At 65.4% G+C, this 57,409-nt stretch carries 51 protein-coding genes (2 of these 51 only partly in view); 19 read left to right on the top strand and 32 right to left on the bottom strand.

From position 1 onward, the window contains the following. The 13 genes from ACFWP0_RS16455 to flgB form a co-directional block, all read right to left on the bottom strand. The coding region annotated (locus ACFWP0_RS16455) for a Tar ligand binding domain-containing protein (RefSeq protein WP_377843753.1) crosses the window boundary (this coding region is incomplete at its 3' end): on the bottom strand, positions 1-757 show 757 of its 947 nt. The annotated region extends 190 nt beyond the left edge of the window. Between the two features lie 101 nt (positions 758-858). Beyond that, positions 859-2,700, bottom strand: a complete 1,842-nt coding sequence (locus ACFWP0_RS16450) for a methyl-accepting chemotaxis protein (protein WP_377843751.1) — start codon at positions 2,698-2,700, stop codon at positions 859-861. A gap of 138 nt (positions 2,701-2,838) precedes the next feature. Continuing rightward, positions 2,839-4,098: a flagellar hook-associated protein FlgL gene (flgL, locus tag ACFWP0_RS16445; protein ID WP_377843750.1), complete on the bottom strand. Its 1,260-nt coding sequence runs from the start codon at positions 4,096-4,098 to the stop codon at positions 2,839-2,841. 47 nt (positions 4,099-4,145) lie between these two features. Continuing rightward, positions 4,146-5,819, bottom strand: a complete 1,674-nt coding sequence (gene flgK, locus ACFWP0_RS16440) for a flagellar hook-associated protein FlgK (protein ID WP_377843748.1) — start codon at positions 5,817-5,819, stop codon at positions 4,146-4,148. Positions 5,820-5,892: 73 nt separating this feature from the next. Continuing rightward, complete coding sequence (gene flgJ, locus ACFWP0_RS16435) at positions 5,893-6,870, bottom strand: flagellar assembly peptidoglycan hydrolase FlgJ (RefSeq protein WP_377843747.1); 978 nt, start codon at positions 6,868-6,870, stop codon at positions 5,893-5,895. 5 nt (positions 6,871-6,875) lie between these two features. Then, positions 6,876-8,012, bottom strand: coding sequence for a flagellar basal body P-ring protein FlgI (locus ACFWP0_RS16430; protein ID WP_377843745.1), 1,137 nt, complete (start codon positions 8,010-8,012; stop codon positions 6,876-6,878). Positions 8,013-8,015: 3 nt separating this feature from the next. Beyond that, a complete protein-coding gene (locus tag ACFWP0_RS16425; RefSeq protein ID WP_377843744.1) occupies positions 8,016-8,705 on the bottom strand; it encodes a flagellar basal body L-ring protein FlgH in 690 nt (229 codons plus the stop codon). Continuing rightward, complete coding sequence (flgG, locus tag ACFWP0_RS16420; RefSeq protein ID WP_377843742.1) at positions 8,705-9,490, bottom strand: flagellar basal-body rod protein FlgG; 786 nt, start codon at positions 9,488-9,490, stop codon at positions 8,705-8,707. Before flgG ends, ACFWP0_RS16425 begins: the two co-directional genes overlap by 1 nt. A gap of 52 nt (positions 9,491-9,542) precedes the next feature. After that, positions 9,543-10,307 carry a flagellar basal body rod protein FlgF gene (locus ACFWP0_RS16415; RefSeq protein ID WP_377843741.1) on the bottom strand — a complete coding sequence of 255 codons (765 nt, stop codon included), beginning with the start codon at positions 10,305-10,307 and terminating at the stop codon, positions 9,543-9,545. A 38-nt stretch (positions 10,308-10,345) separates the two neighbouring features. Further along, a complete protein-coding gene (locus tag ACFWP0_RS16410; protein ID WP_377843740.1) occupies positions 10,346-11,842 on the bottom strand; it encodes a flagellar hook-basal body complex protein in 1,497 nt (498 codons plus the stop codon). Between the two features lie 72 nt (positions 11,843-11,914). After that, complete coding sequence (locus tag ACFWP0_RS16405; protein ID WP_377843738.1) at positions 11,915-12,625, bottom strand: flagellar hook capping FlgD N-terminal domain-containing protein; 711 nt, start codon at positions 12,623-12,625, stop codon at positions 11,915-11,917. 20 nt (positions 12,626-12,645) lie between these two features. Next, positions 12,646-13,065 carry a flagellar basal body rod protein FlgC gene (gene flgC / locus ACFWP0_RS16400; RefSeq protein WP_008159664.1) on the bottom strand — a complete coding sequence of 140 codons (420 nt, stop codon included), beginning with the start codon at positions 13,063-13,065 and terminating at the stop codon, positions 12,646-12,648. 22 nt (positions 13,066-13,087) lie between these two features. Continuing rightward, positions 13,088-13,495 carry a flagellar basal body rod protein FlgB gene (gene flgB / locus ACFWP0_RS16395; RefSeq protein ID WP_377843737.1) on the bottom strand — a complete coding sequence of 136 codons (408 nt, stop codon included), beginning with the start codon at positions 13,493-13,495 and terminating at the stop codon, positions 13,088-13,090. Between the two features lie 177 nt (positions 13,496-13,672). Here flgB and flgA point away from each other — a divergent pair, with 177 nt between their 5' ends. The 3 genes from flgA (at position 13,673) to ACFWP0_RS16380 (ending at position 15,318) form a co-directional block, all read left to right on the top strand. Next, entirely contained in the window at positions 13,673-14,389 is a 717-nt protein-coding gene (gene flgA / locus ACFWP0_RS16390; protein ID WP_377843735.1) for a flagellar basal body P-ring formation chaperone FlgA, read from the top strand. 127 nt (positions 14,390-14,516) lie between these two features. Then, positions 14,517-14,810 (top strand): flagellar biosynthesis anti-sigma factor FlgM, encoded by a 294-nt coding sequence (flgM, locus tag ACFWP0_RS16385; RefSeq protein ID WP_377843734.1) that lies wholly within the window; start codon positions 14,517-14,519, stop codon positions 14,808-14,810. Between the two features lie 34 nt (positions 14,811-14,844). Then, a complete protein-coding gene (locus ACFWP0_RS16380) occupies positions 14,845-15,318 on the top strand; it encodes a flagella synthesis protein FlgN (protein WP_377843732.1) in 474 nt (157 codons plus the stop codon). 183 nt (positions 15,319-15,501) lie between these two features. On the opposite strand, the gene flhF is transcribed toward ACFWP0_RS16380, so the two are convergent. The 16 genes from flhF to flhD all read right to left on the bottom strand — a co-directional run bounded on the left by flhF (position 15,502) and on the right by flhD (position 34,331). Next, positions 15,502-18,459 (bottom strand): flagellar biosynthesis protein FlhF, encoded by a 2,958-nt coding sequence (gene flhF / locus ACFWP0_RS16375; RefSeq protein ID WP_377843730.1) that lies wholly within the window; start codon positions 18,457-18,459, stop codon positions 15,502-15,504. Beyond that, complete coding sequence (gene flhA, locus ACFWP0_RS16370) at positions 18,456-20,576, bottom strand: flagellar biosynthesis protein FlhA (RefSeq protein ID WP_377843729.1); 2,121 nt, start codon at positions 20,574-20,576, stop codon at positions 18,456-18,458. The genes flhF and flhA overlap by 4 nt, the downstream gene beginning before the upstream one ends. A gap of 3 nt (positions 20,577-20,579) precedes the next feature. Next, positions 20,580-21,734: a flagellar biosynthesis protein FlhB gene (flhB, locus tag ACFWP0_RS16365; protein WP_377843727.1), complete on the bottom strand. Its 1,155-nt coding sequence runs from the start codon at positions 21,732-21,734 to the stop codon at positions 20,580-20,582. Between the two features lie 110 nt (positions 21,735-21,844). After that, positions 21,845-23,353, bottom strand: a complete 1,509-nt coding sequence (locus ACFWP0_RS16360; protein ID WP_377843726.1) for a methyl-accepting chemotaxis protein — start codon at positions 23,351-23,353, stop codon at positions 21,845-21,847. A gap of 244 nt (positions 23,354-23,597) precedes the next feature. After that, on the bottom strand, positions 23,598-24,230 hold the full coding sequence (cheZ, locus tag ACFWP0_RS16355; protein ID WP_377843725.1) for a protein phosphatase CheZ: 633 nt from the start codon (positions 24,228-24,230) through the stop codon (positions 23,598-23,600). A gap of 8 nt (positions 24,231-24,238) precedes the next feature. Beyond that, positions 24,239-24,628, bottom strand: a complete 390-nt coding sequence (gene cheY, locus ACFWP0_RS16350) for a chemotaxis response regulator CheY (protein WP_057284398.1) — start codon at positions 24,626-24,628, stop codon at positions 24,239-24,241. A 50-nt stretch (positions 24,629-24,678) separates the two neighbouring features. Further along, a complete protein-coding gene (locus tag ACFWP0_RS16345; protein ID WP_377843723.1) occupies positions 24,679-25,737 on the bottom strand; it encodes a chemotaxis response regulator protein-glutamate methylesterase in 1,059 nt (352 codons plus the stop codon). A gap of 20 nt (positions 25,738-25,757) precedes the next feature. Further along, positions 25,758-26,612, bottom strand: a complete 855-nt coding sequence (locus ACFWP0_RS16340; protein ID WP_377843722.1) for a CheR family methyltransferase — start codon at positions 26,610-26,612, stop codon at positions 25,758-25,760. Continuing rightward, complete coding sequence (locus ACFWP0_RS16335) at positions 26,612-28,324, bottom strand: methyl-accepting chemotaxis protein (RefSeq protein ID WP_377843720.1); 1,713 nt, start codon at positions 28,322-28,324, stop codon at positions 26,612-26,614. Before ACFWP0_RS16335 ends, ACFWP0_RS16340 begins: the two co-directional genes overlap by 1 nt. A gap of 93 nt (positions 28,325-28,417) precedes the next feature. Continuing rightward, positions 28,418-28,918, bottom strand: a complete 501-nt coding sequence (cheW, locus tag ACFWP0_RS16330) for a chemotaxis protein CheW (protein WP_377843719.1) — start codon at positions 28,916-28,918, stop codon at positions 28,418-28,420. A 16-nt stretch (positions 28,919-28,934) separates the two neighbouring features. Continuing rightward, positions 28,935-31,007, bottom strand: coding sequence for a chemotaxis protein CheA (cheA, locus tag ACFWP0_RS16325; RefSeq protein ID WP_377843718.1), 2,073 nt, complete (start codon positions 31,005-31,007; stop codon positions 28,935-28,937). Between the two features lie 29 nt (positions 31,008-31,036). Further along, positions 31,037-31,417, bottom strand: a complete 381-nt coding sequence (locus tag ACFWP0_RS16320) for a response regulator (protein WP_377843716.1) — start codon at positions 31,415-31,417, stop codon at positions 31,037-31,039. Between the two features lie 2 nt (positions 31,418-31,419). Next, on the bottom strand, positions 31,420-32,409 hold the full coding sequence (gene motB, locus ACFWP0_RS16315) for a flagellar motor protein MotB (protein ID WP_377843715.1): 990 nt from the start codon (positions 32,407-32,409) through the stop codon (positions 31,420-31,422). A gap of 11 nt (positions 32,410-32,420) precedes the next feature. After that, entirely contained in the window at positions 32,421-33,296 is an 876-nt protein-coding gene (motA, locus tag ACFWP0_RS16310) for a flagellar motor stator protein MotA (protein ID WP_377843714.1), read from the bottom strand. Positions 33,297-33,414: 118 nt separating this feature from the next. Next, positions 33,415-33,996 carry a flagellar transcriptional regulator FlhC gene (flhC, locus tag ACFWP0_RS16305; protein ID WP_377843712.1) on the bottom strand — a complete coding sequence of 194 codons (582 nt, stop codon included), beginning with the start codon at positions 33,994-33,996 and terminating at the stop codon, positions 33,415-33,417. A 32-nt stretch (positions 33,997-34,028) separates the two neighbouring features. Further along, positions 34,029-34,331: a flagellar transcriptional regulator FlhD gene (gene flhD, locus ACFWP0_RS16300; RefSeq protein WP_194957259.1), complete on the bottom strand. Its 303-nt coding sequence runs from the start codon at positions 34,329-34,331 to the stop codon at positions 34,029-34,031. A 450-nt stretch (positions 34,332-34,781) separates the two neighbouring features. Between flhD and ACFWP0_RS16295 the strand changes: the two genes are divergently transcribed. From ACFWP0_RS16295 to ACFWP0_RS16220, 16 genes are all read left to right on the top strand, one after another. Beyond that, on the top strand, positions 34,782-35,537 hold the full coding sequence (locus tag ACFWP0_RS16295; protein ID WP_377843711.1) for an RNA polymerase sigma factor FliA: 756 nt from the start codon (positions 34,782-34,784) through the stop codon (positions 35,535-35,537). A gap of 156 nt (positions 35,538-35,693) precedes the next feature. After that, positions 35,694-37,298, top strand: coding sequence for a methyltransferase regulatory domain-containing protein (locus tag ACFWP0_RS16290; protein WP_377843710.1), 1,605 nt, complete (start codon positions 35,694-35,696; stop codon positions 37,296-37,298). A 224-nt stretch (positions 37,299-37,522) separates the two neighbouring features. Further along, on the top strand, positions 37,523-39,205 hold the full coding sequence (locus tag ACFWP0_RS16285; RefSeq protein ID WP_377843709.1) for a flagellin: 1,683 nt from the start codon (positions 37,523-37,525) through the stop codon (positions 39,203-39,205). A 250-nt stretch (positions 39,206-39,455) separates the two neighbouring features. Then, positions 39,456-42,872 (top strand): methyltransferase domain-containing protein, encoded by a 3,417-nt coding sequence (locus ACFWP0_RS16280; protein WP_377843708.1) that lies wholly within the window; start codon positions 39,456-39,458, stop codon positions 42,870-42,872. Next, on the top strand, positions 42,869-43,639 hold the full coding sequence (gene rfbF, locus ACFWP0_RS16275) for a glucose-1-phosphate cytidylyltransferase (RefSeq protein ID WP_377843706.1): 771 nt from the start codon (positions 42,869-42,871) through the stop codon (positions 43,637-43,639). The genes ACFWP0_RS16280 and rfbF overlap by 4 nt, the downstream gene beginning before the upstream one ends. After that, positions 43,624-44,694 (top strand): CDP-glucose 4,6-dehydratase, encoded by a 1,071-nt coding sequence (gene rfbG, locus ACFWP0_RS16270; protein ID WP_377843705.1) that lies wholly within the window; start codon positions 43,624-43,626, stop codon positions 44,692-44,694. Before rfbF ends, rfbG begins: the two co-directional genes overlap by 16 nt. Beyond that, positions 44,691-45,248: a dTDP-4-dehydrorhamnose 3,5-epimerase gene (gene rfbC / locus ACFWP0_RS16265; RefSeq protein ID WP_377843704.1), complete on the top strand. Its 558-nt coding sequence runs from the start codon at positions 44,691-44,693 to the stop codon at positions 45,246-45,248. The genes rfbG and rfbC overlap by 4 nt, the downstream gene beginning before the upstream one ends. Beyond that, positions 45,245-46,489 carry a methyltransferase domain-containing protein gene (locus tag ACFWP0_RS16260; RefSeq protein ID WP_377843703.1) on the top strand — a complete coding sequence of 415 codons (1,245 nt, stop codon included), beginning with the start codon at positions 45,245-45,247 and terminating at the stop codon, positions 46,487-46,489. Before rfbC ends, ACFWP0_RS16260 begins: the two co-directional genes overlap by 4 nt. After that, the gene (locus ACFWP0_RS16255; protein WP_377843702.1) at positions 46,486-47,310 is read left to right on the top strand and encodes an NAD-dependent epimerase/dehydratase family protein; all 825 of its coding nucleotides are present in this window, start codon (positions 46,486-46,488) and stop codon (positions 47,308-47,310) included. The genes ACFWP0_RS16260 and ACFWP0_RS16255 overlap by 4 nt, the downstream gene beginning before the upstream one ends. Next, positions 47,311-48,066 carry a cephalosporin hydroxylase family protein gene (locus ACFWP0_RS16250; protein WP_377843700.1) on the top strand — a complete coding sequence of 252 codons (756 nt, stop codon included), beginning with the start codon at positions 47,311-47,313 and terminating at the stop codon, positions 48,064-48,066. 13 nt (positions 48,067-48,079) lie between these two features. Next, positions 48,080-48,580, top strand: coding sequence for an acyltransferase (locus ACFWP0_RS16245; RefSeq protein WP_377843699.1), 501 nt, complete (start codon positions 48,080-48,082; stop codon positions 48,578-48,580). A gap of 36 nt (positions 48,581-48,616) precedes the next feature. Further along, positions 48,617-49,429: a phytanoyl-CoA dioxygenase family protein gene (locus ACFWP0_RS16240; protein WP_377843697.1), complete on the top strand. Its 813-nt coding sequence runs from the start codon at positions 48,617-48,619 to the stop codon at positions 49,427-49,429. Further along, positions 49,426-50,202, top strand: a complete 777-nt coding sequence (locus ACFWP0_RS16235; RefSeq protein ID WP_377843696.1) for a TylF/MycF/NovP-related O-methyltransferase — start codon at positions 49,426-49,428, stop codon at positions 50,200-50,202. The genes ACFWP0_RS16240 and ACFWP0_RS16235 overlap by 4 nt, the downstream gene beginning before the upstream one ends. Before the next feature lie 256 nt (positions 50,203-50,458). Continuing rightward, positions 50,459-51,292 carry a hypothetical protein gene (locus tag ACFWP0_RS16230; protein WP_377843695.1) on the top strand — a complete coding sequence of 278 codons (834 nt, stop codon included), beginning with the start codon at positions 50,459-50,461 and terminating at the stop codon, positions 51,290-51,292. A 300-nt stretch (positions 51,293-51,592) separates the two neighbouring features. Then, positions 51,593-52,147 carry a transposase gene (locus tag ACFWP0_RS16225; protein WP_377843693.1) on the top strand — a complete coding sequence of 185 codons (555 nt, stop codon included), beginning with the start codon at positions 51,593-51,595 and terminating at the stop codon, positions 52,145-52,147. A 175-nt stretch (positions 52,148-52,322) separates the two neighbouring features. Continuing rightward, positions 52,323-52,517 carry a putative motility protein gene (locus ACFWP0_RS16220; protein WP_377843692.1) on the top strand — a complete coding sequence of 65 codons (195 nt, stop codon included), beginning with the start codon at positions 52,323-52,325 and terminating at the stop codon, positions 52,515-52,517. 176 nt (positions 52,518-52,693) lie between these two features. On the opposite strand, the gene lpdA is transcribed toward ACFWP0_RS16220, so the two are convergent. The 3 genes in view from lpdA to aceE are tightly spaced (at most 12 nt apart) and all read right to left on the bottom strand, a layout consistent with a single transcriptional unit that may run on beyond the window. Next, entirely contained in the window at positions 52,694-54,487 is a 1,794-nt protein-coding gene (lpdA, locus tag ACFWP0_RS16215; protein ID WP_377843690.1) for a dihydrolipoyl dehydrogenase, read from the bottom strand. A gap of 12 nt (positions 54,488-54,499) precedes the next feature. Beyond that, the gene (aceF, locus tag ACFWP0_RS16210) at positions 54,500-56,182 is read right to left on the bottom strand and encodes a dihydrolipoyllysine-residue acetyltransferase (RefSeq protein WP_377843689.1); all 1,683 of its coding nucleotides are present in this window, start codon (positions 56,180-56,182) and stop codon (positions 54,500-54,502) included. A 12-nt stretch (positions 56,183-56,194) separates the two neighbouring features. Then, positions 56,195-57,409: the final stretch of a pyruvate dehydrogenase (acetyl-transferring), homodimeric type gene (gene aceE / locus ACFWP0_RS16205; protein WP_377843687.1), read on the bottom strand. It continues 1,494 nt past the right edge of the window; 1,215 of the gene's 2,709 nt are visible here — the last part of the coding sequence; the start codon falls outside the window, past its right edge; its stop codon occupies positions 56,195-56,197.

Raw genomic sequence — 57,409 nt, 5'->3', positions numbered from 1 at the left:
CCATGAGGGCGCCGATCTCGTTGCTGGAATTCACCTCCACGCGCACGGTCAGGTCGCCGCCGGCGATCTTGTCGAAACTGTCGCTGACCGCGCGCAGCGGGCGCAGGATGACGCGGTTCATGAACAGGAACGCGCCCAGCGACACCGCCAGGATCAGCACCGCCAGCGCGATGTAGACATAGGCCATCATCGCCGCCTGCGTGCGCGACGACGAGACCATCTCTTCGCTGTAGGTATTGATGTCGCCGGCAAAGTCGCCAAGCTGCTTGAAGAAAAGCCCACTCGCGGCGCCCGCCTTAGTGTTCTTCAAGGACAGATACGTCGCCGAATCGCCCTTGTCCAAGGCCGACATCATGGATTGCAGGGCGTCGGCGAAACCGTTGAAGGACGTCACCAGTTCGCCCTCGGCCGCCTTGCCGATTTCCGTGGTCTTCGGAATCGCCTTGAAGGTTTCCATCTTCTTCTTGGCGTCCGTGATCAGCTGCTGCACGGTGCGCGAGTTCTCGGCGGCGCCGTTCGTGTCGCCGGCCGCGCGCTGAGCGGCGGCAATGTCGGCGCGGATCGTGGCGCGCAGCATCTGCGTATACGAATCCTTGATCAGATTGCTCTGCTGCACGCTCAAGGTATCCAAAGCGTCGATCGCCCGGGCATTGGACTGCATGCTGTTCCAACCCAAGACAATGGCAACGAGCGCGGCCAGGGCAACGGCTAACTGGGCAAGCATCAAGCCCGTGCGCACCTTCAGATTGCTAAACATTTCCGTATGTTCCGGTAGTCGTCCCGGCGGCGCTCTGTGGCCGCCGGACCGTAAAAGGGGTGTTATCTACTGCCTGCTTATTGCGCTGGCGGAACGCTCCGTCAGAAGGACTCCCAATCGTCGTCCGAAGGCGGCGGCCGGCGAGCGGCGGGCGGCGGGCTGGCCGTAGCCGCTTCCGCCGTCTCGACCGTGCGCGTAACCGGCCGGCGCAACGGGCGCGTTGCCGACGCCGCGGATGCGGGCCTGGGCCGGGCGACCTGCGTCAGGCGAGGCGCCGCCGCGGCCTTCGGGGCCGGCGCCGGCTCCTCCGCCGGGGCGGCTTGCGGCGCCGCTACGCGCGGGGCGCTGCGTTGTTGCTGAGCCAATTGGCGGGCCGGCACTTCGATGACTTCGCCCGCGTTGATCTTGAACACGGCCACCGCTTCGGCCAGGCGCTGCGCCTGCTCCTGCAGCGATCCGGCCGCGGCAGCCGCTTCTTCCACGAGCGCCGCGTTCTGCTGCGTCACTTCGTCCATCTGCGACACCGCACGGTTGACCTGGTCGATTCCGCTGGACTGCTCCTCGGACGCCGCCGAGATCTCGCCCATGATGTCCGTCACCCGCTTGACCGACGACACAATCTCCTGCATCGTCGCGCCGGCACGCTCGACCTGCTGCGAGCCCGCGCCGACCTTCGTCACCGAGTCCTCGATCAGGCCTTTGATTTCCTTGGCCGCCTGCGCGCTGCGCTGCGCCAGCGAGCGCACTTCGCCCGCCACCACCGCAAAGCCCTTGCCCTGCTCGCCCGCGCGCGCCGCTTCCACCGCGGCGTTCAGCGCCAGGATGTTGGTCTGGAACGCAATGCCGTCGATCACCGACACGATCTCGGAAATCTTGCGCGAGCTGGCCGAAATACCCTGCATCGTGCTGACCACTTCCGAGACCGCCGAGCCGCCACGTTCCGCCACGTCCGACGCGCTGGCCGCCAGCTGGTTGGCCTGGCGGGCATTGTCGGCGTTCTGCTTCACGGTGGACGCCAGCTGCTCCATGGAAGCCGCGGTTTCCTCGAGCGAGGCCGCCTGCTGTTCGGTGCGGCTGGACAGGTCCGTGTTGCCCGCGGAAATTTCACGCGAACCCACATTGATCTCGTCCACGCCGCGGCGCACCGACGCCACCGTGCGCGTCAGGCTTTCCTGCATGCGCTTGATCGCCGCGAACAGCTGGCCGATCTCATTGGTGCTGCGCACCTCGATGCGGCCGGTGAAATCCCCGCCCGAGATCTTCTCGAAATGGTCGCCTGCCTCGTGCAGCGGACGCAGCACGGTGCGGTTGATGAAAAGCCAGCATCCCAAGGCCAGCGCCAGCGCGATCGCCAGCATGACGATCGTGACCAGGCGCGACACCCGGTGCGCCGCCTCCGCCTCGGTGACAAGCTCGTCCGTCCGCTTGTCGACGAAGGTCAGCAGCTCGTTCACCGCCTCGCGCAGCGCGGTGTTCGCGGCGCTGCCGGCATCGTTCAGGTCCAGGTAGTCCTGCACCGCCATGGTCGAGAGCGCGGCGGACTGGCGCTTGACCACGTCGTCAAATTGCTTGAACGCGACATCCAGCTTCTGGATCAGCGGCTCGGTGCCCGCCAGGCGCGGGGCCTTGCGGAACGCATCGAGCGTCTTGTTGCCTTCCTGCATCAGGGTCTCGGCCCGCTTGGCCTGGGACGCCGACTGTTCGGTCTTGCCTTGCTGCATGTCCATCAGGGACGTCGCCAGCAGCAAGCGGGCGCGCAGGAACTGGGTATAGCCCCGGCTCAACTGCGTCGCCTGATCGGTGTAGGCGCGATTGACCTGCTCCAGCTTTTCGTTGCTGGAGTTCAAGCCCATCCACGCCACGCCATTGGATATGAACATGGCCCCCGTGAAGAGCAACAGCACCAGAACGATACAGGTGCGAACTTTCAAATTACCAAGCATGAAATATCCGAGCGATGAGCAACGTGAAACGACAATTTCCTACCGTGCACGCAACCACGGACGCCCCAGCCTTTGGCCAGAAGCGTCCGCAAGGGCGCAATCGCCGCGCCCCGGGGCGCGGTCCTGGGTCTAGCCGAACTACTTGCGCATGAACAGGCTGGAGCCCTGAATGGTCATGAAAGCCGCCGAAGCCGCCTGCAGCGCCACCTGGCGCAAGGCAAGCTGGCTTGCGCCGGCGTAATAGTCCAGGTCTTCCAGATCGGACAAGGACTTGGCGTACGACAGGCCCTTTTGCGTCCCGGTGGCGTCCAGCGCATCCAGCTCATTCAAGCGGGCGCCCACCGAAGCGGCCACCGTCAGAACGTTGTCGTAGTTGCTTGCCAGCTTCTTGTTGGCGGTCGCCAGTTCATTGTTCAGCCTGGCCAGCGCCTTGTCGTCGCCGGCAATGGGCGAATCCAGAACCTTGATCAGGCTGTCCAGCGTGTTGAACATGTCCACGTCGGCGGACTGGATGCTCTCGACGTTGATCACGTCGCCGTTCTGCGGCGCGCCTTTCACCACGACGGCGACGCCGCCGAAGTCGATGCTGGCGTCCGGCGTGTAAGTCGTGGGCGCAGCGGGCGGCGCGGGCGTGATCACCGGCGGCACCGGCGGATTGGCGTTCGGGTCCGTCGTGATGACGCGGTAGCCCATGTTGCCGGTGGCAACGTCCGACTCGAACTGCAAGCTGAAATTCTTGCCGATGTTGGGGCTGCCCGGCGTGACCGACACGGTGCCGAATTGGGCCGTGCCGCCGTTGGCCGGCGCGGCGGTGCTGACATAGGCCTGCGAGCCCGGGTTGGCGCGGTTGAAGACGTCGCTGCCCAGGTCGCTGGTGGACAGTTGGCGCGACTGGTCGACCTGCACCGTGCGTTCGCCGGTGGCGCCGCTGTAGACGATCTTGCCCGACGCATCCTGGGCGTAAGGCACCACGCCGCCCTGGTAGCCAGAGAACAGGTACTGGCCATTGCCGTCCGTGCTGTTCGCCAGCCCCAGCAGGGCATCGCGGGCGCTCTTCAAGGCGGTCGACAGGGCCTGGCGGTCGCTGTCGGCGAAGGTGCCGTTGCCGGCTTGCACGACGCGGGTGCGCACGTCCTGCAATGCGGTCGTGATCGAGTCCAGGATATTGCTTTCCTGGCCCAGGTTGGTCTTTGCCGTATTCCGGTTCAGGCCGTACGTGCTGTTCATGCTCTGCGTGCTCGCGACGCCGATCGACAGGGACGCCGACAGCGGATCGTCCGCCGGGGTGAGGAACTTGCGTCCGCTGCCGACCTGCTCGACCAGGCGATTCATGTCGGATTCCTGGGCGAGAACACCGCTCAGGCCGTTCGTGTACATCATCGTGGTGCTCAGGCGCATGGTGCAGCTCCGAAAATCTTTTTAGTCATCACAATTCAACGATCCGGTCAGCCGCGCAGGCCCAGCAGCGTGTCGAAAACGGTGCTCGCCACATCAATGATGCGAGCGCTGGCCTGGTACTGTTCCTGGTACAGCGAAAGGCTGACGTACTCTTCGTTCAGGTTTACGCCCGACACCGCCTGCTGGGCGGCCGTCGTCTGCTTGATCAGGTTGACCTGCGCGGTGGCTGCCGACTTGACCTGCTGCGTCTGCACGCCCACGGTGTTCACGACCTGCGCAAACATGTCCGTCGTGCTCATCGTGCCGTGACCCAGGACCTTGGCATTCTGCAATTGCGCCAGCTTCAAGGCGTTCTTGCCGTTGGCGTCGCCGCCTTCGGCGTCGGCGGCGGCGACCTTCTCCGGATCAGTGATCACGACCTTGATATCGCGCGCGGCGTCGCGGGTCGGCGACAACGACCATTTATCGCCCGCCTGGGGCGGGGCGTTGATGGTCAGGGTCACGCCCATCTCGCTTTCGAGGTTCAGCGTGGCGGTGGGCGGCGTGCCCGTGGCGGGGCCGTTGTAGACCTGGGCGCCTTCCGGCATGCGCAGCACCTGGTAGTTGGTGCCGTCGAACGAGATCTCGTAATCCTTGGCGTTGATGCTGGCGAGGTCCGTGAACTCGCCCGAGATCTGGGCATTGCTCTTGTTCTGCGTGTTCGGGACGCCTTGCGGGGAACCGATGCTGAAGAAATCCGTGCCCGGGTCGCCGTTCTGGTCCAGGCCTTGCCTGTGCTGTTCATTGAAGGACAGCGCCAGGCCGACCGCCATCTGGCCCAGCTGGTTCTGCATGAGATCCAGCGAGGACGCGCGGAACTGCAGCAGGCCGCCCAGCTTGCCGCCGGTGACTTCGCTGTCTTTCATTTCGACCGCGATGGTCTTGCCCGAACCCGCCGGCAAGGTGTAGGCCAGCACCGTGCGGCTGGCGTCCTTCGAGGACGGCACGGCTTGCAGCGGATAGATGGTGTTGCCCGACAGCAGCGACTGGCCGCCCTTGGTCAGCGACACGCTGATCTTGTCGCCCTGCTGGTAGGTCGTGACGCCGATCAGCTGGTTGAGCTCCATCACGGCCTGGTCGCGCTGGTCAAGCAGGTCGTTGGGGGGGCTGCCGCCGGCCTTGCCGGAAGCCAGCGAAATCTGCTGGTTCAGGTCGTCGATGCGGGTCAGGTAGCTGTTGACCTGCTCGACCGTGGTGGTGATCTGCGTGTTCAGGCCGTCGCGCTGGTTCTGCATTTCCTGGTAGGCCGAGCGGATCTGCGTGGTCAGGCTGTTGGCCTGGCCGATCAGGTCCTGGCGCGCGGCCGGATCCGCGGGCTTGCTGGCCACGGTGTTCATGCTGGTGAAGAAATTGGTCAGGCCCGGATGGATGCCGACGGTGCGGTCCGCGAACAGGTTGTTGACCTGCGAGATCTGGTCAAATTGGGCCTGCAATTGGGCGCCGCTGCCCTGCGCGCCGACGAGCTGCTTGTAAAGGAAGCTGTCGTAGCTGCGCTCGACCGTGTCGACCTGTACGCCGCGGCCGATGTAGCCGTTGGTGGTCGCTTGCGCGCCCGCCGTGGAGGTCATGACGCGCTGGCGGTTGTAGCCCACAGTGGTGGCATTGTTGATGTTGTGGCTGGTGGTCGCCAGACCCGCCTGCGCCGCGTTCAACCCGCCCAATGCCGTTTTGTACAAATTCATGCTGACAATGCCCCGTATGTAACCGCAGCTGATATCTCTGGATACTCCGTTTACGGCAGGAGCCGCCCCAAATTTAGAGCCCTTCCAACATCTGCCGCGAAATTTCCACCTTGGATGCCGCGCCGCGCAGCTGGCCCATGATGCCGATCAGCTTTTGCGCGTACTGCGGGTCGGTCGCGTACCCTGCGTCCTGGATGCGGCGCGCCGCTTCGATTTCGTTGCGCGCCTGTGTCACGTTCTCGTAGCGCGGGCTGTTGCCGATCAGGCGGGCATAGTCCGCGAACGATTCTTCGTAAGAGGCATAAGCGCGGAAAGGTTGCGTCACCTTTTTCGCGACACCGTCTTCGTACTCGGTGGTCAATACGTTCACGACCTGGCCCTTCCAGCTGCCGCCCGCCTTGATCCCGAACAGGTTGTAGCTGGTGCGGCCATCTTCGTGCTTGATCTCGCGCTTGCCCCAGCCGGACTCCAGGGCCGCCTGGCCCATGATCAGGCGCGCCGGCACGCCGCTCTGCTGCGATGCCAGGTTGGCCGCGCGCGACATCTTCGACACGAAGCTGACCACGTGCTCGGGCGCGCCTTCCGCCGCCGCAAGCGCGCGATCGCTGGCGCGGTTGTTGCGCATGACGTTGAGCAATGCCGAGACTTCGCGCGAACCGCCCGTGCGGAAATCCAGGTCGCCGCCCTGCCCGATGCTCTTCACGGCGTCCTCGGACACGTCGCCCGGCTTGCCCTGCTGCATCTGCGCCAGGATGGACTGGGACAGCCCGATGCCCGGCGTGGCCAGGTGCAGCGCGAGCTGCTCGTCCGCCATGGACTGCAGCATCTGCGTCTGCTGCGAGTCGAATAGGCCCTCCTTGGGCGTGGCCTCGCGCATGCGCTTGACCATCATCTGCAGGAACAGGGCCTCGAACTGCTTGGCCACCTGCTTCTGCTGCTCGGTGCCCTCGGGGTCTTTCTTGACGTCGCGCTTCAGGTCCGACAGGCGGCCCATGTCGAAGACCGAATCCTGCCGGCCCGCGCCGCGAGCCGCATCGTTGGTGTATGCCATGGCCGTCAGATGATTTCCAGTTCGGCGCGCAGGGCGCCCGCGGTCTTCATAGCCTGCAGGATCGCCAGCAGGTCCTGGGGCGTGGCGCCCAGCGCATTCAGGCCCTTGACCACGTCAGCCAGATTGGCGCTGGTGTTCACGCGCTGCAGCGAGCCGTTGTCCTGGCGCACTTCGATCTGGGTATTGGGCACCACCACCGTCTGGCCCTGCGTGAAAGGCGTGTCCGGCTGGAAGACCTCGTTCTGGCGGTTGATGATGACGGACAGGTTGCCGTGCGCCACGGCGGCTTCTTCGATCATGACCGTGCGGTTCATGACGACCGAACCCGTGCGGGCGTTGATGATCACCTTGGCGACCGTGGGCGCGCGCGCGACCTGCAAGTCTTCGACCTGCGACAGGAAGCGGGCCTGGGAGGCCTGCTCCATCGGGGTGCGCACCTGCACCACCCGGCCGTCCAGCGCCGTGGCGGTGCCCTGGCCGAACTTGCGGTTCAGCGCCGTCGCCACGTTCTGCGCGGTGCCGAAGTCGGTATTGTTCAGCTCTACATGGATGTAGCCGTCGCGCGAGAACGTGGTGGGCACGCCGCGCTCGACGATGGCGCCCGCGCTGATGCGGCCGCCGTTCAGCTGGTTGATCTGCACGCTGGAACCGCCGGCGGACGCGCCCGCGCCGCCCACCAGGATGTTGCCCTGGGCGATCGCGTAGACCTGGCTGTCGGCGCCCTTGAGCGGCGTCATCAGCAGAGTGCCGCCGCGCAGGCTCTTGGCGTTGCCCATGGAGGACACCACCACGTCCAGCGTCTGGCCGGGCCGGGCGAATGCCGGCAAGGTGGTCGTCACCATGACGGCCGCCACGTTCTTTAGCTGCATGTTGCTGCCGGAGGGCACCGTGATGCCCAGTTGCGACAGCATGTTGGTCAGGCTCTGCTGCGTGAAGGGCGTCTGGCGGACCTGGTCGCCGCTGCCGTCCAGGCCCACGACCAGGCCGTAGCCGATCAGCTGGTTGCCCCGCACGCCCTGAATGGAGGCCAGGTCCTTGAGCCGTTCAGCGTGCGCCGCACCGGCGCCAGCCGCCAGCCCGACGGCAACGCACACGCGCGCCAACAGAGACAGCAAGGCGGATATCGGAGTCGGTTGTTTCATGTTTTAGAACGGCGAAGCGATCAGGAAGAAGCGTTGCAGCCAGCCCATGGTCTGGACTTCGTCCATGACGCCCTTGCTGCGGTACTCGATGCGGGCGTCGGCCACCTGGGTGGACGACACGGTGTTCGTGCCGGTGATGGAGCGCGGATCCACCACGCCCGCGAAGCGCACGTACTCGCTGCCGCGGTTGATGGCGATCTGCTTTTCGCCGGCGACCTGCAGGTTGCCGTTGGACATCACGCCCACCACCGTCGTGGTGATGGTGCCGGTAAACGCGTTGTTCGCCGTGCTGTCGCCCTTGCCCTGCGCGACGTTGCCGCCCTTGGCGTCGGTATTCAGGTTGGCGCCCGCCCAGCTGTCCATGAAGGACGGCGCGGCCGCGATGCCCAGGGTTGTCGAACCGCTGCGGTTGGTGTTCGTCGCCACGTTCTTCGAGGCATTCGTGCGCTCGTTCAGGACGATAGTGACGATGTCGCCCACGTTGCGCGGCCGGCGGTCCTCGAACAAGGGGTAGTTGCCGTAAGTCGTGGGCTGGTAGATCGAGCCCGTGGGCTGCGCCATGGGCATGGGCGGCGGCGGCGGCGCCGCCGTCGTCGGCCCGGTCACGATGGGCTCGGGTGGAATCATGGCGCAGCCAGCCGCCAGCAAAGCCAGGGCTGCACCGAATACCAGACGCAGGACAGACATGGGCATCACAGTTGGGTCAGGCGGGCCAGCATCTCGTCCGAGGTCTTGACGGCCTTGCTGTTCATTTCGTAGGCGCGCTGCGTCGTGATCATGTTGACCAGCTCTTCGGCAACGTTGACGTTGGACGTCTCGACGTAGTTCTGCATGATCGAGCCAGCGCCGTCCACGCCGGGCTGCAGCAGGTTGGCCGGACCCGACGCGTCGGTTTCCAGGTACAGGTTCTCGCCGATGCTCTGCAGGCCCGTCGGATTGATGAAGGTGGCGATCTGGAGCTGGCCGATCTGCACGTTGACGCCCGCGGCGCCAGGCTGCGTCACCGAGACGATGCCGTCGTTGCCGATCGAGATGGACAAGGCGTTGTCCGGCACGTTCATCGGGGGCTGGATCACGTAGCCGCTGACGGTGGTCAGCTGGCCGTTCTGGTCGCGCTGCAGGGCGCCGTCGCGGGTGTAGGCCTGCGTGCCGTCGGGCAGTTCGATCTGCAGGAAGCCGCGGCCGTTGATGGCGATGTCCATCTCGCCGCCCGTGTTGTTCAGGTTGCCGGCGGTATGGATACGCTCGGTCGCGGCCACGCGCGCGCCGGTGCCCAGCTGCAGGCCGGACGGCAGCTGCGTGGCGTCGCCGACTTGGGCGCCGGGCTGGCGCAGCGTCTGGTACATCAGGTCCTGGAACACGGCGCGGCCGCGTTTGAACCCGTTGGTGGAGACGTTGGCCAAGTTGTTGGAAATCACGTCCATGGAGGTCTGCTGACCCTCCAGGCCCGTCTTGGCAATCCACAGCGAACGCATCATGATGAAGTACTCCAGGTGCCGCGGCCCGGCCGCGAGCGAATAGTTATTTGGATCAGGCGCTGACGGACAGGATGCCGTTGGCGCGTTCGGCGTTGCGGTCCGAATGCTGGATCACCTGCATCTGCTGCTCGAAGCGGCGGGCATTTTCGATCATGCCCACCATCGACGCCATGGGATTGGTGTTGCTGCCTTCCAGCACGCCCGACAACAGGCGCAGGCTGGGGTCCGCGGGGTACGGAGGCGCCGGCTGGCCATTGACCGGGGCCCGGCGGAACACGCCGTCGTCGCCGTGCACCAACTGCGCGTTGGGCGGGTTGACGAGCTTGAGCCGGCCCAGGTTCAGGATGTTGTTGGGCGCGTCGCCCGCGCCGATGGCGGTGATGGTGCCGTCCGACGTGATGGTCAGCGCGGCCTGGTCGGGCACATCGATGGGCCCGCCCTGGTCCGATAGCACCGGCTGGCCCAGGGACGTCTGCAGCAGCCCGTTGACGCCGACCTGCAGGCTGCCGGCGCGCGTATAGGCTTCGCCCTGGGGCGTCTGCACCGCGATCCAGCCATTTTCGCTGGACAGCGCCACGTCCAGGTCGCGGCCCGTGGTCTGCATGGCGCCCATCTGGAAGCTGTTGCCAGGCGTGGACGCCACCGTCGAAACACGCGTAGGCAGGCTCACCCCGTCCGTCACCGGAACCGAGCGGTATAGCGCGATCTGCTCGCGGAACCCCGCCGTGTTCACGTTGGCCATATTGTTGGAGAGCGCGGCCTGATGCTCAGCGATCCGCGCCGCGCCATTCATGGCGGTGTAGATGATTCGATCCATTGCCTATTCCGTCGGTGTCGTCGCGTGCCTGCCGGGCATTACTTCAGGTTCATCAGGACTTGCATGATTTCGTCCTGGGTCTTGATGGTTTGCGAGTTGGCCTGGTACGTGCGCTGGGCAATGATCATGTTGACCAGTTCCTTGCTCATGTCGACGTTGGACGACTCGGTGGCTTGGCCAACCACCTTGGACATGCCGTTGGTGCCGGGCTGGCCCAGGATGGGCTGGCCGGAGGCCGCCGTTTCGGTCCAGGCGTTGTTGCCCACGGGCTGCAGGCCCTGCAGGTTGGCGAAGTCGGCCAGCACGATCGTGCCCACGACCTGAGTTTCGCCGTTGGTGTAGCTGGCCACCAGGCTGCCGTCGCCGCCGATGTTGATGCCGCTGAACTCGCCGGACGTGTAGCCGTTGGGCTTGCCAACCAGCTTGTAGTCGCTGCCGTACTGGGTGGTGCCGGTGTAGTTGACGGCGATGCTCAGCGGATCGGCCGGGGTGGCCGTGCCGCCGGGCTGGGCGAAGCTCAGGGTCACGGTCGGGGCGCTGGTCATCGTGCCGGCGTTGTTGAAGGTGAACTTCTGCGGGGCGCCCCAGACGCCGCCCACTTCGGTCGTCGGCGCCATGGCCTGGCCGTCCATCGTGTAGTAGACGTCATAGACGCTGGTGCCCGCTTCGGCGGGGCGCTTCACGAAGTACTGCATCACCTGGTGCGAGTTGCCCAGCGAGTCGAACACCGTCATCGGCGACGCGTTGGTGTAGCTGTCGGAGATCTTGGGATCGAAAGGCTTGGCCAGTTCCGTGACGGCGGCCGTGTAGTTCGTGTAGCCGGGAACCAGGGCGATGTCGCCGGCGGCAATGCCGCCGGGGGCGGGGTTCGCGGAGTCGATGGTGATCAGGTTGGGCGCAGCGCCATAATCGCCATTGGGCGGCGCGGCCACCCAGACGATGTCGCCCGCGGGATTGCGGGTGAAATTGTAGGTGCCGGTGACCGCGGGCGGCGCGACGGCGGTCAGCGTGACGGAACCGTTGACAGCCGGCGACGTCACGGTGTCGGTCAGGTAAATGACCTTGGCGTTGGCGTTCAGGTTGGCCACGGTGGTGGCGGTGGAGGTTGCCTGCGGGGCCACGTTGGCGGTGGGCAGCTGCAGTTCCACCGGGTTCGCGCCGACCGCGCCGGGCGGGTAGCCGGTCATGCGGTAGCCCTGCGCGTTGACGATGAAGTTGTTCTTGTCGACCAGGAATTCGCCGTTGCGGGTGTACATCACGGCGCCGCTCTGGTCGGTCACGCGGAACATGCCCTTGGCGCCGTCGATGGCGATGTCGTATTCGCCGCCGCCGCCGTTGACCGTGCCCACCGTGAAGCGCTGGCTGATGGCCGCGACCTTCACGCCCAGGCCCACGCGGGAGCTGGCGTAGACGTCGGCGAACGATGCCGTGGACGACTTGAAGCCGACCGTGCCGGAGTTGGCGATGTTGTTGCCGATGACGTCCAGGTTCTGCGCCGCGGCATTCAAGCCGCTCAATCCTTGTCCGAAGCCCATGTTTTCTCTCTCGCTAATCTGTAGTGGGAAAGCCGCCGCCCGTGCGCCGGCACCGATTCAGTTGCGCCTAGCTCAGGCGCCGATCACCTTGCGCACGTCCAGCATGCTGGTCTGGCCGTCCAGGCCCAGGTCCAGGCGCAGGCCGTTGGTGGAATACGCCACGCTCTTGACCATGCCGTAGCTCAGCACTTCGGCGTTCACCTTCTTGCCGTCGGCGTCGGTGGCCAGGACGGACACGGTGTACGCGCCCGCTTCCAGCGCCACGCCACTGTCGTTCTTGCCGTCCCAGTCCAGCGTGTAGACGCCGGTCTTGACGCCGCTTTCCTGGTCGCCCATGTCGATCGTGCGCACGACCGCGCCGTTCGAATCCGAAATACGGATCTGAACCTTGTTGGCGTCGCCCTGCAGGTCCAGGCCGTAGGGGGTGACCACGCGCTCGGCGGGGTTTTCGCTGTCGACGCCGACCTTGATCTTGGAGCCGGGAATCAGCACGCCCTTGCCGATCATGGCGACGGCGTTCATCGACTGGGACACGTCGATCTGGCCGCTGATGGCCAGCATGGTGTTCTTCAGATTGGTGATGCCTTCCACCGTGGAGATCTGCGCCAGCTGGGAGGTCAGCTCGGCGTTCTGCATCGGGTTCAGCGGGTCCTGGTTTTGCAGCTGCGTCACCAGCAGCTTCAGGAACTGGTCCTGCAGGCCTTGCGCCGTGCTGGTGGTGTTGGCGCCGGTTTGCGCCAGGCCCAGTCCGGTGTTGCTCGTGGTTTGATCGATGGTGGTCATGAATTCGCTCTGCCGGGAAATTAGGATTGACCGATGGTCAGCGTCTTCTGCATCAGCGCCTTGGCGGTGTTGAGCACCTCGACGTTCGCCTGATACGACCGCGAAGCCGCAATCATGTTGACGGTTTCGGCCACCGGATCGACGTTGGGCATGCTGATGTAGCCCTGGGCGTCGGCCATGGGGTGCTTGGGGTCGTAGACCTGCTTCAGGGGCGACTGGTCCTGGACCACGCCGGCGACGCGCACGCCGCCGATTTCCTGGCCCAGCGCCTGGCCGGGGGCCGGGTTGACCTGGAACACCACCTGGCGGGCGCGATAGGCCTGGCCATCCGGACCGACGACACTGTCGGCGTTGGCCATGTTGCTGGCCGCCACGTTCATGCGCTGCGATTGCGCGCTCAGCGCCGAACCGGCGATATCGAAAATGCTCAACAAGGACATTGCCTGTCGCTCCCTTTAAAGATCAATCCTGAATAGCGGTCTGCATGGTCCGGATGCGGCCGGAGATCATTTGCATCGTGCTTTGATAGTGCAAGGTGTTGTCGGCGAACTGCACGCGCTCGATGTCCATATCCACCGTGTTGCCGTCCAGGCTGGGCTGGTACGGCAGGCGGTACAGCAGATCCGTGGGGCCCTGCGAGACGGCCTTGGCCGGGATGTGGCGCGCCGAGGTCAGCGCCAGCGAGGTGTCGGGAAGGCGCTTGGTGCCATCGAGGGCGTTCTGCATCGCCGTCTTGAAATCGAAGTCGCGCGCCTTGTAGTTGGGCGTGTCGGCGTTGGCGATGTTCGACGACAGCACTTCCTGGCGCTGCGCGCGCAGCCCCAGGGCTTGCTGGTAGAACCGGAAATCTTCGTTAAGCCTGTCTAGCATCGTGGCGCCTTCGTGCGTTGCAATACGGATAGAGCACGGGATTTCGGACACACCGCTATCCCATTGGATGCCGGAATCATAGGGGTCGGCGGCTAAACACAATCAGCCAAACAACCCGTCATTTCTCATCCAATTCACGTATTGCCGAACGCGGCCGGCTTCTACAATTCATCCATCATGAAAATCCCTGCACGACTCCCACGCGCGCGCGCCGGCTGCCTGGCCGCCCTGCTGCTGGCCCCGATGGCGGCCACGCACGGGCAGGAAGCAGCCGTCCAGGCCCCCGAAGCGATTGCCATCGCGGTGCAGGCCTATCTGCAGGAACAGCTGGCCGCCCTGCCCGGCCAGCCGTCCATCGTCATCGATCCGCCGCGCGTCGAGCGCCTGGCGCCTTGCGATGCATTGTCCCCATTTATGTCCTCCGGCATGAAGCTGCGTTCGCGCATGACCGTGGGCGTGCGCTGCAACGCGCCCAAGGCCTGGACGACCTACGTGCAGGCCACGGTGAGCGTGCCCGGCTACTATTACGTCGCCTCGCGCATGATCGCCGCCGGCCAGGCCCTGAGCCCGGACGATCTGGCCCCCCGCGAGGGCGACCTCGTCGCCCTGCCTCCCGGCGCAATTACCGACCCGCAGACCGTCGTCGGCATGACGGCCGCCTACCGGATCAACGCCGGCCAGCCGGTCAAGAACACGGCGTTGCGCAACGCGCAGTCGGTGGTGCGCGGCTCCAACGTCCGCATCAATGCCCGCGGCAACGGTTTCGTGGTCAGCAGCGAAGGCCAGGCCCTGGACAACGCGGCACCTGGCGCGATGGTGCAGGTTCGCACCGCCGGCGGGCAGGTGGTGAGCGGCGTGGTGCGAAACGCAGCCCTGGTTGAAATACAACTGTAGTTAATGTTACATATCGCGTTGCGGCGGCTGATCGCATACCCTAAAGTTCCTTCCGGCCTTGTCGTTACAGAGACATAAGTAGGCGGATCCGTCGCAAACCGACCCAGGACGCCCTGCGGAGAAAACCTTGAAAATCAATTCGACCACCAACCGGCCCCTGTCGGCCGACGCCGTCGGTGCACGCGCCGAGTCCGCCGTTAGCCAGGCCTACGGCGCCGGCAATGCCAGCGGCTCCAGCAGCTCGCAAGTGGCGCTGAGCTCGGCATCGCGCAAGATGCTCGCCCTGCAGGACGGCTCGAACGACATCAATGTCGAACGCGTCGCCGCGATTCGCGCCGCCATCGCCTCGGGCCAGCTCAAGATCGATACCGGCCGCATCGCCGACAGCCTGATCGCCAGCGCCCGAGATCTGCTGAAGTAGCCCTCCCCATCCACCCGCACCTGAGCAGCATGTCATGAGCCTCGTCGAATCCCTGCAATCCTGCATGAAGCAGGAAGATGCCCTGATCACCGCCTTCTCCGCCATCCTGGAAGAAGAAACCGAGGTGCTGGTCGGACAGGGCAACGTGGCGGCGCTGCATGAGATCACCGAACGCAAGCGCGACGTTGCTCAGCAATTGGTCGACCTGAGCCAGACGCGGGACAATCTCCTCACGGAAATCGGCCTGCCGGCCGGGCATGCCGGCACCGAGCAGGCCGCCGCGCAGCACCCGCAGCTGTCCGGGGTCTGGCAGGCGCTGCTGACCAAGTCGGCGTCGGCCAATGAAATCAACATGCGCAATGGCGCGCTGATAGACGTGCATCTGCGCTATACCCAGCAGTCCCTGGACGCATTGCGCAACATGGGGGTTGGCAACGCGCCGACCTACACCGCGCAAGGCCGTGGCGCCCGCAGCGCTCCCGGGCGCAAGCCGATCGTCGCAGGCTGAACAGCTCCATTCACAGGGTGTCTGACACCCTCTGAGATGCCGGCGCGCTGAAGGTGTCTGACACCCTCTGAGACACCTGCCATACGCTGAAGGTGTCTGACACCCTCTGAGATGCCGGCGCAGGTTGAAGCCCGTCTCCCCAGGGTGTCAGACACCTGCCCCACCAGAGTCACCGGCGAGCCTTCAGGCTCCGCCGGTCATCTCCAGCATGGCGAACATCTTCAGCAAGGCCACGGGCAGCATGCGTCCCGACAGCTTGCGCTCCGAGCCCACGATGCCCGACAAGGGGCCGCGCACGACTTCCGCAGCCGGCGAATGCGCCAACTGCCAGCATGCCGCGCCCAGCTGGCCTGCCATCAGGGATTGCCGCGCCAGCGTGTGGGACCCGTCCACCGCCGGCAATGCCTGCCAGGCGTTGGCCATGTAGCGGAACCCGGCCTTGGCCTCGTCCTGCAGGACCAGCCAGCGCGCGACCGTGGCGGCGTCCGCCTGCGACGCGGGAAGATTCGTCGAGCCGAACAGCTGGCCAGCGACTTCCCCGCTGACCGTATCGATCAAGCGTGCGCAAACCAGGCGCACCGGCGCTTCCTGCCCCTTGCCCGGCAAGACAATCTCGGTGCCCGAGGCCCATAGCGCCAGCGGCGTGGCCTTGCCATCCTTGACCGCATGCAGGCCCGGCATGTCGCCGGGCTGGCCCACGGGCAGATAGCCCACGCTCTTGCCCACGGCATTCAGATTGGTGGGGCACTCGTCCTGGATCACGCGCAGGCCGCCCGGGCAGCGAGCCACCCAGGAAACACCCTGCTGGCTGAAGGAGTGCCACAGCGCGACGGTGCCCGCCTCGAGCATATGCACCAGAGGCAGGGCCGGCAGCCGCTCGCCCAGCCAGCGCACGCGCGCCTCCAGCGCCAGCACCGGATCCGGCTGGGCCGGCGCCGCGGGCGCGAACGAGCTCAGCATGCCATGCGTCAGCACCAGTTGCTGCGCGGGCGCGGCCAGGGCTGCGCCGCGGTCGCTCATCAGGAGCGCGCTCAGCAGCGTGCCGCCCGGCAATGCCTCGCCCTTCATGCTGGTCTTGCCATGCATGGCGAGCAGATGCCGGCTGCAGGTGGCCGAGAACTCGCGGCCAACCATCGCCAGCGGATCGTCCGCCAGCGCGGCAAGGCTGGAGCCGGCGCCATCGCTGACGTACTCGCGCCAGGCGGCGCGCGCCTGGACGCAGGCCGGATCGTTGTCCAGCCAGACGATGGTGTCATCCAGATTCTGCGCCGCGGCGATCGAGGCCGGGCCGCCCTGCGGGCGCAGGATGGCCGAGGCCAGCAATTGCCGCCGCCGCGCGGGGTCCACGGCATCCGCCTCGCGCGACGATGAAACCAGCGACGCCAGGTCCGCCTCGCTGGGCGTATACAGCGCGCGGGCGCGCTCGACCATCGAAAATGCGCGATCGATCAGCACGTCGGCGCGCGCCAGCTCCATGTGTTCGGGCACTTTCTGGCCGACCGACATGTAGTGGATCGGCAAGCGGTGGCGGATGGCCGTGTCCAGGGCGGCTCCCAGGCGGGAGGCCTCATCCAGCTTGGTGATGATGCAGCCGGCCACGTCCTCGCCCACGCCATTGCGGTAGGCATGCGCCACCTCGTCCAGCGTGTCGCCCTGGCTGGCTGCGTTGAGCACCAGCAGCCGGCGCACGGGCTTGCCCGCATTGCACAGCATCGCGGCCTGCTCCGCCACCAGGCGGTCGCGCTGGCTGATGCCGGTCGTGTCGATCAGCACGATCTTGCGGTTGCCCAGCTCGGCCAGGATGCGGCGCAGTTCGCCGGCATCGCGCACCGAATGGGCCGGCACTCCCATCAGGCGGCCGTAGATCTGCAGCTGCTCCAGCGCCCCGATCCGGAAAAGGTCGGTGGTCAGCATCGCGACCTGCTCGCGGCCCTCGCGCGCCACGCAGCGGGCGGCCAGCTTGGCGAGCGTGGTGGTCTTGCCCACGCCGGTCGGGCCGACCAGCGCATACACCCCGCCGGCCAGGAAGGCATCTTCGGACCGCACCACGGGCAGGTGCGTGACCAGCTCGTTGCGTGCCCAGCTGAGCGCCGCCTCGGGCGTCATCCCTTGCGGCAGGCGTTCGACCAGGGTGCGCACCAGCTTCGTGCTGAAGCCGGCATCCAGCAGGCTGCGGAACAGCGCCGCGCCGGCGGGCTCGCGGCCTGGGCCTTGAGGACCGCCCCAAAGCAGGCCGTCCATGCGGGTTTCCAGGGCGCCGCGCAAAGCGCTGATCGCGTCCTGCAGGCCGGCTGCCGTATCGACGGGCAGGCTGGCGGCGGGCATGGCCACGGCCTGGCGCAACGGCGTATCCGGCATGCGGGCCATGGAAGCCTGCGCGGGCTGCGGCGCGGCAGGGGCAAGCGGCGGCGCAGCGGGCGGCGCATAGGCGGCGGGCGCGGGTTGAACCGGAGCCGGAGCCGGAGCCGGCATGGCCGGCCGGTAGGCGGCCGGCGCGGACGGCGCAGCCATCGCCGCCAGGGTCGCGGCATGCACAGGCGAGGACGTCGCGGCAGCGCCCGGGACCGCCGCAACGGCGGACGGACGCGCCGGCGGCAAAGCCGGCAGCTCGATGCGTATGGGCGCGGCCGGCATAGGCGCGGCCGGCTGAGGCGCGGCCGGCTGAGGCGCGGCCGGCATAGGCGCTGTCGGCTGAAGCGCTGTCGGCTGAGGCCCTGCCGGCTGAAGCGCGGCAGTATCGGCCGCCGCATACCCAGCCGGCTCCAGCGACGACTCCGCCTCGGGCAGCGCGGACGCCGCGTAAGCGGACTGGTAAGCGGCGATGGAACGCGACGGGGCCGCATAGCCGGCCTGCGGCATGGCCGCAGGCGCGGCCAGCGGACGCTCGGCCGGGACCGGCGCGCCAAAGGGAGAACTCGACGGCGACGGCGTCCGCGCCTCGACGGGCGGCGCGTACGCGGGCGCTTCGCGCGGCGGCGTCTGCGCGGCCTCGTCGTCAAACGCCCCGTCGACGGTGGCCAGCACCTCGATGCCGCCATCGACGCTGCGGTTCGACACGATCAGCGCATCCGGCCCGAGGACCTGGCGCACCTGGCGCATCACATCACGGCTGTTCGCCCCAAAGAAACGGCTGATTTTCATGCCCCATTGCTCCCGCCGATCAGCGCGGTCACGCGGACCATGCGCTCATCGGGTATTTCGGTATTCGACAACACGCCCAGCTGCGGCAGGTGGTGCCGCAGGAAGCGCGACAGCGGCGCGCGCAAGACCGGCGACACCAGCAGCACCGGCGCATTGCCCTGCGACTCCTGGCGCTCGACCGCCGCCTGCGCTTCGCGCAAGAGCGTGTCGGCCAGCCCCGGCTCCAGGCCGCCGCTGGTCGTCATGGCCTGCGACAGCACCCGCTCCAGCTTCACGTCCAGGCCAATGACCCGCAGTTCGCCCTCGCCCGGGAACCATTGCTGCGTGATCGCGCGGCCGAGCGAACGGCGCGTCAGCGCGATCAGCTCGTTGATGTCGGGCTGGCCGCCCGAGCCGGCCGCCTGCGCCGCCAGGCGCGGGCCGTGCTCGGACAGCGTATCGATGATGGTGCGCATGTCGCGGATCGGCACTTCTTCCGCCAGCAGGCCTTGCAGCACCTTTTGCAGCGCGGTCAGCGACAGCGTCTTCGGAACCAGGTCCTCGACCAGCTTGGGCGCGTCGCGTCCGATGCGGTCCAGCAGCTGCTGCACTTCCTGGCGGCCCAGCAGGTTCGAGCCGTGGCGGTGCATCAGGTGGTTCAAGTGCGTGGCGACAACCGTGCCGGCGTCGACCACGGTATAACCGGCCACCTGCGCCTGGTCGCGCAGTCCGCCGTCGATCCACAGCGCGGGCAGGCCGAAGGCCGGGTCGGTGGTGGGCGTGCCCTTGATCTGCATCGTCACGCCGCCCGGATCGATCGCCAGCCACTGGCCCGGCATCGCCACGCCATTGCCCACTTCCACGCCCGACAGCAGGATGCGGTAGTCGTTGGGCTTGAGCTCCAGGTTGTCGCGGATATGGACGACCGGCGGCAGGAAGCCCACGTCCTGCGCGAACTTCTTGCGCAGGCTCCGGATGCGGTGCAGCAGCTCGCCGTTCTGCGCGTGGTCCACCAGCGGAATCAGCCTGTAGCCCACTTCCAGGCCCAGCTGGTCCACCATGGACACATCGTCCCAGCTCGCTTCGGCCGCGGCGGCCTGCGCCTGGCTGATCGCTTGCGGCGGCACCTCCTCGGCGGCCACTGCCGCGGCCACTCTGCGCTTATGCAGCATCCAGCCGCCCCACGCCAGCATGCCGGCCAGGGTAAGGAAGGCGATATGCGGCATGTTGGGGATCAGGCCCATGATGCCGATAATGCCCGCCGTGAGGAAAAGCACCGCCGGGTTCGAGAACAGCTGGCTCATGATCTGCTGGCCGATGTCCTGATCCGTCGACACGCGCGACACGACCACGCCCGCGGCGGTGGAGATCACCAGCGCCGGGATCTGGGCGACCAGGCCGTCGCCGATGGTCAGCAGCGTGTAGACGCGGGCCGAATCGCTCATCGACATATCGTGCTGGGCCACGCCCACGATCAGGCCGCCGATGATGTTGATCGCCATGATCAGGAGGCCGGCGATGGCGTCGCCGCGAACGAACTTGCTGGCGCCGTCCATCGAGCCGAAGAAGTCCGATTCCTGCGAGACTTCCGCGCGGCGCCTGCGCGCCTCGTCTTCGCCGATCAGGCCGGCATTCAGGTCGGCGTCGATCGCCATCTGCTTGCCGGGCATGGCGTCCAGGGTGAACCGCGCGCCCACTTCCGCGATACGCCCGGCGCCCTTGGTGATGACGATGAAGTTGATGATGGTCAGGATCACGAAGACGATGATCCCGACGGCGAAGTTCCCGCCCACCAGGAAGTGCCCGAAGGCTTCGATGACCTTGCCCGCCGCGTCGGGGCCGGTATGGCCATGGAGCAGCACCACGCGGGTGGAAGCGACGTTGAGCGACAGGCGCAGCAGCGTGGCGAACAGCAGCACGGCCGGAAACGCGGCAAAGTCCAGCGGCTTGCGCGTGAACATGGCCACCAGCAGGATCATCACCGACAACGCGATGTTGAAGGTGAACAGCAAGTCCAGCAAGAACGTGGGCAGGGGCAGCACCATCATGCCCAGCACCATCACGATCAGGATCGGACCCGCCAGCAGCCGCGCGTGCGAGGCGCCGTTACTCTTCAACATGGTGAGCAGAGCGCTCATTCCTTAAACTCCTTGTGCTGCGGTTTTTGCCTGCGGGTCCAGTTCGTCTGGCACGTTCAGTTTGGTGGGCGCCGTTGGTTCCGCCCCCCACCCTGAGCGCCAGGAACGCAGCTGGAAGACCCATGCCAGCACTTCCGCCACCGCGGTATACAGCTCGGCCGGGATTTCTTGTCCCAGTTCGACGTGTTGATGCAATGCGCGCGCCAAAGGCGGCGCTTCCAATGTGGGAATACGGTTCTCGGCAGCCAGCTCGCGGATCTTGGCCGCGATCAGGCCCGTGCCCTTGGCCAAGACGCGCGGGGCGCCGCCCTTCGATTCGTCGTACTTCAGCGCCACCGCGTAGTGCGTCGGGTTGGTGACCACGACATCCGCGTTCGGCACGTCGGACATCATCCGGCGCCGGGCCGCCTGGCGCTGCTGCTGGCGGATGCGGGCCTTCACGTGCGGATCGCCTTCGCTTTCCTTGTGTTCCTGGCGCACATCCTCCTTGGACATGCGCAGCTTCTTCAGGTGGCTCCAGATCTGCCACGGCACGTCCAGCATGACGATGACCAGCAGCGACGCCACGATGAAGGCGCAGCACATGGCCACCAGCGACAGGGCCTTGGTCAGCGCCGCCGACGGCGCCACGTGCATCAGGCTCATCATGTCGTCGTGATAGCGCCAGATGACCCATACCGCCACGCCGCCCACCAGCAACGCCTTGGCCAGCGCCTTGATCAGTTCCACCACCGTCTGCGACGAGAACATCCGCTTGAGGCCGGCGAAAAGGCTGAGCTTGGAGAAATTCGCCTGCAAAGGCTTGCCCGAGATGACGATACCGCCCAGCAGCACGCTGGACAACACCGCGACCACCGCCAGCAGCCCGAAGATCGGCAGGATGACCAGCAGCGCATGCCCGAAGCCGCTTACCGCCTGCTCGACCATGACGCCCGGGTCGAGCGCGACGCGCTGGTCGAACGCCAGCCCGCTGCGCAGCACCCCGCTCAAGCCCTGGTAGATCGAACCGCCGCCCGCCCAGATCGCCCCGACACCGGCGGCCAGCATCATGAACGTGCCCAGTTCCCGGGAACGCGCAATCTGCCCCTCCTCGCGCGCCTTTTCCAGGCGCCTGGGAGAGGCGGCTTCGGATTTTTCGAGGTCGCTTTCTTCGGCCATGCTCTGCGGTGTCGTTGCGGCTCGCGGATTTTCGGATTACGAGCTGCCCGCCGAGATTCTAGGAGGCATGGCCATTTGGCGATAAGCCAAGAAGCGGGGGGAAAGCGGCGCTATTCCCGGATGGACTGAAAACGCGCATAGTCCAGCCCGATCCGGACAGCGCCCCAGTGTTCCGACCCCAAATAAATGGGGAGGGAAATGTCATTGACGATTTCTCCGGTATCCCGCGAATACGTCTGAAACAGCAGCGATCCGGTATTGGCCGCCAGCCGGGCGCCCACGGGATCGTCGAAGATGCGCTTGTTCCGCACCCGGGCGATGTCCTGCTTGGGGTCTCCGGTGGGCGCATGCGAAAACCGGCTGTTGTGGGCCGGCGCGTAGCCCCGGCTGTCCACCAGGATCGTGTAGATCGCGCCCGGCACCGCCTCCAGCACGCTGTCGAGCAGGCGCGTGAGCGGCCCTTCGATGCCGCGGTCATAGACCGTGTGATAGCGAGGCGGCTCGCTGCCGGAAATGCGCTGGTAGTGGCGGTCGAACACATCCAGGCCCTGCCGCCGGGCGTCCTCCAGCAAGCCGACGGCGGCGTCTCCGAAGGCCTCGACCGCGTCCGACAGGATGTCGAAGGCGGTGTCGCCCGTCCGCATGTCCGCCAGGACCTCCTGCACGCTTTCGGTCTGGCGGCGGATGCGGTCGATCTCGCCCGACATGCTGCCCACGCGCTCCAGCACATCGGCGCTCAGCGCCGCGATGCGGCCCACTTCCTCGCTCATGCCGTGGTTGGTGGCATCGACCTCGCCGATCGCCTGCACCACGTCGCCCACCTGGCGGTTCATGCTGTCGAAATCGCGCACAAAGCGCTGGAAGCCGGAGCACGTCCGGTCCAGCACGGCGCCCGAGGCGTCGACGTCCTCGCGCAGCGTTCCGGTCTGACACTGGGTCGTGTCCACCAGGTCCAGCATCTCGGTGGTGTGGCGGCCGATATCGCTGGTGGCCGAGTTCACGCGCTCGGCCAGCCGCCCGACCTCGCTGGCGACCACCGCGAAGCCCCGCCCCGCGTCCCCTGCCCTCGCCGCCTCGACCCCGGCGTTCAGCGCCAGCAGCTGGGTCTGCAGGGCGATGTCCTTGATCAGCTTGCTGATGTCGCCGACCGAGCGCGCGCGCGTGGCGAGCTGCCCGACCACCTCGGTGAAGGCCGCCATCTCGCGCGTCATGCGGTCGACGCGCTCCTTGACCTCGGACAGCTCGGCCAGCGACCGCTGGGCCGCATGCAGGTTCTGCCCGGAAACGTCCGCGATCTCGCGGGCGTGGATGGAGGTGGACGTGGACAGGGCCGCGATTTGCGCGCCGCTGGCGGCCAGCGCTTGCGCCGCGCGCGCCTGCTCCTGCGCCAGCACCGAACAGCGCCCCGCCTGGAACTGCGTGCGCGCCGCGTTTAGCGCGATTTCAATGCTGGACTGGCGCACCGTCATGACCCGCCGGCGGATCTGCGCAAGAAACCGGTACAGCGGCCACACGGCCGGACTGATGGACAGGGTGCGCTCCGACAGCATCGCGTCGCCGCGGTTTAGCCGGCGCAGCAAGCCCCACATGCCGCCCAGGCGGAATACGGATCTGGCCAAGATGAACCTCCTTGTGCTGGCCCGGACCGCCTTCTGCGGGCATCCGTTGCCTGGCGCGCCAGGCGCGCCTTGTCTCGTGCTGCGAGGCCCCGATTCTTTTTATTGGCAGGAAGTCTATCGGCCAGACGGTGTTTGCGCCCTTAGGGAATACGTCCATGGCGCTGGCGGCGCACTGTTGAAAGTGTCCGACACCTCCTGGAGAAGGTGTCGGACACCGCCGACGCCAGCGGCGCCGCGCCGGGCTTCAGAAGCCCAGGCTGGCCAGCAGGTCGTCGACCTGGTCCTGGCTGGTGACCACGTCGGTCTTGCCCTGCGGGCTGATCTGCGGCCCATTGAGCAGGCTGTTGGCTTCGTCGCGGCGCTCTTGCGGCACGTTGTCCAGCAGCACCTGCAGCAGTTCGCGTTCGATCGCGCCCACCACATCCATCATGCGCATGATGACCTGGCCCGTCAGGTCCTGGAAATCCTGCGCCATGATGATTTCCATCAGCTTGGACTGCGTCTGCTGCGTCTGCTTCGGCACATCCTCCAGGAAGGCGCGCGTGTCCTTCACCAGCTCCCGGGCCTCGGGCAATTCCAGCGGCTGGTCGTACCACTGCTGCCAGCGGCTATCCAGCGCCTGCGCCGAACGCGCCATGCCGTCCTGAATGGGGCCGGCCTGCTCGGTCGCGTTCAGCACGCGGTTGGCGGCCTGCTCCGTCATCTGCGCCACGTAGCGCAGACGGTCCCGGGCGTCGGGGATGGCATTGGCCGCGTCCTTGATCGCCTGGTCCAGGCCCAGCTCGCGCATGCTGTCGCGCAACATGCGGGTCAGCGATGCGATCCGGTGGATCAGATCGGGGGATTCCGCCGGATCAACATTTTCCGTTGTGCTCATTGCACACCTCAGCCGGCAATTTTCTCGAAAATCTTGACCAGCTTTTCTTCCAGCGTTGCCGCCGTGAAAGGCTTGACCACGTAACCGTTGGCGCCGGCTTGCGCCGCCGCAACGATGTTTTCCTTCTTGGCTTCCGCCGTCACCATCAGCACCGGCAGCGAAGCCAGCGAGGCGTCGGCGCGAATCTGCTTGAGCATTTCCAGGCCGTCGAGGTTGGGCATGTTCCAGTCGGACACGACGAACTGGAAGCCGCCGTTGCGCAGCTTTTCCAGGCCGATGGCGCCGTCCTCGGCCTCATCCACGTTCTCGAAACCAAGCTCCTTGAGCAGGTTGCGGATGATCCGCCGCATAGTGGGGAAGTCATCCACCACCAGAATCTTCAGACCCTTGTCTACCATCTTTCACTCCAGAAAAAATTTGCTTGAGACCGACCGTGGATCAATACGCGTCAAACGCGGTGTCCACGGTCGCCCAGGCGAGTCAGAATGCGTTCGCTCATCGCCGACAACGGCACCACTTCAGCCGCGGCTCCAATGGCAATGGCCTCGCGGGGCATGCCAAAGACCACGCAACTGGCTTCGTCCTGCGCAATCGTGTGCGCGCCTGCCCGGTGCATTGCCAGCATGCCGGCGGCGCCGTCCTTGCCCATCCCGGTCAGGATGACGCCGATGGCGTTCTTGCCCGCGGCGACGGCGGCGGAGTTGAACAGCACGTCCACGGAAGGACGGTGCCGGTTGACGGGATCGCTGGCGTCCAGTTCGATCACATAGTTGGCGCCGCTGCGGCCCAGCCGCATATGCGTGTCGCCGCCCGGAGCCAGATACACATGGCCGGGCAGGACCCGGTCGCCATGCACGGCTTCGCGCACCGTCACGGCGCACAGCGCGTCCAGGCGCTGCGCGAACGAGCGCGTGAAGCCGGCCGGCATGTGTTGCGTGATCAGGATTGCCGGGCTGTCCGGGGGCAAGGGCTGCAGCACCTCGCGGATAGCCTCGGTGCCGCCGGTGGACGCCCCGACGATGACCAGCTTTTCCGAGCTGGACAGCGGCCGGCGCAGCATGGGCGCGGGCGCGGCCGGCGTGGCATGCGGCGTCGGCGCGCGCAGCTTGGCGCGCGAGGCGGCGCGGATCTTGTCCGCGATGATCTCCGTGTATTCGAGCAGGCCGTCGCGGATGCCCAGCTTGGGCTTGGTCACGAAATCGATCGCGCCCAACTCCAGCGCGCGCAAGGTGATTTCCCCGCCCCGCTCGGTCAGCGACGACACCATCACCACCGGCATGGGCCGCAGGCGCATCAGCTTTTCCAGGAAATCCAGCCCGTCCATGCGGGGCATTTCCACGTCCAGCGTCAATACATCCGGGTTGTGGCGCTTGATCAGGTCGCGCGCCACCAGCGGATCGGGCGCGGTCGCAACCACTTCCATATCCGGCTGGCTATTGATGATCTCGGTCATCAAGCCGCGTACAAGCGCGGAGTCGTCCACACACAAAACGCTTATTTTCTTCATCTTTTGATGCCCTGGCCCGTTCAGGCCTTACTTGCGCATTCGTACACCGTCTGTCCGCGCAGACGAAAATCGCGGCTGATATAGGTGAAGTTCTCGGAATGGCCGGCAAACAGCAGGCCGCCTGGCTTCATCAGCGGCACAAACCGCTCCAGAATCTTCGCCTGGGTGGGCTTGTCGAAATAGATCATGATGTTGCGGCAGAAGATCACGTCGAACTTCTCGCTGATCCCCCACGAGGGCGCCAGCAGGTTCAAGGTCTCGTACTGCACCATATCGGCAATCTCGGGGCGCACCCTCACCTGCCCCGCGTTGGCGCCGCGGCCCTTGAGGAAGAAGCGGCGCAGGCGCTCGTCTTCCATCTTGGCGACGCGCTCGTTGGGATAGACCGCCGTCCGCGCCCGGTTCAACACATTGGTGTCGATGTCGGTCGCCAGCACCGTGGAGCCGCCCGCGCGCGGGCCCAGCGCTTCCACCAGCGTCATGGCGATGGAATACGGCTCTTCACCCGTGGACGCCGCGCAGCACCAGACGGACACCGGGCCGCCGCGCTTTCTCGCGAAGTCGGCCAGGATCGGGAAGTGATGCGATTCGCGGAAGAACGCCGTCAGGTTGGTCGTGAGCGCGTTGATGAAATCTTCCCACTCGGCCGCCTCCGGCTCGTTCTCCAGCTGGTCCAGGTAGCTGCCAAAGTCCTGGCGGCCCAGGGCGCGCAGACGGCGCGCCAGGCGGCTGTAGACCATTTCGCGCTTATGCGTGCCCAGCGAAATGCCGGCGCGCGCGTGGATCATTTTGCGGACGCGGGAAAAGTCCGCGTCCCGGAAATCAAACTGGCGGTCCACCGGAATGGACGGGGCCGTATTTGCCGCGGTTGCCACTAGGGTCCTCCGTGTCCAAGCGCGAGCGAGTCGGGCGCATCCAGGCGCGCGTCGTCATAGGAGGCATGCACCGAGGACAGGCGATGCGCCGGCACTTCGATGACTTCGCCCGCGTTGATCTTGAACACCGCCACCGCTTCGGCCAGGCGCTGCGCCTGCTCCTGCAGCGATCCGGCCGCGGCAGCCGCTTCTTCCACGAGCGCCGCGTTCTGCTGCGTCACTTCGTCCATCTGCGACACCGCCCGATTGACCTGGTCGATCCCGCTGGACTGCTCCTCGGACGCCGCCGAGATCTCGCCCATGATGTCCGTCACCCGCTTGACCGAGGCCACGATCTCCTGCATCGTCGCGCCGGCGCGCTCGACCTGCTGCGAGCCCGCGCCGACCTTCGTCACCGAGTCCTCGATCAGGCCCTTGATTTCCTTGGCCGCCTGCGCGCTGCGCTGCGCCAGAGAGCGCACTTCGCCCGCCACCACCGCAAAGCCCTTGCCCTGCTCGCCCGCGCGCGCCGCTTCCACCGCGGCGTTCAGCGCCAGGATGTTGGTCTGGAACGCAATGCCGTCGATCACCGACACGATCTCGGAAATCTTGCGCGAGCTGGCCGAAATGCCCTGCATCGTGCTGACCACTTCCGAAACCGCCGAGCCGCCGCGTTCCGCCACGTCCGACGCGCTGGCCGCCAGCTGGTTGGCCTGGCGGGCATTGTCGGCGTTCTGCTTCACGGTGGACGCCAGCTGCTCCATGGAGGCCGCGGTTTCCTCAAGCGAGGCCGCCTGCTGCTCGGTGCGGCTGGACAGGTCCGTGTTGCCGGCCGCGATCTCCTGCGAACCGATATTGATCTCGTCCACGCCGCGGCGCACCGACGCCACCGTGCGGGTCAGGCTTTCCTGCATACGCTTGAGCGCCGCGAACAGCTGGCCGATCTCGTTGGTGTTGCCGGCCTCGACGCGGGCGGTAAGGTCGCCGCCGGCGATGCGGTCGAAATGCTGGCCGGCCTCTTTCAGGGGCTGCAGCACGCGGCGGCGAAGGAAGACGTAGGTGGCGAAAACCAGCAGGGCCGCGATCACGCCGCCGGCGGCGACGGCCATCAATACGAATTGGTAGCGCACCTGCGCCACTTCATGGGCGTCCAGCATCTTGCTGGCGCGCCAGAAGTCAAAGCCCTCGACGGCGCGCGCAAAGCGCCCTTCCAGCGCATCCTGCACCATCTGGATGTGCGTCTGATAGCCCGGCATGTCCGCCTTTTCCAGGGCGGCCACCAAGGGGGCCAGCCCCTGCTGCGAGAGCGTGGCGTAGGAGGACTCGATTTCCTTGAGCGACTCGGCCGCCTCGGCCGGCCGGGGCAAGGTCTTGAAGTAATCGAACTCGGCCTGGCCCTTGTTCAACGAGGCCTTGGCGCGCTCCAGCAGGCCGGCCGCTTCGCCCGACAGGCCCTGCGTCAGCAAGGTGGGCTGGCCCACGCTGCGGACGATGTCGGCGTAGTTCGCCGACGCCGCGCGGCCCAGGCCGTTCAAGGTGTCCTTGTAGCTCGATACGACGCGGCCAACGGCGTCGTCCAGTTCCTGCGATTGCTTGATTTCGGCCAACGTCCCATTGCTGATGCGCAGAGACAGGACGCCAAGCGCCGCTCCGATCACCAACATGAATGAGAAGAACGCCAGCACCCACAAAAGGCTGCTGCGTATCGTCATGTTCGCGAAAAACTTGCGCATCACAAGAACCACCCCTTGACTGCAATCGTTAAAGGAAAGCGCCACATCGGATTCAATATGGCGCCTCTACCCCGCATCCAGGCCGGACTCCGATCAGGAGGCGACCTTCTCCACCAGCGCCATTTCATCGCTGGTCATCATCTTTTCGATATCCACCAGGATCAGCATCCGTTCGTCCACGGTGCCCAGGCCCGTCAGGTACTCGGTGGACAAGGTGGCGCCGAATTCGGGCGCCGGGCGGATCTGGCCGGAATTGAGCATCAGCACGTCGGACACGCCATCGACCACGATGCCCACGACGCGGCGGTCCAGGTTCAGGATGATGACGACGGTCTGCTCGTTGTAGTCGACGCGGCCCAGGTTGAACTTGATGCGCAGGTCGACGATCGGCACGATGATGCCGCGCAGATTCGTCACGCCCTTGATGAACGACGGGACATTCGCGATGCGGGTGACCGTGTCGGCGTCGTAGCCGCGGATCTCCTGCACCTTCAGGATATCGATGCCGTATTCTTCGTCGCCCAGCGTGAAGACCAGGAATTCGCTGCCGACATCTTCATTGCGCGCGGCTTGCGCTTGCGGTTTGGCTGCCATGATTTTTAGTGCTCCATCAATTCAGAATGGCTTCGGGCTGCGACCAACGCTCACGGTTGGCGCGCGCAAGCGCAAATACGTCGACAATCAGGGCCACGCTGCCATCGCCGAGGATGGTCGCGGCGGAAATCCCCGGGACTTTGCGGTAATTCGACTCGAGGTTCTTCACCACGACCTGGTGTTGCCCGATCAGGTGGTCCACCAGCAGCGCAAAGCGGCGGTCCTCGGCCTGCATGATGACCGCGATGGCCTGCGTGGGGTCCGTCTGGGCCGCGCCCACGGAGAACACGCGGTGCATCTCGACGAGCGGCAGGTATTCGCCGCGCACGTGCATGACGCGCTCGTTGCCGGCCACGGAATAGATCTGGTCGTTGGTGGGCTGCAGCGATTCGGTCACGTTGTTCAGCGGCAGGATGAAGGTTTCCTCGCCCACGCGCACCGACATGCCGTCCAGGATGGCCAGCGTCAGGGGCAGCACGATGCGCGTCGTGGTGCCGTTGCCCGGCTCGCACGACAGCTGCACATGGCCGCCCATGTCCTGGATGTTCCGGCGCACCACGTCCATGCCGACGCCGCGGCCGGAAATGTCCGTGACCTTTTCGGCGGTGGAAAAGCCCGGCGCGAAAATCAGCTGCCAGATTTCGTCGTCCGGGGAATTCTCGTTGACGGCCAGGCCCTGGGCCATCGCCTTTTTCAGGATCTTTTCGCGGTTCAGGCCGCCGCCGTCGTCGCTGACCTCGATCACGATGTTGCCGCCGTTATGCTGGGCGGACAGCACCAGCTGGCCAACCGGATCCTTGCCGGCCGCGATGCGCTTTTCGGGCGTCTCGATGCCGTGGTCCAGGCTGTTGCGGACCAGGTGGGTCAGCGGATCGATGATGCGCTCGATCAGGCTCTTGTCCAGTTCGGTCGCGCGGCCATGGGTTTGCAGTTCGATCTGCTTGCCCATCTTGCCGGCGATGTCGCGCACCAGGCGGGGAAAGCGGCTGAACACGTAGTCCATCGGCATCATGCGGATCGACATGACCGCTTCCTGGAGGTCGCGGGCATTGCGTTCAAGCTGTTCCATGCCGTTCAGCAGGCGGTCGTGCAGCACCGGATCCAGCGTGGAGGCCGTCTGCGCCAGCATGGCCTGCGTGATGACCAGTTCGCCCACCAGGTTGATCACCTGGTCGACTTTTTCAACGCCGACGCGGATCGACGTGGATTCCTTGTCGGCATGCGCCGGCGCCGTCGGACGGGCCGCCGCGCGGGCGGCCTGGGTGACGACTTCGGCGGCGGCGGCCGATTCCGCCACGGGCGGTTCGGCGACGGCCGGCGCGGGAGCCGGCACGGACGCGGCAGCGGCGGCGCCCGCCGGGACTGCTTCGCGCTCGATGCTGAGCTGGTCGCCGTCGACGATGAAGCAGCACACGGCTTCGATGTCGTCCGGCGTGCAGGTGCTTTCCACCCACACGGTCAGGACGCCGTCGGCGCGTTCGCTGGCCTTGACGGTGCCGAGGTTGCCCATTTCTTCGAGCAGGGAAGCGGCGTCCTTGTCCGACACCTTGGTGATGCGCACGCGCAGCGGCAGGCTGCCCGCTTCGGCGGCTGGCGCAGCCGGCGCGGCCTGCGGCACCGGGGCAGGAGCCGGCGCTGCCGCCACGGGAGCGGGGGCAGGCGCCGGGGCGGCAGCCGCGGCGGGATCCTTATGCTCCAGCGCAAGCTGCCTCAACACGGCGCAAATACGCTCAAACACGGCATCATCGGGCTCTTCGGAGGCCCGATAGGCGTCCAGTTGGCTTTTGAGCACGTCTTTCGTTTCCAAGAAAATATCAATCATGTCCGTGCGCAGCGCCATTTCGCCGCGACGGATTGCGTCCAGAAGGTTCTCAAGCAGATGGGTGGTGCCCGCCAGCTGCGTGAAACAGCCGAACGTCGCCGCGCCGCCCTTGATCGAGTGGGCCGCGCGGAAAATGGCATTGAGCTGTTCGATGTCGGGCGCGCCCACATCGAGCTCGAGCAAGAGCTGCTCCATTTGCGCGAGCAGCTCGTCCGCCTCGTCGAAAAAGGTCTCGTAAAACTGACTGAGGTCCAAACCAGAACTCATGACCCGTACGCCTTCATAAATGAACCTGCTTAAGCGCCGGTCTGCTCGTCGAGCAGCTCGGTCGCCAATTCCACCAGCACGTCGGGGTCGACGGGCTTGGAGAGCCAGCCACAAACGCCCAGATCCCGAGCGGCCATCTTGCTATCCACATCGTCCTCGGTGGTCAGCACCAGCACCGGCACATCCATGTACTGGTCCTGTTCGCGCAAACCCTGAATCAGCTCCAGGCCGCCCTTGACGGGCATGTTCCAGTCGCTGACGACCAGGTCCACCGGATGGCTCTTGGCCACCTCCAGCGCTTCCTGGCCGTTCGCGGCCGTCAGAACCTTCCAGCCCGCGCCAGTCAGCGTCGCCTGTACGATCATCCGCATCGTTGCAGAGTCGTCCGCCACGAGAATCGTTGCCGCCATTGCTATCGAACCCCTTCAGCAGGCGGGGTGCTCTCCGCCTCGCCTTGCTTGGTTGCCGTTGCGGCCTGGGCGGCGGCTTGCGCCGCGCCCACTGCCGTTCCCACCTCGCGGGCATCCTTGGCGCTAACGTCCGCAGCGGCGGCGTTCTCGTTTTCGATGCGCCGCTGGGTGCTCTGGTTGAGCACCACTAGGCTGATACGTCTATTAACGGCGGCATACGGATCATCTTTAACCAGGCTCATGCTGGAAGACAGGCCCTGGATCCGCATGACCTTGCTTTCGTTCATGCCGCCGGCCACCAATTCCTGGCGCGAGGCGTTCGCGCGATCGGCCGAGAGCTCCCAGTTGCTGTAGGCGCGTTCGCCCCGGGCATACTGCGAGGCGTCCGTATGGCCCGAAATGCTGACCTTGTTGGGGAGTTCGTTGAGAACCGGCCCCAATTCCCGCAGGATGTCGCGCATGTAGGGCTGCACGTCCGCGCGGCCGGTGGCGAACATCGGACGATTCTGGTTGTCGATGATCTGGATGCGCAGGCCTTCGGTGGTCAGGTCGATCAGCAACTGCGGCCTGAAGCTCTTCAGGACCGGGCTGGTCTCGATGACGTTCTCGAGGCGCTTTTTCAGGTTTTCCAGGCGATGCTGCTCGCGGCGCTCGGCGTCGCCCATGGGCTGGGATTCAACCCGGTTGCCCTGCCCGCGCCGGACATCGCCGTCGCTGCGCAGGGGATCCTGCCCGCCGCCGGGCACCGCGCTGGTTTCTGCCGAATTGCTGGGACCGCCCATGATCGCCACGCGCAGGGGCATGCGGAAGTACTCCGCGATGCCCTTGAGTTCTTCGCGCGGTACGATGCTGATCAGCCACATCACCAGGAAGAACGCCATCATCGCCGTGATGAAGTCGGCGTAGGCGATCTTCCAGCTTCCCCCGTGGTGCCCGCCGCCCTGGACCTTCTTGCGGCGGATCACCACACGGTGATTGTTTACCGTGCTCATGGGCCGCTCCGTCAGGCCTTGCCGGTCGCGGTCGACTTGGTTTGCCGGACGTGTTCTTCCAGTTCACCAAAGGTCGGACGCACGGACGAGAACAGCACCTTGCGGCCAAATTCCACCGCCAGCTGGGGCGGATAGCCGTTCATGCTGGCCAGCAGCGTCGTCTTGATGCATTCCAGCACCTTCATGGCCTCATCCGTGCGGCGCTCGACACGCGAGGCCAGCGGGCCCACGAAGCCGTATGCCAGCAAAATGCCCAGGAAGGTGCCGACCATGGCCTTGGAGATCAGGTCGCCCAGGATCGCCGGGGGCTGGTCCACGGCGGCCAGCGCCTTGATCACGCCCAGCACCGCCGCCACGATGCCGAAGGCCGGCAGGCCGTCGGCCATCTGATGCAGGGCGTGCGCGGGGACCTGGCGCTCATGGCGGTAGGTTTCGATTTCCTCGTCCATGAGGGTCTCGATCTCGAACGAGCTCATGTTGCCGCTAATCATGATGCGCAGGTAGTCCGTGATGAACTCCATGAGCTTCGCGTCTTTGGCGATACGGGGGTATTCGCTGAAGATCGGGCTGGAGGCCGGATCCTCGATGTGCGATTCGATGGCCATCAGGCCTTCGCGCCGGGCCTTGTTCAGCAGCACGTACAAGAGCGCCATCAGCTCCATGTACACGTCCTTGCCGTAGCGGGAGCTTTTCAGCGCGTCGGGAAGCGCCTTCTTCACCAGCAGCAGCGACTTCTTGCTGTTGCCGGCAAGGAATGCCCCAAAAGCCGAGCCGAAGATCAGCGTCAGCTCAAAGGGCTGGTAAAGCGCGCCCAAGTGGCCGCCCAGCGCTATGAAGCTGCCGACGACCGACACGATCACCACAAGAAATCCGATAACAATCAACACATCAGGCCCCTGCCAACGAAGTCTAAAACCGGCGTCAATGATCCCCTGTCGCCCCCGACCCAAAAAGGCGGGTTAGGGGGAGTTTTTCAGGGCTTTTGATGTATTTGGACGCCGCCGGTCAGGGCCGGGCGGCATCCGCGACGGGAGCGGGCCGACTGCCGGCGCGCGCCTTGGCCGCCGCGCGGGTCTTTCCCGCGCGAGGTGGCGGCCTGCAGATGGCGCACACGAAATCCGACTGCGGATCGTGGGCATGCGCGATGAAATGGCCTCCGCACTGGCGGCAGGCGGAGAGCTGCAGCATGCCGCTGTCGAAGAAGCGCACCAGCATCCAGGCTCGGGTGAAGCTCAGGACGGGTTCGGCGGCTTCGGTGGAGTCCAGGCCGGCGTTTTCAAGGTAGAGGCGATAGGCGTCGATCGTGGCGCGTATGCCTTTGCTGCTGGTGCGCGCATTCAGGAACGAATACACGTTATAGAAGAGCGAGGAGTGGATGTTCGGCAGCCAGGTCATGAACCAGTCGACCGAAAACGGCAGCATGCCCTTGGGTGGCGAACAACCGCGTATCTCGCGATACAGGCGGGCCAGGCGGTCGTGGCTGAGGCTGGTTTCAGCCTCCAGCACCTGCAGCCGGGCGCCCAGGGTAATCATGGAGCTGGCAAGCAGGATGTCGTCCGCTTCCTGAGAAACGCTCTTGGAGGCCATTACACGTATGTCCGAGTGGAATTCACAGGCCGTCAGGCCAATTCTTCAACAGGTTGCTTGGCCAGCAGGATCGTCGCATGCGCTTGCTGAAGCGCACCGCCCAGAACGTCGTGGGTCAATGCCGACAACAGGCTGTAGTCATCAAAGCGGAAACGGCACAGCAGCGAGCTGGAGCTGGCCAGCTTCACCAGTTGCGCCGGCGATAGACGCATGAGGATGTCAGCGACTTCGTTGCTGAACCCCAAGCGGAACATCGATGCAGCGTAGTCATCGCGCAGCATCCGCTGCGCAAGTAACAGATAGGACAGATTCACTTCGCGAATGTCTGCCAGCATTGAATTTTCGACTTGTTGCACGCCCAACTCCCTATCCCTATCCCACCGAAGGGGCTTGATAACCAGGGCGCAGGCAACGTGTGTTGCCTGCCTGCCCGCTGCATCCTGTTTTAATGCGAAATGTATCATTTGTTCGCAATTTAAGTAAAATTTACCACAGGTCATGTCATTTTCTATGACTTATATGACAAATCTTTGTTGATGTTGCGCAACTTGCCCGTTTAGATACACCTTGACATACAAGTTAGTGACAAATTTGCGCCAATTTGCCAAATAAGCATTCAAAACATTGCGTACTTCTTCGAATGAAACCCTGTTCAGTGCCGACAATGGCACCTTGCCGATCACTAAAACTTGCTAGCTTTAGCGCAGCCGCGCGCTTGTCGACAATGTCGCAAATTGACAACAATCGACAAGGCGTCACGATGGACACCGCCCGACATTCCCGCAATGCCCCACGCAGATGACAGCCTGGTCGAATATGCACCGCTAGTGCGAAAGCTGGCCCTGCAATTGCTCGCCAGGCTTCCGGCCAGCGTTGAACTCGACGACCTGATACAGGCCGGCATGATCGGCCTGCTGGACGCCGTACGCCGCTACCAGGAAACTGCCGACGCTCAATTCGAGACCTACGCCACGACCCGCATCCGTGGCGCGATGCTCGACGAGCTCCGCGGCCAGGACTGGTTGCCGCGCAGCGTCCGCACCAAGGCGCGCAAGATCGAACAGGCCATCCAGCACCTGGAACAGCGCTTGATGCGCGCGCCCACGGAGGCCGAGATCGCAGCCCAGCTCGAGATCCCGCTGAATGAATACCAGGCGCTCCTGCATGACGCCCAGGGCGTGCAGATCGTCCACTATGAAGATTTCACGACCGAACCCGATTCGGCATCCGGCCAATCGGACTGGTCCGCCACCCTGAACCACGGTTCGGCCGGGGGCAACCCGCTGGACTCGCTGCTGGCGGGCGACTTCCGCCAGGCGCTGATCCACGCCATCGACGCCCTGCCCGACCGCGAAAAGCTGCTGCTGTCGCTTTGTTATGAGCAGGGGCTGAACCTGAAGGAAATTGGGGCGATCATGAACGTGACCGAGGCCCGGGTATGCCAGCTGAGGTCGCAGGCAACGGCGCGGATCCGGGCGAAGCTGAAGGACCAGGCCTGGCAGGAGCTGCCCCAGGAGGGGCAGATCGCGCAGATCATCTAGGCGCCTCGCCCGCGCGCGGGCGCACAATTCCCCGGAAAATCGGACGCTATTCGAGCCTTCGCCGCGCGCCGGCGACTGCTAGCCTGTCGCATCGATTCAACATCCGTGCGCGGCCGCCTTCGCCAGCAGCGCATCGCCCCACCCCTGGAATTCGCAATGACCGCACCCGATCATTTGACGCAGGCGATCTCAGACGCTTACGACGAAACCCCCTATATTTCCAACCCGTTCTCGTACACGTCGCCGGGCAATCTCCGCGCGGTCGCGGGTCTCTACGGCTTGGATACGCCCCCCCTGGAAAATGCGAAAGTCCTGGAGCTGGGCTCCGCCGCGGGCGGCAACCTGCTTCCCTTTGCGCTCGCCCACCCCGGAGCGACGGTCGTGGGCATCGATCTCGCGCCCCAGCAAATCGAGGCCGGCCGGCGCATCGCCGAAACAGCCGGCGCGCGCAATCTCGATCTCCGGGCGATGAGCCTGACCGACATAACCGCGGATTTCGGGACGTTCGACTACATCATCTGCCACGGGGTTTTCAGCTGGGTGCCGCCGGAGGTGCGCGACGCCATATTCCGGATCTGCCGCGAAAACCTGGCGCCGAATGGTGTTGCCTATATCAGTTACAACACGTATCCCGGCTGGAAGGCGTCGGACGTCATTCGCGATGCCATGATCTTGAACAGTTTCGGCGCCGAAACCCCGCAGCAGAAACTCGCGCGGGCCAAGGACATGCTGGACCTGATCGAAAATGGCCTCTGGCAGAACAATCCCTTGCAGTCCGCACTGCAGGAAGCCGCGCGCAAGCTGCGCGGCCAGACGGACCATTACCTGCTGCACGAATATCTTGAGACCATCAATACGCCTTGCTACTTCCTGGAGTTCGCCGCTGCGGCGCAACAAGCAGGGTTGGCGTATGTCACCGATGCCGAACCGCAACTGACTTTCTCTTCCACGTTTGGAACGCGAGTCGCGGTGGGGCTAAATTCCCTGTCGGCAAACGCCGGCCGCGAAATGCGCGAGCAATACCTGGATTTCGCCGTGGGCCGCACTTTCCGCAAGAGCCTGCTGGTTCATGCCGAGCGCGCGGAACAGATGCTGGAGCAGCCTGAAGGCAACGCGTTCAAGGAAATGCACTTTGCCACGCACCTGGAAGCGGCGCCGCCGGCCGCGGGCGCGTCTTCGGGGCATGCGCATTACCGCACTCCCAACGGCGCCACCCTCAGCACGAAAGACCCAGCCATGATCGGCATCATCGACGCCCTGGCCGGCGTCTGGCCGCGCTCGCTTTCCTTCAATGACCTCCTGGCCATCATCGAACCGCACGCCCCGGGCGCCACGCGGGATGACCTTGCCAACGCTGCATACATGCATCTGATCACGCTGGTTCAGGGCAGCGCCTTGCATTACCGGCTGGAGGCTTCGCCCTACCTTGCCCCGGAAACAAGGCCCAGGCTCATCGCCGGCGCACTGGAGTTGATGCGGGAGGTCGGCAAGAAAGATTGCCAGGTCGGCATGCACAATTTCTGGCACCATCCCGTCACGCCGCCGCTTGACGCATTGAGCCAATCAGTTGCATCGCAGATGGACGGCAGCCTGAGCGCCGCCGAGCTGCGGACCCAAATCCGCGACGCCCTGACATCCGGACGGCTTGCCCACCCCAACGGGCAGTCCTACAAGGGCGCACGCAACCTGGAGCCCGTGGCCCAGGAATTCCTGAACGCGCTGGTGGTTCAACTGCGCAAGGCCGGCCTGCTGCTGAATTAAGGCGCGGCCATCGGCGGCCGCCCCGGGGCGGCCGCCACCAAAATGGCAAGTCCGGCGGCATATTTACGATTGCCCCAAAAAAAAGGCTAAAGATTGATTTGAGACTGCCGTAATCCTGGCAACGGAGAAATTCGAAGACACAAGTCAACGAATTCTTCCCGTTACAAAGATGGGCGGCCCCGCTGCCCGGTTTGAAGAAGCCTTTCTCTCTTGGGAGCCTAAACATGGCTGCAGTCATCAATACCAACTACTTGTCGCTCGTTGCTCAGAACAACCTGAACAAGTCCCAATCGTCCCTGGGCACCGCCATCGAACGCCTGTCGTCGGGCCTGCGCATCAACAGCGCCAAGGACGACGCCGCCGGTATGGCCATTGCCAACCGCTTCACCGCGAACGTCAAGGGCCTGACCCAAGCCGCTCGTAACGCCAACGACGGCATCTCGCTGGCCCAGACGACGGAAGGCGCCGCCTCCGAAATCAACACCCACCTGCAGCGCGTTCGCGAACTGTCGGTGCAAGCCGGCAACGGCAGCTACTCGCAAGAGCAGCTGAACTCGATGCAAGACGAAATCAACCAGCGTCTGTCGGACATCGACCGCATCTCGCAACAAACCGACTTCAACGGCGTGAAGGTTCTGTCCGCCAACGCCAAGCCCCTGACGCTGCAAGTCGGCGCCAACGACGGCGAAACGATCACCCTGAACCTGTCGGAAATCAGCGTCAAGACGCTGGGTCTGGACGGCTTCAACGTCAACGGCTCGGGCGTGACCCAGAACCGTTCGGCCACCGTGTCCGACCTGCAAGCCGCTGGCGGCACCTCGGTTGGCAACGACTGGACCGTGACCACGACCCACGCTGCCGCCACCGCCGACCAAACGTTCGCCAAGCTGGAAAACGGCAACACCGTGACCGTTGGCACGGGCACCGGCGCCACCGTCTACACGTACGACGCCGCCGAGAAGAACTTCACGTTCACCGACAAGTCGGCCTCGAACGCTGGCGCCATCACCACGCTGGCAAACTCGCTGCGTCCGGCTACCGGCACGACCACCGCCACCTACACCCACAACGGCGGCGGCACCACTGAATTCCAAGTGGACGCAACGGGCAAGGTCACGATCGGCGGCCAAGAGGCGTTCCTGGATGCCGCAGGCAACCTGACCACCAACAATGCCTCCGCAACGACCGCCACGCTGAACAGCGTGCTGACCGCCGCCGCCAACACCGGCGCTGCTGGCTCGTCGTCGGTTTCGATCGGTGGCAAGACGTACTCGAACACCGGTACCGCCAACGCTCTGTCGTTCACCAACACCATCGCCACCGATGCTCTGCTGGCCAACGTCAAGGCCAACGCTACCGCCGGCGGCGTGGTTGTGAAGCTGGGTCAAGGCATCACCAGCGCCAACGTCACCTTCACCAGCGGCGCGTCCACCGACACGTACGTTGACGACAAGGGCACCTTCACCACGACCAAGACGTACGACACGACCTACACCGTCGACGTCAACACGGGCAAGGCCACGGTCAAGAGCGGCACGGGCACTGGCGACTACGCCGCCCAAGTCGGCGCCGAAGCCAAGGTCAACAGCTCGGGCAAGCTGACCACGGAAGAAAAGAGCAAGGGCACGCTGACCACCGATCCGCTGAAGACGCTGGACGCCGCCTTCACGAAGCTGGACAAGCTGACCGGCGAACTGGGCGCTGTGCAAAACCGCCTGGAATCGACGATCGCCAACCTGAACAACGTGGTCAACAACCTCTCCAACGCTCGTTCGCGTATTCAAGACGCCGACTACGCCACGGAAGTGTCGAACATGTCCAAGGCTCAGATCCTGCAACAAGCTGGCACCTCGGTTCTGGCCCAAGCCAACCAAGTCCCGCAAACCGTTCTGTCGCTGCTGCGTTAATTCTCAGCAACAGCTACAGTCGGCAGAGGAAACCCCGGTTTCCTCTGGCTGGCAGCCAGGAACGGCCCTTCGCGCCGGGCTTGGCCACCCCAAAAACCCGCCTCTCGGCGGGTTTTTTTCTTTTGAGGCCGCGAGATCGGCTTCGGCCAAACTGACGGCGAATTCCGATGCTGATTCCACGAATGGACGATTGCCTCCATTCGTAGAATCCCAGCAACAGACTCCTCACGCTCGCCCAGCCACTTTCTCCATGTCTTATCCTGCCTTCTCCCACCGCCAGGCCGTTGCTGAACCGGGGCGGCTCGCCCCGAGCCATTCGCCGGCCAGGCTGCGCGCAACCGCGCATTTATATGGGGTCGAAACATCACCGCTCGAACGCGCCCGCGTGCTTGCGCTTGGCTGCGGCGCGGGAGAAGGATTGCTGCCCTACGCTGTTGCCTATCCGCAAGCGCAGGTTGTCGGGGTGGACGCCTCGGAAACCCTGATCGCGCAAGGAACAGCCGCCGCGCAAGGCATGGGCATCCAGAACCTTGCGCTCTACGTCGGCGGTGCGGCGGATCTAGGTACGCAACTGGGGCTGTTTGACTACGTGATCGTCACAGGTCTATATAGCTACCTCCCGCCGCAAGCCGCCCAGGAACTCCTGGAAGCTTGCGCCAAGCTGTTGTCTCCCCAAGGAATTCTCTACCTTGACAGCCCCGTCTATCCGGGCGCCAAGGCCCTGGACGTGGTGCGCGACGCCATCATGCTGCATGGACACGCCGCGCAGACTGAAGCCGAACTCCAGGACGGCGCGCTCGCCGCGCTGACACTGTTCAAGGACGGCATGTCGGCGTCCAACCCGCAGGGAGCCGCGCTATCCGCAGCCGCAGCCCAATTTGAACGCGCCCTGGGCGCTGCCGGGCAAAGCCTGCCCGCGGCGTCAAACCCATTGGCGAGCAACCCGTGCTATTTCGTGGAGTTGGCCGGGCGCGCCTCGGAAGCCGGACTGGCCTACGTCGGCGATGCCCAGCCGCTCAGCGAAATTCCGCTCAATTTCGGTCAAGGCGTCTCTCTCAGTCACAGCCTGTTGACCATGGGGCAGCCTGCCACCGTTCGCCAGCAGTATCTGGACTTCTCGACCGGCCGCGCCTTCCGCCAGTGCATGTGGGTGGCGCAAGCCAGGTCCGCCGAAGCGCACGGCATGCCGGATCTGGCGCGTCTGCAGGATCTGCGCTTTGCCTCGGGCCTGGTCCGCCTGGCGGCCAACGGCCAGGAGCAAGGCGCGACCTACGTCAACCACCAGGGCCGCGCGCTGATCACGCACGACGCCGACGTTGTGACGGTCGTGGACACGCTGGCCCATGCGTGGCCGGCGTCGTTGCCTTTCAGCGCTTTGCTGGCTGTCCTGCTGCATAAGAATCAGGTGCCGGACACCGACGCCCGCAAGGCGCTGGATCGCGCAATCCGCGTCTTGATGGAAAACGATCTGGTCCACTACTGCCTCGATGCCGGCCCCTATGAGCGGGAGGTGGACACGCCGGTGCGCCTCCTGGCCTGCCTGGACCTGAACCAGCAGGCTGCGCCCGACGCGCCTTGGCCGCGGTTCAACTTGTGGCATGAGTCCATTCTGTTCGTCCCATCCGAAGTCCATGCCGCTGTCTTGCGCGCCATGGGCGACGGCCGCCGGCCCGACGAAGCGCAGGTCGCCGGCAAACCCGCCGATCTGGGCGAGGTGGCGGAAACCCTGTCGATCGTCAAACGCTACGGCCTGGCGTCAAGCAATGCGCGCGCCTGGGTCGGCATGCTGCGCGATACGCTGGTGGCCACGGAAGGCGGCGCCCCCCTGTTCGGCCTGTATCTTGGCGCGCAGGCTTGCCTTTCATTGAATGCCCGCATCCTGTCGCAAGACGGGCATCAGCCGAATCCCGGCGCGGCAATCGTGCCCCAAGCAAAGCTCCTGCATGAGCTGATGACACGCAAAGCCTACGTAGAGGCGGAGTCTACGGCCCGCCGCTTGACGAAACTGGCGCCCAAGTTCTGGGACGCCTGGGAAGCGCTGGCGATTGCGCTTTTCAGCGTTGCCCGCCTGAAGGAAGCCCTGCTGCCGACGCTCCAGATGATCGATCTGGCGCCCGCCGACGCGCAAAGCTGCATCGTGCTGGCCGCGACGATGGCGCGCTCGGGCAGATCGTCCGAAGCCATCGCCGCCGGCCGCCGCGCGATCGAGCTGGCCCCGCGGAACGCGGAAGCCTACTCCGCGTTGGCGGACGGCCTCGCGGCCGAACGCCGCTTCAAGGAGGCGGAGGATTGCAACAGGATCGCCATCACCCTGAATCCCGAGCATCGGAAAGCACGGATCAACTTGTGCAAGACCCTTATCGACGCCGGAGAGGTGACGCGGGCCGAGCAAGCTGCGCGCGAAGCCGTAGCGGCATTTCCCCGCGAAAAAATGGCGCGCAATAATCTGCTGTTCGCGCTGAACTACTCGGACGACCGAACGGCCGAGGAAGTGTTCCAGGCGTATCGCGACTACGACACCGAGCTGTGCCTGGAATTCCGCTCGGCATGGAAGCCGCATAAGAACAGCCGCCATCCGCCGCGCAAGTTGAAGGTTGGGTACGTCTCCCCGGATTTCCGGCAGCACTCGGGCAACTATTTCATCGAGCCCCTTTTCGCGCACCGCGACCGCGCCGGCTTCGAACTGACCGCCTACGCGGAACTGACCCATCCGGATGACACGACAGAGCGCCTGAAGACCTACTTTGACCATTGGGTGCCCACCGTCATGCTGACGGACGCTCAATTGGCCGAACGCATTCGTGCGGATGGCATCGATATTCTCATCGACGTGGCGGGCCACACGGCCGACAACCGCCTCGGCGTATTTGCACGCAAGCCGGCGCCCGTCTCGCTGACGTGGCTGGGATTTGGCTACAGCACCGGCCTGTCCGCGATCGACTACATCATGACGGACGCCGTCATGGTGCCCGAAGGCAGCGAACACCTGTTCTCGGAAGATCCCTGGCGCCTGGACACCACCAATTTCGTTTACCGCCCCAACAAGACGATGGGAGATTACGGCCCGCTGCCTGCGCTCGCCAACGGCTTCGTGACGCTGGGCACCCTCACCCGCGCCATCCGGATGAACGACCGCACGGTCCGGGTATGGTCTGAAATCCTGCGCCGCCTGCCTCAAGGCCGCCTGGTGGTGGACAGCAACAGCTACCGAGACGGCCCGATGCGCGAACGCCTGATCGCCCGCTTCGAGGCCCAGGGCATTGACCGCGGCCGCCTGATGATCGGCTGTCACAGTCCTGCCTGGGATGTGCTGCGCAACATGGACATCGGCCTGGACTGCTTCCCTCACAACTCCGGCGTGACCTTGGTCGAGACGCTTTACATGGGCGTGCCTTATGTCACCCTTGCGGACCGCCCGAGCGTGGGCCGCATCGGCGGCTCGGTGCTGCACGGCATCGGCCATCCCGAATGGATAGCCCACACGGAAGAAGAGTACATCCAGAAAGTCGTGGCCCTGGCCAGCGACCTGCCCGCGCTCGCCAGGATCCGCGCCGGCCTGCGCGACGAAATGCATGCCAGCCCGCTGATGGACGAGCCCGCGTTCGCGCGCAAGTTCGAAGGCGCGCTGACCGAAATGTTCAAGAACTGGTGCGATACCCAAGCATGAAAGCCATCATTCTGGCCGGCGGCCTCGGCACCCGGATCTCCGAGGAAACCCATACGCGTCCCAAGCCGATGATCGAAATCGGCGGACGGCCCATCCTGTGGCACATCATGAAGACCTATTCCGCCCATGGCGTGAATGACTTCGTGATCTGCTGCGGCTACAAGGGCTACATGATCAAGGAGTACTTCGCCAACTACTTCCTGCACATGTCCGACGTGACCTTCGACATGGCCGACAACCGCATGGAAGTGCATCAGCGCAAGGCGGAACCGTGGCGCGTGACCCTGGTGGACACGGGCGAAAGCACGATGACGGGCGGCCGCCTCAAGCGCGTGGCCGACTATGTAAAGGAAGACGAAGCGTTCTGCTTCACCTATGGCGACGGCGTCGCGGACATCGACGTCAGCGCGCTGATCGCCTTTCACCGCAAGCACGGCAAGGCCGCGACGGTCACTGCCGTGCAGCCGCCCGGACGCTACGGCGCGCTGCGCCGCGAGGGCGACATGGTCACCGGGTTCACGGAAAAGCCCCGTGGCGACGGCGGCCTGATCAACGGCGGTTTTTTCGTGCTGTCGCCCAGCGTGCTGTCGCTGATCGACGACGACGACACCACCTGGGAAGCCGGTCCGCTGGAAACGCTCAGCCGCGACGGCCAGCTGCACGCCTTCGAGCACCTGGGCTTCTGGCAGCCGATGGACACGCTGCGCGAAAAGAACCTGCTGGAATCGCTGTGGAGCACGGGCAAGGCGCCATGGAAAGTCTGGTGACACCCGGCGCCGCGTTCTGGCGCGGCAAGCGCGTTTTGCTGACCGGCCACTCCGGCTTCAAGGGCAGCTGGCTGGCATTGTGGCTGCACCGCCTGGGCGCGCAGGTGACGGGGCTTGCCCTGCCCCCTTGCACCGAGCCCAGCCTGTATCGGGCCGCCCGCGTCGGCAGCCTGATCGACAGCCTCTATTGCGACATCCGCGATGCTGCGGCGCTGCGCGAACATGTCGTGGCCGCCCGGCCGGAGATCGTGCTGCACCTGGCCGCGCAAGCGCTGGTGCGCCCCAGCTACGCGCAGCCGGTGGAGACCTTCGCGACGAATGTCATGGGTACGGCGCATCTGCTGGACGCGCTGCGCGCCACGCCGTCGGCCAAAGTGGCGGTCATGGTCACGACCGACAAGGTCTACCGCAACAATGAATGGCCTTATCCGTACCGCGAAAGCGACACGTTGGGCGGGCACGACCCCTACAGCGCCAGCAAGGCCGCCAGCGAACTGGTCATTGCATCCTATCGCGACGCCTTTCTGCATGCGCAGGGGCTGACGGTCGCCAGCGCGCGCGCGGGCAACGTCATCGGCGGCGGCGACTGGTCCGCGGACCGCCTGCTGCCCGACGCCGTGCGCGCCTGGCGCCGCAACGGCGAACTGCAAGTCCGGCGCCCCCAATCGGTTCGTCCGTGGCAGCACGTGCTGGAACCGCTGGCCGGCTATCTGATCCTTGCGCAGGCGCTGTGGAACAAGCCTGCATTGGCTGACGCCTATAACTTCGGGCCCGATGCCGCCGACGCCGCCACCGTGCGCACCGTAGTGGACCTGGCCCAGGCCGCCTACGGCCAGGGACGCACTGTGTATGCCGTAGAGGCCGAAGGCCCGCATGAAGCCGGCCTGCTCGCCTTGGACACGTCCAAGGCCCGCGCCGCATTGCATGTCGCGCCGCGCTGGCCTCTGGCGCAGGCGGTCGCGCGCAGCATGGACTGGTACCGCCGCTTTGACGCCGGCGAGGACGCGCTGGCACTGTGCCGCGCCGATATCGATCTGTACGAGTCGCGGCCATGAGCCTGGACATCATGGACACGCCGCTGGCCGGCTTGAAGATCGTGCAACGCCACCCGCGCGGCGACGCGCGCGGCTTTCTGGCGCGCCTGTTCGACGCTGCCGACCTGCGCGCCTGCGGCTGGACCGCCGCCATTGCCCAGGTCAACCATACGTACACCGCCCGGGCCGGCACGATCCGCGGCATGCACTACCAACTGCCGCCGCATGCCGAGATGAAGCTCGTCAGCTGCATCCGCGGCGCCGTCTGGGATGTGGCCGTCGACCTGCGCGCCGGTTCACCCACCTTCCTGCAATGGCACGCCGAGCGCCTTTCCGCCGACAACGGCCGCGCGCTGCTGATCCCGCAGGGATTCGCCCACGGCTTCCAGGCGCTGAGCGACGACGCGGAAATGCTGTACTGCCATTCCGCGCCCTATTCCCCGCAGGCCGAAGCCGGCCTGCATTTCCAGGATGCCCGCGTGGGCATCGACTGGCCCCAGCCCCCTACCCTGGTGTCCGAGCGCGATCAGCAACACCCGCGCCTGAACGCTGCTTTCTCTGGAGTCGCGCTGTGAAGTGCCGCCATTGCCAGGCTGAATTGCGCCTGCCCTTCCTGGACCTGGGCCACGCTCCCCCGTCCAACGCCTACCTGAGCGAAACTGCCGTGCAGGGTCCGGAGACCTGGTTTCCGCTGCGCATCCTGGTGTGCGAATCCTGCTGGCTGGTCCAGACGGAAGACCACGCCGGCCGCGAGGCGCTGTTCACCGACGATTACGCCTACTTCAGTTCGTTCTCCTCGTCGTGGCTGGCGCATTCGCGCCGTTACGTGGACACGATGATCAGCCGTTTCGGCCTCGGCGCGCACAGCATGGTCACCGAGATCGCCGCCAACGACGGCTATCTGCTGCAGTATGTGCAGGCGGCCGGCATCCCCTGCTACGGCGTGGAGCCCACGGCCAGCACGGCGCAAGCCGCCCGCGAACGCGGCATCGACATCGTGCAGCGATTCTTCGGCGTGGAACTGGGCGATGAACTGGCCGAGCAGGGCCGCGCGGCGGACCTCGTCGCCGCTAACAACGTGCTGGCGCATGTGCCCGACATCAATGACTTCGTCTCGGGCTTCGCCGCGCTGCTCAAGCCCCAGGGCGTGGCCACGTTCGAGTTTCCGCACCTGCTGCGCATGGTGCAGGAAAGCCAGTTCGACACGGCCTATCACGAGCATTATTCCTACCTGTCGCTTACCTCGGTGTCTCGCATCTTCGCGGCCAATGGCCTGGCGGTGTTCGACGTGGAGCATCTGGGCACGCACGGCGGCAGCCTGCGCGTCTTCGCGCAGCGCCTGGATACCGGCAAGCATGAGACGACGGCGGAGGTGGCGCGCACGCTGGACGAAGAACAGCGGGCCGGCGTCGCCGGCGCGGACTTCTATGCGCGCTTCCAGCAGCAGGCCGAACGGGTCAAGAACGACCTGCTGGCCTTCCTGGTCGAGCTTCGCCGGGGCGGCAAGCGCATCGCGGCCTACGGCGCGGCCGCCAAGGGCAACACGCTGCTGAACTTCGCGGGCGTGCGGCCGGACCTGCTGCCGTACGTCGTGGACCTCAACCCCGCCAAGCAGGACAAGTACCTGCCCGGCAGCCACATCCCCGTCGTGGCGGAAGCCCGTCTACGCGAAGACCGGCCCGAATACATCCTGATCCTTCCCTGGAACCTGAAGACGGAAGTTTCGGAGCAGCTGGCCTACGCGCGCCACGAATGGAACGCCAAGCTGGTGACGGCGATTCCTTCGCTTTCCATCGACAGCAGTCCGCAGGCATGAACACCCCGACGGTCACCGTTCTTGGCGCTTCGGGCTTCATAGGCCGCCATCTGGTCGCGCGCCTGCGCGCCGATGGCGTGGCCTGCGACGCGCCCCCGCGCCAGGACACGGATCTGCCGCGCCGCCCCCTGGGCCACGTGATCTATGCCATCGGGCTGACGTCGGACTTCCGCACACGCCCGCTGGAGACAGTGGAAGCCCACGTGTGCGTGCTGCGCAGCCTGCTGGCCCACGGCGATTTCGACAGCCTCACCTACCTGTCCAGCACGCGGGTGTACGCCGGCGCCGCCGACACCCGTGAAAGCGCGACGCTTTCCGTCAATCCCAATGACCCGAGCGATCTCTACAACCTGTCCAAGCTCATGGGGGAATCCCTGTGTCTGCACGGAGGGCGCGCAGGCGCCAAGGTGGCGCGCCTGTCCAATATCGTCGGCTTGCGCGATGCGCCCGACAGCTTCATCGACCAACTGCTGGCGGAAGGCGCCCGCGGCGGGGGCGTCACGCTGCGTACCGCGTTGTCTTCCCGCAAGGACTATCTCCATATCGACGACGCGGTGTCGCAGATCATCGCCATCGCATTGTCGGACGCCACGGGCATTTTCAATGTCGCCCATGGCGCAGGCGTGGAAAACGGCGAAGTCGCGGCCTGCCTGCAAGCCGCGCTGGGATACCGCGTCGCGGTGGCGCCCGATGCGCCGGAGTGGGCATTTGCCGACGTCGACGTGAGCCGCACGCAGGCGCTCTGCGGCCTCGCGCCGCGCCCGTTTTCCGAATTTTTCCCGAATTTTCTAGCGCAGTACCGTCTGCACAAAGGAATCTGAATGTCCTACCTTGAAACCACGCCCGACGCGCACCCGGAATACCGTCAGGAAAAAGAAGGCCGCATCGCCGGCTTCGCCAAAGACCAGGAGTTCCGCGAACTGTCCATCGCGTGGCGCCAGATGGCGCTGGAACGCAAGTACATGAACAACTTCTCCTGGGCCGGCCGGCCGCTGATCCAGCTGCCCATGGACGCCATGGCCATGCAGGAGCTGATCTGGGCCGTGAAGCCCGACTTGATTATCGAGACAGGCATCGCCCACGGCGGCTCGCTGATGCTGTCGGCCTCCATGCTGCAGCTGCTGGGCGCGGGCGAGGTGGTCGGCGTGGACATCGAGATCCGCGAGCACAACCGCCGCGCCATCGAAACCCATCCGCTGGCAAAGCGCATCCACCTGATCGAAGGCTCCAGCATCGATCCGGCGACGATCGCGCAGGTGCGGGCCCATGCCGAAGGCAAGAAGAACATCATGGTTTGCCTGGACTCGAACCACACGCACGACCACGTGCTGGCGGAACTGAACGCCTACGCCGGCCTCGTCAGCGTGGGCAGCTACTGCGTGGTATTCGACACCTTCGTGGAAGACATGCCCGCCGACTACGAATGGCCGGGCCGCCACTGGGGCAAAGGCAACAATCCCAAGACCGCGGTCTGGGAATGGATCAAGCAGCACCCCGAGTTCGAGATCGACCGCTCGGTGGAAGACCGCCTGCTCGTCACGTCCGCGCCGGACGGCTTCCTGCGCCGCAAGGCCTGACCCGGGCGCCCGCATGATCCAGATCGACCCCACCGCCCGCGTTTCTGCCCTGGCGGATATCGAGGACTCCACGCGCGGCACGCGCATCGTGATCGGACCGAAGGCCGTGATCGATTCCTTCGTGAAGATCAAGCCGGCGGGGGGCGCCGGCGATGTCGAGATCGGTCCGGAATGCGTCATCAATTCCGGCTGCGTGCTCTACACGGGCCATGGAATCCGCATGGGCGCGCGCGTCGCCGTGGCCGCGAACTGCACGTTCGCGCCCGCCAACCATGAATTCCGCCGACGCGACCTGCCGATCCGAGACCAGGGTTTCCGCCCCAGCAAAGGCGGGATCGTGATCGAGGACGACGTCTGGATCGGCGCCAATTGCGTGTTGCTGGATGGCGCCATCCTGCGCGAAGGCTGCGTGGTCGCGGCCGGCACCATCGTGCGCGGAGAAGTGGCGGCCTTCTCGATCCAGGGCGGCAATCCGATGAAAGTGCTGGGCTGGCGTGAAGCAACGGGCGCCTGAAGACGCCTGATCACAAGAGACAATCGTAGGAACATCATGAGCACTACTCTGCGGGACCGCTTCGAGTCCGAAGGCTATCTGGTCCTGAACGACTTCTGGAAGCAAGGCGAGCTGATCGAACTGGAGAACCAGCTCACCGAACTGGGCCAACGTATCGTCGGACCGCAATTCAACGCGCGCGACTATGGCCGGTACGAACTGGAACCCGCCACGCAATCGTTGCTGTACGACCGGCTGAAGTACCTGCCCGCGCTCTCGCGCATGTCGGGCAGCCCGGCGGTGCACGGGCTGTGCCGGGAACTGGGCCTGGCGCATCCGTCGCTGATGGGCTGCTGCAACATGCGCCTGGACAAGCCCGCGGACTCGCGGCACCTGTTCGCCTGGCACCAGGATTCGCTATACCTGCTGGGTTCCGAGAACGCCGTAACGCTATGGGTTCCTTTCCAGGACGTCAGCCTGGAATCCGGCACGATCCAGGTGATCCCGGGCAGCCACAAGCGGGGCATCTACCCCTTCAAGCGGATCAGCGACAAGGTGATCGCGCCCTACGTCCCGTTCCTGCAACGCGATCTCAGCCTGGATTACGACGTGACCGAAACGCCGGAGACCATCACTGCCAGCCGAGGCGACGTGGTGGTCTTCAAACAGATGCTGTTGCATCGCAGCACGCCCAACCTGGGCAAGCAGATACGCTGGACCACCCAATTGCGCGTCACCGACCTGGCCGATTCCGAGTACCGCCGCCAACGATTCCCCACCGGCGACCGCACCAACATCTTCTACGTCGACTACCTGGGCCATGACGCCGCACAGCGGCGTCAGGCTGAATCCGAGAAAGCCGCAGCATGAACGACACCACCGACCCCTCCCGCTTCCGCCAGGATGGCCGCAGCACCGGCCGCGAAGTCAACTATCGCGCCGACCTGGGCGACTTCTTCAGCGGCGCCCGCGGCAGCGCCGTGGAGAAGCTTGAGAACTTCCCCTGCTTCGTCCCGCGCCAGAGCATCGCCCGATTCCTTTGCCTCTCGGAACTTTTCAAGATGGCGCTGCACGTGCAGGGCGACATCATGGAATGCGGCGTCAACTGGGGTGGCGGGCTGATGACGTTTGCGCAGCTCAGCGCCACGCTCGAACCTGTCAACCTGCAACGCCGCATCGTCGGCTTCGATACGTTCTCGGGCTTTTCGGGCATCTCCGAGCAGGATCAGCACGCCGTGGTGCAGACCACCGAGCGCCGCGTCAACGGGTATGAGGCGGACAGCTACGCGGATCTGCAACGCGCCATCGAGCTCTTCGACGCTAATCGCTTCATCGGCCATATCCAGAAGGTGGAACTGGTCAAGGGCGACGTGGCCGAAAGCGTTCCGCGGTATCTGGCCCGGGAGCCGCAGACGGTGGTTTCGCTTCTGCACCTGGACCTGGATCTCTACGAACCGACCAAACTGTGCTTGGAACACTTCGTGCCGCGCATGCCCAAGGGCGCCGTCATCGTGTTCGACGAACTGAACAATCGCACCTGGCCTGGCGAAACCCTTGCCGTCATGGAAAAGCTGGGGCTGAACAAACTGCGGATCCAGCGGTTCACTTACGAACCTCACGTCAGCTACGCAATCCTGGAATAGGCGGCTGCCCGCCGCCTACCCGCATCAGCCGCCCCTCAGCGACCGCCCGCCAAGAGGCCGGTCCGCCGCAGGCGGCTGATTCGCACGTCCCGGCGCCGACGGCTCCCCTCGTCCGGTCCGCGCCGCGCCCGGGAGCCTTGGCCTGCGGGTTAATCCGACCCAAGCCCCCCTTTTCCCGTTCTATTCCCCCCTTGCGCCGTTTCACACTTACTTCATAATTGCCGCTGTACGCTTTTGTATCTATATTTTTCACGACATGACCGCCACGCCACCCGATCCACTCGCTACGCAGCACGACGGCACCACGGATCCCGACAATCAGGCGCCGGTGGATATGCAGACCTTGCGTCTGCGCGAAGAGAACCGCGCATTGCGCGAACTGCTGGCCGCGCAAGTCCAGGCCGCGCTTCCCCAGCAGCGGCCCGGCTGGCTCCGCCGGCTGGGCTGGTGGCTGATTTCCGCGCCGGGAGCGGCGCTGGTGGGTTGGCGCAGCCTGCTGGGCCGCGACGAAGCCACGCCGATCACCCGCCGCAGCGTGGGCAATGCCACATTGACCGTCCTGTACACCCTGGCTATCTATGGCGCGCTGGTGCTGCTTGTGGTGTCCTGGAGTTCGCCGAACCCGGCGCGCACCGGCGCGACCGCGGCCGGCCCCGTGCGGGTGCCGCTGCTGCCGCCGGCGCCCGAGTTGGACCCCGCCCCGCAGGGCCCTGCCTCCCCGCCTGAAATGCCGGACGCGGCCGAGCCCGGACCGGCCGCCTCAGCGGCTCAGGCCGGATCTGAGCCCCCCTCTCAGCCCACGTCTCACCCCGCCCCTCAGTCGATGCCGATTGCCGCGCCTGCGATGGTTCCGGGCCCGCCGGCAAGCGAAACGCCGGTGCCGACCGACGCGCCGCGCCCCACGCTGCGCGTCACCGAGATCCCGATGCAAAACCCGCTGGCCTGGGTGGATGCGCTAAAGGGTGAACTGGCGCGCTGCGCGGACCTCGGCTTTTTCGAACGGCCCGATTGCGCCTGGACGGCGCGCAAGCAGTTCTGCGAGCCGAATCACGGCTGGGGCGCCGTCAAGGAATGCCCGACGCAGCCTTGAACATGCATGCGCCCCCCTCGGCGCGAGCCATTGCCGCACCGGTGTCTGACACCTGGGGGAGACGAAACATGCATGCCCCCCCTCGGCGAGCCATTGCCGCGTCGGTGTCTGACACCCGGGGGAGACGACTTCCAGCCTGCGACCACGCCTCAAGGGTGTCAGACACCTTTCCAAGGGTGTCAGACACCTTTCCATCGACTTCCAATGAAGTTGTCGCAGCGCTGAACTTATCCCGCATTGCGGCCACGCCTTGCGCGGAACCTCTATCCTGCCTGCTGCTCCTTCAATTCGTGCACAGCCATGGCAAGACCCCCACGCATTCTCGTCGCGCATCAGCCGCATCACGTCGTGCAGCGCGGCCATCGCCAGCAGGTCATTTTCAGTGATCCGCATGCTTATCGCGCCTATCTGGATGACCTGCACTCCTACCGCGCGTCGCTAGGCGTCGCGCTGCACGCCTGGTGCCTGATGCCCAACCACGTGCATCTGCTGCTGACGCCGGGCGACGATCCCCGGACAGTTTCGGTACTGATGCAGCGGGTGGCGCGGCAGGCGACGCGACGCTGGAACTTGCGCAGGGATACCGCCGGTTCGCTCTGGGAGGCCCGTTTCAAATCACGCCTGATCGACAGCGAGCAATATCTGCTTGAATGCTGCCGGTACATAGAATTGAATCCGGTGCGGGCCGGCTTGTGTGAGTCCGCCTCGGACTACTCCTGGTCGAGCTATCAGGCCCGGATGGGCCTTGTCGACGATGCAACGCTGGACTTCCATGAGTTGTATCTGGCGATAGGAGCAGACCAGGAAGCGCGGAGGAAGGCTTATGCGGCATGGTGTCTCACACACCCCGGATGAAGGCCTGACGCAGCCATAGCCTGTGCGCGACGGATGTCACATGCCCGCCACGAACCGGCGCGACAATCCACTGCCGCGTCAGATAGCGGAGAAATATTTCGCATCACTCGGAAAACGTACGCCATAATGGCGCTTGCTTCGGCCTGACCCGGCCTTTCACTAGGACACCCCGACCATGGACGCTTCCGTCAACAATACCGTCAACTCCGCCTTGGCCCTGAAAGACGTTAACGTCATGCAGGAAGTCCAGGCCCGCGTGCTGAAGAAAGCCATCAACGCGCAGGCCGATTCGGTCGCGACGCTGATGCAGTCGCTTCCCGTGATGGCCATCGACAGCACGCTGGGCTCGCGCGTCAATACGCACGCCTGAGCGTCGCCGGCGGGGCGGCGAGCCCCGCGGCAATACCCTGAACAAGCCGCCTGCCTAGGGCGGCTTTGTTCATTGCAGGACTGGCGGCCTTCCACCTGGCATTGCCCATTAAAAAAAGCGCCGGTCCCTGAACAGGGCCGGCGCTTTTTACTGCGATGGCGGCAAGCCGCCCCGCCTTACTTCTTCTTCATCGGCGGCAGGTCGGTGCACACGCCTTCGGCGACTTCGGCCGCCATGCCCACCGATTCGCCCAGGGTCGGGTGCGGGTGGATGGTCTTGGCGATGTCGACGACGTCCGCGCCCATTTCCACGGCCAGGGCCAATTCGCTGATCAGGTCGCCAGCGTGGGTGCCCACGATGCTGCCGCCCAGGATGCGATGCGTTTCCGCGTCGAAAATCAGCTTGGTGAAGCCTTCGTCGCGACCGTTGGCGATGGCGCGGCCGGAGGCGGCCCACGGGAACACGCCCTTCTCGATCTTGATGCCTTGCTTCTTGGCTTCGTCTTCGGTCAGGCCCACCCACGCCACTTCCGGATCGGTGTAGGCCACCGACGGGATGACGCGCGCGTCGAAGAACGACTTCTGGCCGGCCGCGGCTTCTGCCGCCACGTGGCCTTCATGCACCGCCTTGTGGGCCAGCATGGGCTGGCCGACGATGTCGCCAATCGCGAAAATGTTCGGCACGTTGGTGCGCATCTGGCGGTCGACCTCGATGAATCCGCGGTCGGTCACGGCGATGCCTGCCTTGTCAGCGCCGATCTTCTTGCCGTTGGGGCTGCGGCCCACGGCCTGCAGGACCAGGTCGTAGCGCTGGGGCTCCTTGGGAGCGCCCTCGCCTTCGAAGCTGACGTAGATGCCGTCCTTCCGGGCTTCCGCGCCCACCGTCTTGGTCTTCAACATGATGTTGTCGAAGCGGTAGGTGTTCTTCTTCTGCCAGACTTTGACCAGGTCGCGGTCGGCGCCCTGCATCAGGCCGTCCAGCATTTCCACGACGTCCAGGCGCGCGCCCAGCGTGGAGTACACCGTGCCCATTTCCAGGCCGATGATGCCGCCGCCGACGATGAGCATCTTCTTGGGGATTTCACGCAGCAGCAAGGCGCCGGTCGAGTCGACGACGCGATCGTCCTCGGGCATGAACGGCAGCTTCACCGATTGGCTGCCCGCGGCGATGATGGCCTGCTTGAAGCGGATGGTCTGCGACTTGCCGTCCGCGCCCTTGACCGTCAGGTGGTTGGCATCGGCGAATTCACCTACGCCGTGCACCACGGTGACCTTGCGGGCCTTTGCCATGCCGGCCAGGCCGCCGGTCAGCTTGGCGACCACGCTGTCCTTGTAGCCGCGCAGCTTGTCCAGGTCGATCTTGGGCTCGCCGAAGCTGATGCCGTGGGAGGCCAGCTCGCGGGCCTCGTCGATGATGGCGGCGTTGTGCAGCAGCGCCTTGGACGGAATGCAGCCGACGTTCAGGCAGACGCCGCCCAGCGTGTCGTAGCGTTCCACCAGGACCACGGCCAGGCCCAGGTCGGCGGCGCGGAAGGCGGCGGAATAGCCGCCAGGGCCGGCGCCCAGGACCAGGACGTCGCATTCGGCGTCGGCCGAACCGCTGTAGGTGGCGGCGGCGGGGGCTGGGGCTTTTTTGGCGGTGTCAGACACCGGGGCTTTGGCCGCTTGGGTGTCTGACACCTGTGCTGTCTTGGCGCCAGACGCCTGGGCTGCCGGGGCAGCGGCGGCGTCGGCGGCCTCCACTTCCAGCACGACCGCGCCTTCGGCGACCTTGTCGCCGACCTTCACGGCGATGGACTTGACCACGCCGCCTTGCGACGCGGGGATCTCCATCGAGGCCTTGTCGGATTCGACGGTGATCAGGCTTTGTTCGGCCTTGATCGTGTCGCCCACGGCAACCAGCACCTCGATGACTTCCACTTCCTTGAAGTCGCCGATGTCCGGCACTTTGATTTGAACGGTATTGCTCATAGGGCTCCCCGTTTACAGCGCGATGCGGCGGAAGTCGGCCAGCAAGGCGCCCAGATAGGCGTTGAAGCGCGCGGCCGAAGCGCCGTCGATGACGCGGTGGTCATAGGACAGGGACAGCGGCACGATCAGGCGCGGCACGAACTGCTTGCCGTCCCAAACGGGCTTGTGCGAGGAGCGCGACACGCCCAGGATGGCCACTTCAGGCGCATTGATGATCGGCGTGAACGAGGTGCCGCCGATGCCGCCCAGGGACGAGATCGAGAAGCAGCCGCCCTGCATTTCCGCGGGCGAGATCTTGCCGTCGCGCGCCTTCTTGGACAGGTCGGTCATTTCCTGCGCGATCTGCAGGATGCCCTTCTTGTCGGCGTCGCGGATCACCGGCACCACCAGCCCGTTGGGCGTGTCGGCGGCAAAACCGATGTGGTAGTACTGCTTGAGCACCAGGTTGTCGCCGTCCAGCGAGGCGTTGAACTCGGGGAACTTCTTGAGGGCCGCGACGACGGCCTTGATCAGGAAGGCCAGCATCGTGACCTTGACGCCCGACTTCTCGTTTTCCTTGTTCAGCGTGACGCGCAGCGCTTCCAGGTCGGTGATGTCCGCTTCGTCGTTGTTGGTGACGTGCGGGATCATGACCCAGTTGCGGTGCAGGTTCGCGCCGGAAATCTTCTTGATGCGCGACAGCGGCTTGGCTTCGATCGGGCCGAACTTGGTGAAGTCGACCTTCGGCCACGGCAAGAGGCCCAGCGCGGCGCCATCGGCCGAACCGCCGGCGGCGGCCGCCGGGGCGGCGGAAAGCGCCTGCTTGACGAAACCGCGCACGTCGTCGGCGGTGATGCGTTCCTTGGGACCCGAACCCTTGACCTTGCTCAGGTTCACGCCCAGTTCGCGCGCGAACTTGCGCACCGAGGGCGAGGCGTGCGGCAGCTGGCCCGGCTTGAGGTTGGCGTCTTCCAGCGCGGCGGCGGGAGCCGGACGCGAGGCGGGCGCGGCCGGAGCAGCGGCTTCGGTCTTGGCTTGGGCTTTGGCGGCGGGCTCGGCGGCAGCCTCGGCCTTGGCGGCCGGAGCGGCGCCGGCGGCGGGCGCGGCGCCCTCCACCACGACCACGACCGAGCCCTTGGCGACCTTGTCGCCAACCTTGACCTTCACTTCCTTGACCACGCCGCCTTGCGAGGCCGGGATCTCCATCGAGGCCTTGTCGGACTCGACGGTGATCAGGCTTTGCTCGGCCTTGATCGTGTCGCCCACGGCGACCATGACTTCGATGACTTCCACTTCCTTGAAGTCGCCGATGTCGGGCACTTCGATCTCGACCGGGCCGCTGGCGGCGGCCGGGGCCGAAGCCTCGGCCTTGGGCGCGGCGGCGGCCTGCTTGGGTTCTTCCTTGGCGGCCGGCTTGGCGTCGGCCTTGGGGGTCTCTTCCTTGGCGGGCGCGCCAGCTTCGGCCGCGCCTGAGGCGGCCCCTTCCACTTCCAGCACGACCGCGCCTTCGGCGACCTTGTCGCCGACCTTCACGCTGATGGCCTTCACCACGCCGCCCTGCGAGGCGGGGATTTCCATCGAGGCCTTGTCGGATTCGACGGTAATCAGGCTCTGCTCGGCCTTGATCGTGTCGCCCACCGCCACCAGCACCTCAATGACTTCGACTTCCTTGAAGTCGCCGATGTCGGGAACCTTGATTTGCACGATGTTGCTCATGTCTCTTTACCCTCAGGCGTATTGCGGGTTGGCTTTGTTCGGATTGATGCCGTACTTCTTGATGGCCTCGGCCACCTTGGCGACGGGCACACGGCCTTCGTCGGCCAGCGCGCGCAGCGCGGCGACCACGACGAAGTGGCGATCCACCTCGAAGTGCTCGCGCAGCTTCGAGCGGAAATCCGAGCGGCCGAAACCATCGGTGCCCAGCACCTTGTATTCGCGGCCCTTGGGCACGAACGGACGGATCTGGTCCGCAAAGAGCTTCATGTAGTCGGTCGACGCGATGATCGGGCCTTCCGTCTTGGCAAGCTGTTCCGTGACGTAAGCCACCTGCGGCTTCTTCTCGTCGGGGTGCAGCATGTTGTGGCGCTCGGCGTCCAGGCCGTTGCGGCGCAGTTCAGTGAAGCTGGTGACGCTCCACAGGTCGGACGCCACGTCCCAGTCGGCGGCCAGCAGTTCCTGCGCGGCCATGACTTCACGCAGAATCGTGCCCGAACCCATCAGCTGCACGCGGTTCTTGCCCTTGCCGTGCGACTTCAGCTTGTACATGCCGCGGATGATGCCTTCCTCGTCGCCCTTGGTCAGACCGGGCTGCGGGTAGTTTTCGTTCATCACCGTCAGGTAGTAGTAGACGTTTTCCTGGTCTTCCACCATGCGCTTCAAGCCATGCTGGATGATCACGGCCAGCTCATGGCCGAACGTCGGGTCGTAGGACACGCAGTTCGGGATGGTGGAGGCCAGGATGTGGCTGTGGCCGTCTTCGTGCTGCAGGCCTTCGCCGTTCAGCGTCGTGCGGCCGGCGGTGCCGCCCAGGAGGAAGCCGCGCGCCTGCATGTCGCCGGCGGCCCAGGCCAGGTCGCCGATGCGCTGGAACCCGAACATCGAGTAGTAGATGAAGAACGGGATCATGATGCGGTTGTTCGAGGAGTACGACGTGGCCGCCGCAATCCACGAGCTCATCGCGCCCGCTTCGTTGATGCCTTCCTGCAGGAGCTGGCCGTCGGCCGCTTCCTTGTAGTACATGACCTGGTCCTTGTCGACCGGGGTGTACTTCTGGCCTTCCGGCGCATAGATGCCGATCTGGCGGAACAGGCCTTCCATGCCGAAGGTGCGCGATTCGTCGGCCAGGATCGGCACGACGCGCGGGCCCAGTTCCTTGTCGCGCAGCACCTGGTTCAGGATGCGCACGAAGGCCTGGGTGGTGGAAATTTCACGGCCTTCGGAGGT

The sequence above is a fragment of the Achromobacter sp. NPDC058515 genome (genome assembly GCF_042721735.1).
Classification (GTDB): Bacteria; Pseudomonadota; Gammaproteobacteria; order Burkholderiales; family Burkholderiaceae_B; genus Achromobacter.
Note: the sequence above shows the minus strand (reverse complement) of the source record. Positions and strands in the feature narration are given on the sequence as shown.

What these genes read in the sequence shown, in the direction of transcription:
- ACFWP0_RS16450 (WP_377843751.1), bottom strand. Translation starts at nt 2,700, where the DNA reads ATGCTTGGTAATTTGAAAGTTCGCACCTGTATCGTTCTGGTGCTGTTG.
- flgL (WP_377843750.1), bottom strand. Translation starts at nt 4,098, where the DNA reads ATGCGCCTGAGCACCACGATGATGTACACGAACGGCCTGAGCGGTGTT.
- flgK (WP_377843748.1), bottom strand. Translation starts at nt 5,819, where the DNA reads ATGAATTTGTACAAAACGGCATTGGGCGGGTTGAACGCGGCGCAGGCG.
- flgJ (WP_377843747.1), bottom strand. Translation starts at nt 6,870, where the DNA reads ATGGCATACACCAACGATGCGGCTCGCGGCGCGGGCCGGCAGGATTCG.
- ACFWP0_RS16430 (WP_377843745.1), bottom strand. Translation starts at nt 8,012, where the DNA reads ATGAAACAACCGACTCCGATATCCGCCTTGCTGTCTCTGTTGGCGCGC.
- ACFWP0_RS16425 (WP_377843744.1), bottom strand. Translation starts at nt 8,705, where the DNA reads ATGCCCATGTCTGTCCTGCGTCTGGTATTCGGTGCAGCCCTGGCTTTG.
- flgG (WP_377843742.1), bottom strand. Translation starts at nt 9,490, where the DNA reads ATGATGCGTTCGCTGTGGATTGCCAAGACGGGCCTGGAGGGTCAGCAG.
- ACFWP0_RS16415 (WP_377843741.1), bottom strand. Translation starts at nt 10,307, where the DNA reads ATGGATCGAATCATCTACACCGCCATGAATGGCGCGGCGCGGATCGCT.
- ACFWP0_RS16410 (WP_377843740.1), bottom strand. Translation starts at nt 11,842, where the DNA reads ATGGGCTTCGGACAAGGATTGAGCGGCTTGAATGCCGCGGCGCAGAAC.
- ACFWP0_RS16405 (WP_377843738.1), bottom strand. Translation starts at nt 12,625, where the DNA reads ATGACCACCATCGATCAAACCACGAGCAACACCGGACTGGGCCTGGCG.
- flgC (WP_008159664.1), bottom strand. Translation starts at nt 13,065, where the DNA reads ATGTCCTTGTTGAGCATTTTCGATATCGCCGGTTCGGCGCTGAGCGCG.
- flgB (WP_377843737.1), bottom strand. Translation starts at nt 13,495, where the DNA reads ATGCTAGACAGGCTTAACGAAGATTTCCGGTTCTACCAGCAAGCCCTG.
- flgA (WP_377843735.1), top strand. Translation starts at nt 13,673, where the DNA reads ATGAAAATCCCTGCACGACTCCCACGCGCGCGCGCCGGCTGCCTGGCC.
- ACFWP0_RS16380 (WP_377843732.1), top strand. Translation starts at nt 14,845, where the DNA reads ATGAGCCTCGTCGAATCCCTGCAATCCTGCATGAAGCAGGAAGATGCC.
- flhF (WP_377843730.1), bottom strand. Translation starts at nt 18,459, where the DNA reads ATGAAAATCAGCCGTTTCTTTGGGGCGAACAGCCGTGATGTGATGCGC.
- flhA (WP_377843729.1), bottom strand. Translation starts at nt 20,576, where the DNA reads ATGAGCGCTCTGCTCACCATGTTGAAGAGTAACGGCGCCTCGCACGCG.
- flhB (WP_377843727.1), bottom strand. Translation starts at nt 21,734, where the DNA reads ATGGCCGAAGAAAGCGACCTCGAAAAATCCGAAGCCGCCTCTCCCAGG.
- cheZ (WP_377843725.1), bottom strand. Translation starts at nt 24,230, where the DNA reads ATGAGCACAACGGAAAATGTTGATCCGGCGGAATCCCCCGATCTGATC.
- cheY (WP_057284398.1), bottom strand. Translation starts at nt 24,628, where the DNA reads ATGGTAGACAAGGGTCTGAAGATTCTGGTGGTGGATGACTTCCCCACT.
- ACFWP0_RS16345 (WP_377843723.1), bottom strand. Translation starts at nt 25,737, where the DNA reads ATGAAGAAAATAAGCGTTTTGTGTGTGGACGACTCCGCGCTTGTACGC.
- ACFWP0_RS16335 (WP_377843720.1), bottom strand. Translation starts at nt 28,324, where the DNA reads ATGCGCAAGTTTTTCGCGAACATGACGATACGCAGCAGCCTTTTGTGG.
- cheW (WP_377843719.1), bottom strand. Translation starts at nt 28,918, where the DNA reads ATGGCAGCCAAACCGCAAGCGCAAGCCGCGCGCAATGAAGATGTCGGC.
- cheA (WP_377843718.1), bottom strand. Translation starts at nt 31,007, where the DNA reads ATGAGTTCTGGTTTGGACCTCAGTCAGTTTTACGAGACCTTTTTCGAC.
- ACFWP0_RS16320 (WP_377843716.1), bottom strand. Translation starts at nt 31,417, where the DNA reads ATGGCGGCAACGATTCTCGTGGCGGACGACTCTGCAACGATGCGGATG.
- motB (WP_377843715.1), bottom strand. Translation starts at nt 32,409, where the DNA reads ATGAGCACGGTAAACAATCACCGTGTGGTGATCCGCCGCAAGAAGGTC.
- flhC (WP_377843712.1), bottom strand. Translation starts at nt 33,996, where the DNA reads ATGGCCTCCAAGAGCGTTTCTCAGGAAGCGGACGACATCCTGCTTGCC.
- flhD (WP_194957259.1), bottom strand. Translation starts at nt 34,331, where the DNA reads ATGCTGGCAGACATTCGCGAAGTGAATCTGTCCTATCTGTTACTTGCG.
- ACFWP0_RS16295 (WP_377843711.1), top strand. Translation starts at nt 34,782, where the DNA reads ATGCCCCACGCAGATGACAGCCTGGTCGAATATGCACCGCTAGTGCGA.
- ACFWP0_RS16290 (WP_377843710.1), top strand. Translation starts at nt 35,694, where the DNA reads ATGACCGCACCCGATCATTTGACGCAGGCGATCTCAGACGCTTACGAC.
- ACFWP0_RS16285 (WP_377843709.1), top strand. Translation starts at nt 37,523, where the DNA reads ATGGCTGCAGTCATCAATACCAACTACTTGTCGCTCGTTGCTCAGAAC.
- ACFWP0_RS16280 (WP_377843708.1), top strand. Translation starts at nt 39,456, where the DNA reads ATGTCTTATCCTGCCTTCTCCCACCGCCAGGCCGTTGCTGAACCGGGG.
- rfbF (WP_377843706.1), top strand. Translation starts at nt 42,869, where the DNA reads ATGAAAGCCATCATTCTGGCCGGCGGCCTCGGCACCCGGATCTCCGAG.
- rfbG (WP_377843705.1), top strand. Translation starts at nt 43,624, where the DNA reads ATGGAAAGTCTGGTGACACCCGGCGCCGCGTTCTGGCGCGGCAAGCGC.
- rfbC (WP_377843704.1), top strand. Translation starts at nt 44,691, where the DNA reads ATGAGCCTGGACATCATGGACACGCCGCTGGCCGGCTTGAAGATCGTG.
- ACFWP0_RS16255 (WP_377843702.1), top strand. Translation starts at nt 46,486, where the DNA reads ATGAACACCCCGACGGTCACCGTTCTTGGCGCTTCGGGCTTCATAGGC.
- ACFWP0_RS16250 (WP_377843700.1), top strand. Translation starts at nt 47,311, where the DNA reads ATGTCCTACCTTGAAACCACGCCCGACGCGCACCCGGAATACCGTCAG.
- ACFWP0_RS16245 (WP_377843699.1), top strand. Translation starts at nt 48,080, where the DNA reads ATGATCCAGATCGACCCCACCGCCCGCGTTTCTGCCCTGGCGGATATC.
- ACFWP0_RS16240 (WP_377843697.1), top strand. Translation starts at nt 48,617, where the DNA reads ATGAGCACTACTCTGCGGGACCGCTTCGAGTCCGAAGGCTATCTGGTC.
- ACFWP0_RS16235 (WP_377843696.1), top strand. Translation starts at nt 49,426, where the DNA reads ATGAACGACACCACCGACCCCTCCCGCTTCCGCCAGGATGGCCGCAGC.
- ACFWP0_RS16230 (WP_377843695.1), top strand. Translation starts at nt 50,459, where the DNA reads ATGACCGCCACGCCACCCGATCCACTCGCTACGCAGCACGACGGCACC.
- ACFWP0_RS16225 (WP_377843693.1), top strand. Translation starts at nt 51,593, where the DNA reads ATGGCAAGACCCCCACGCATTCTCGTCGCGCATCAGCCGCATCACGTC.
- ACFWP0_RS16220 (WP_377843692.1), top strand. Translation starts at nt 52,323, where the DNA reads ATGGACGCTTCCGTCAACAATACCGTCAACTCCGCCTTGGCCCTGAAA.
- lpdA (WP_377843690.1), bottom strand. Translation starts at nt 54,487, where the DNA reads ATGAGCAATACCGTTCAAATCAAAGTGCCGGACATCGGCGACTTCAAG.
- aceF (WP_377843689.1), bottom strand. Translation starts at nt 56,182, where the DNA reads ATGAGCAACATCGTGCAAATCAAGGTTCCCGACATCGGCGACTTCAAG.